Source organism: Mucilaginibacter sp. SMC90 (genome assembly GCF_022811725.1).
Taxonomy (GTDB): Bacteria; Bacteroidota; Bacteroidia; order Sphingobacteriales; family Sphingobacteriaceae; genus Mucilaginibacter.
Window position 1 is genome coordinate 8,009,734 of sequence record NZ_CP094527.1, and the last position, 56,449, is coordinate 8,066,182.

Here is a 56,449-nt window from a genome sequence, read left to right on the forward strand (position 1 = left end):
TTTGACGCTTTGAATAATCCGAACTGCTGAAAACATCTTTCCAGCCTAAACGGTTCCAGTAATCAACGTGGTAGGCTAAAATATAAATGGGCTTATCACCAACTTCCTTTTGCACCTTTGCAATCAGGTCATCGGCTGGCGGACAGCTTGAACAACCTTCGGAAGTAAACAGCTCAACCAGTGCGAAGCCCCTGCTCTCGTATTTAAAATCTTTCTCTTTACTATTTTTAGCCGCGCTTTTACAGCTCATAAAAGCAGCTGAAATAATTATCGAACATACAAAAAACAGCACAAGTGCCAACACCTTGATCTTTTTCATTTTATCCGGATTGAATGATATACGTTTTTATTCCTTTGTCGGGTTTATGGGGATAACCTTACAATAATTTCTTAATTTTTCTGGCCGATATAAATATCGGCATAATAAGCTCATTATTAACACGCGCCATGTAAATCACAGTCAGCAGGAAGGCCTGATTTTAAAATAAAAATCAAATTCGCGTTTATTTTTGTAAGGATTTCGGTTTGTGCCCGACTAACACAGCCATTATATTAGCATACCACACTTCATGATAATCGACGCCACTATATTGAACCCTCATAAATGGGTTGCCACCTATGCCGATTACCTGTATACCTATGCCATTGTGCGCATCAATGACGAGGATATGGCTAAAGACCTGGTACAGGAAACTTTTTTAGCAGCCCTTGAAAAGGTTGATAAGTTTGAAGGCAAAAGCACCGAACGAACGTGGCTTACTGCCATCCTGAAAAATAAAATTATTGATGTATACCGCAAAAAGTCATCGGGTTTAGCCATAGTTTCGGCCGGTAAGACCGCGCAGGAGCAGGATGATTTTTTTGAGGAAGATAATGGTCACTGGAAAGCCGAATATGCACCTCAACCCATCGTTGGGATGGACGACCAGGACCCTTTATTAAAAAAAGAGCTGAACAGCATCCTGCAAAAATGCATGCAAAAGCTTCCTGCTTTATGGAATGCGGTTTTTACTATGAAACATATTGATGATGCCGCTACCGAAAATATCTGCACCGAACTGCATGTTACCCCCGCCAACTTTTGGGTAATCATTCACCGGGCAAAAGTTAACCTGAGGGCGTGCCTCCAAAAAAACTGGAATTAAAATGAGTTATCTAAATAAAATCATATATAACTGCAAGCAGGCTACTTTCCTGATCGAAAAAAAGCAGCTTGACCGGCTTAGCTTTCGCGAGGAAATAGAGTTGAGGATTCACCTGGCCGGTTGCGGCATGTGCGTATTATACAATAAACAAAGCCGCGTAATCAATCATATGGTACAGCAGCTTTTTCAGGACTCGTTGAAGAATGAGCTGAAATTGGATGATGCTTTTAAAGCTGATTTGCAGGCGAGGATTGAAAAGGGATTGGGTAATAAATAGATTTTATCACGAATGAGAAGAACGAATTAAAAATTTCCACACGAATTATTTGCACATTTCACACAATTATTCGAATTACACCAATTCAGGTTGTATTGCTTAAATAATTACTCTTTGCGATTCAAAAGATGGTTTACCAAAGTTTAGAACGATACTAAGTTTAAGACCGGAAGCTTTCAGGTAGTTTAGTGTTTGCTTAAGATGCGGATCAATAATATTGCCACTGGTTTTCACTTCAAGTATGATGCTATCATAAACTACAAAATCGGCAAAAAAGTAGTGCTTTAATTCCTGTTCTTTATAGATTATCGTATAAGGCTTTTCACGCGTAAATGGAATACCCAGCCTGGTAAATTCTATTTCAAGAGCATCCTTATAAACTGCTTCAATGAATCCATGCCCCAAAACTGTATGAACTTCATAACAAGCGCCAATTATTTTAAACGATTCCTCTTTAAATAAAATAGGCATAGGTGGAAAAGATTTAATTTTTTAGTTTAATCGAATGTATTGATTCTGATTTAAAACAATTCGTGTAATTAGTTAATTCGAATAAATTCGTGTGGAAATTTTTTTCCATATTATCAACAGTAAAGGCTCCATTCTCAATGGCTATCACGATCCTTCGTATCCATTATAATAGTCACCGGCCCATCATTCAATAAATTGATCTTCATATCGGCACCAAAAATGCCCGTGGCCACTTTTTTTCCGGTTAATGTTTCAAGTGTTTGGATCATTTGCTCGTACATCGGGATAGCCTTATCCGGCTTGGCCGCCCTTAAAAACGACGGACGATTTCCCTTTTTAGTTTGCGCGAAAAGGGTGAACTGCGAAATCAGCAGGATATCTCCGTCAATATCAGCAAGGGCTTTGTTCATGAGGCCGTTCTCATCGTTAAACACACGCATGCCCACTATCTTATTGGCCAGCCATTGCAGATCTTCAGTGGTGTCGGCATCTTCAATTCCTAATAAAACCAAAAATCCGGCGGTTATTTCGCCTGTAACATTTCCATCAACAGTACAGCTTGCCTGGGTAACACGTTGTAGTACAGCCCTCATAATTTTTACACGAATTAATTTATGTTGGTCACAATTTAGGCGAATTTCACTAATCATCTACCTCATATAAAGTAATTCGTGTAATTCGATAAAGTTCAAGCCATCATAAAAGCATTCGTGTCAATTCGTTATCATTAGTGCAATTAGTGTTAATTCCATTCGTGGAATTAGTTTGTAATTAATTAAGTTCGCAACCGCTATTATGTATATCTAATTAATAGGATAAAAAATGAGTACCAAAAGAGGCTTCACTACCACCATATTACATGCCGATCGTCTTGGCAAACCCGAACATGGTTCATTACACAAACCCATCCACACTTCGGTAACCTATGGGCACGACGATGTACAGGACCTGGTTGATATTTTCCAGAACAAAAAGAGCGGCTATGCTTACTCGCGCCAGGGCAACCCTACTGTTACCGCCCTGGAGCAAAAAGTAACCCAAATGGAAAAAAGTGTATCAAGTATCGCTTTCTCAACAGGCATGGCGGCTATTTCGGCAACGGTTATGGCCCTTATTAAAGGTACCGACCATATTGTGGCCAGCTCGTTTTTGTTTGGTAACAGCCGCAGTATTTTCCAAACGTTTATTGATATGGGTATCAGCATTGATTTTGTCGATGCCACTGCTGCCGATAATGTACGTGCGGCGATAAAAGAAAACACCCGCATGGTGTTTGTTGAAACAATTGCCAACCCCGCCACTCAAATTGCCGATCTTAAAAATATTGGCGATCTGTGCGAAGAAAAAGGCATTATGTACGTGGTTGATAACACCATGACCTCACCATACCTGTTTAACCCCATTAATGTGAAAGCCAGCTTGGTGATCAACTCGCTTACCAAATATATTGGCGGCCATGGCAACGCATTGGGCGGTGCGGTAACCAACACAGGTTTGTTTGATTGGGCAAACTATCCAAACATTTTCCCTGGCTTTAAGGCTACTGTAAAACCCGAGAACCTGGGCATGACCCAAATTCGCAAGAAAGGCTTACGCGATAGCGGAGGCACCTTATCGCCAGAGGCAGCACACACGATATCCGTTGGTGCCGAAACCCTGGCATTACGCCTTGACCGCGCTTGCAGCAACGCTTTGGCACTGGCTAAATATTTCGACAATCACCCGAAAGTTAAAAAAGTATTTTATCCCGGCGTTGAATCGCACCCGCAGCATGCTTTAGCAGGCGAGTTGTTTGCCCGCTACGGTGGTTTGATGAGTATCGAACTTGATGAAAGTATTGATTGTCTTGCCTTTTTAAACAAGTTAAAACTGGTTGTAAAGTCAAGCAACCTTGGCGATACCCGCACGCTGGCTATCCCGGTTGCACAAACCATTTTCTTTGAGCTTGGTGCCGAGCGCCGTGCTGAAATGGGCATTCCTGAAAGCATGATCCGCCTGTCGGTAGGTATTGAAGACCTTGAGGATTTGCTTGAGGATTTCAAGACCGCCTTAGGCGAATAAATATCAGGGCCTTGTGAATATCACAAGGCTTTTTTTATTAAAAGAGCGGGCTAAAGAAATAATTTCATTGATCAATAGGGGTTTATCTGCTCTTTGTTGTAATATAGATATATGAAAACCTATAAAACCTTGAAAACATTTCTTTTAGCTGTAACCTTCGCCCTGTTGTCAAACGCCATTAAAGCGCAAACCAACTCCGATTCATTAACCATTAAACTGCAACAGGCATTTACGCAGGAAAGCCTGCCCGGTATGTATGTGATCATGACCGATGCCGGCAAAATAACTTATTCGCAGGGCTTTGGTTATGGTGATATTGCTAATCAAATCCCATACTCGGCAAGTACAATCCAAAACATTGGCTCGGTGAGTAAAACCTTTATTGCCGTTGCGTTAATGAAAGCCATAGAGCTGAAGTACTTTACTTTGGAAACCGACATTAATGATGTATTGCCTTTCAAGGTAACTAACCCTAACGATCCTAATGGTAAAATAACCATCAGGCAATTAACCAACCACACCTCGGGCATTGTTGATAACCCAGAAATTTATCACTACTGTTATCATTTTTATCCTAAACTACGGGCGTACGACAGTGTATCAATAAACACCCTAAACCAGATGGGCTTTGGTGATAAACTAAAGGATACCACTGTAGCACAGTTCATGTACAATTACCTGGCTTCGCAAGGTCAATATTACAGCAAGGCCAATTTTGGCGACGGGCCGGCAGGCAGCACTTCCTCATACAGTAATATTGGTTCGGCACTGGTTGCTTATCTGATCGAGATCAAATCAGGGCTTTCGTACGCGGACTTCACCAGAAAATACATTCTGAAACCGTTAAAGATGGATCATTCAGGCTGGCATGTTTCGGATATAGATTTAAAGAAACACGCTTATTTATATCTCGACCTAAAAAACCGGTTCCCACTATATGACCTGGTTACCTATCCTGATGGTGGGCTCAAAACTTCGCCCGAAGATTTGAGCAAGTACTTAATGGCCATCAGCAAACATGATAAAAAACTGCTGACCGAAGCATCATACCAAACTATGTTCACCGCGCAGTTCAGCAAAGAGCATCCGCCTAAAAACATAAATTTAACATACCGCAATAAAGGCATCTTCTGGAATTTATACACCAACGGCACTATTGGCCATGACGGCGATGACCCGGGTGTTGGTACTTATTTGTTTTTTAACACGACCACTGGTAAAGGCGGACTCTTTTTGTGTAATAAGTATTTACCTAATAAACAGGCTATTGTTGATGTGCTTGTGAAAGAAGCGACGAAGAAGTAAGAAAAGAAATGGTGTGTTGACAACGCCATGGGCGTTCAGAAGATGAAATTATCTCTATTTAAAAAAATATGTCATTGCGAGCGCAGCGCGGCAATCTCGTTGCCAATGCATCTCTGCCCTGTATAGCTACGGGATTGCCGCGTCGCCCCAAGCGCTTTTGCCCATGCCGCTCCTCGCAATGACATGGCTTTTTTTAACTTAAGTTTTTCCTGGTTCTTGATTCTAACGGTCTTGCTTCTCTCCCCTATGCTCTCGTATCATTACCATGATAAATACTCAGGTAGCTTTCATAGCGGGATAGGGTTATCTCGCCTTCTTCCAAAGCTTCGAGAACGGCGCAGCCGGGCTCGTTAATATGGCGGCAATTGTTAAAACGACAATCGTGCATGCGTTCGCGCATTTCGGGGAAGAAATGGCCAAGCTCCTGTTTTTCAATGTCGATCACACCCAGTTCTCGGATACCGGGGGTATCAATGATGAAACCGCCCTGGGGTAACTCAAACATTTCGGCAAAGGTGGTGGTGTGCATGCCTTTATCACTCCAGTCGGATACCATATTGGTGCGCAGTTCCAGTTCGGGCAGCAGTGCGTTGATCAGGCTTGACTTGCCTACACCCGAGTGACCGGAGAACAGGGTTACTTTATCCTTTAACAAATCCTGTACCTGGTTGATATTAGTACCCTCAATGGCTGACACCTCAAAGCAGGGATAGCCGATATCTTCATAAATCGCCTTATAATCAGCCAAAACTTCAAGGCCTTCATCGCTGAAAAGATCGAGTTTATTGAATACTAATCTTGCAGGGATATCATAGGCTTCGGCGGTTACCAAAAACCTGTCGATAAAACCAAGGGAAGTACGCGGCGAGGCCAGTGTTACTACCAGAATGGCCTGGTCAAGATTGGCTGCAATGATCTGCGCCTGCTTACTCAGGTTAATGGCCTTACGGATGATATAATTTTTACGCTGACGCAGATTCGTGATCACACCATCTTCACGATCGGGCTCCATTTCAAAATCAACGATATCGCCAACCGCAATAGGGTTGGTGGTGGTGATACCTTTGATCCGGAACTTTCCCTTGATGCGACAATCTATCTTTTGTCCATCGGGTGTTTGTACCTGGTACCAGCTTCCGGTTGATTTTGTTATTAGTCCCTGCATATTATCAAGGTTCAAAAGTAGCAAATTTAAATTTGACACTAATTTTTTCGAATTGATGCGAATTAAACGAATTGCCGTTATGATGTATAAAGAACTTCCACACAAATTTTAGCGAATTAATCTAATTGCACGAATTGATTCTCTGCTCCATGATTCGTGTAATTCGGCTAATTGTGTACAGGTTGCTCAGTATTCGTGTAGAAATTTAAACACGAATTTTAACGAATTAATCCAATTACACTAATCACTTTCTACTCTACGATCTGTGCTATTCGTTTAGATTGTATCTCTCCGGCAAAGCATTCGAAGTTTTTGAAACTTCGCAAGTGTCTTAAACCGCTTAAAGACTTCGTAAGTGCAGCTTGTCAATCTTCAATAATATGCAATTACTGATAAAACCTTTTATCTATTAACCTCATTATCAAATCCATCATTTCCACACCCGGTCGCCTGATAATTATTGCGAAAATCATAATTTATAAAATAATTCTTGCGTATTCAAAAATAATCTACTTACTTTACAGACATTATATATGACAATTAACAACACCATTATTACAACTATTATTACCACCGGCATAAACCTCGGAGGAAGATAATCGTATGGTGTAAAAACATAAAAAATGAAACCAGATGAAAGCCTTCCTCCGCAAAGAGGAAGGCTTTTTTGTTATAGCTTGATACTAAACCCATAAATGAAAGTTTTAAAATTCGGAGGTACTTCCGTTGGATCTGTAAGCAGCATCCAAACCCTGTTAAGCATCCTGAAGGATGAAGTAAAAAATGATGAAAAGCCGGTGGTGGTATTATCTGCCATGGGCGGCGTAACCAATCTGCTCTCGGCCATGGCCGAAGACGCGGCCAACGGTATTGAATTTACCGCCGGGCTTGCCGAGCTTGAAAAGCGCCATTTTGATGCGGTGAAAGCCCTTTTGGACGTACAAAACCAAAACCCGGCTCTCACCCGCTTAAAAATTCACTTCAACCAGCTGGAAGAACTGCTACAGGGTGTACTTACCCTTCGCGAACTTACCCCGAAAACCCGCGACCAGGTGCTGGCCTTTGGCGAACGTTGCTCAACCCTGATGGTGAGCAAAATTGCGGCCCAGCATTTTGGCGATGTGCTTTTTGTTGATGCCGCCGATGTGATCAAAACCGACAGCGCTTTCGGCAACGCCAAAGTAAATACCGAACTAACCGAACGACTGGTACAAGGCCTGTATGCCGAAAATAAAGGCAAAACGCTGATCGTTACCGGTTTTATTGCTTCAAACGATGTCGGCCAAACCACAACTTTAGGTCGCGGCGGCTCCGATTATACCGCTGCTATTTTCGGCGCAGCTCTAAACGCGCAGGAAATCCAGATCTGGACCGACGTTAACGGCATGATGACCGCCGATCCGCGCATGGTGAAAAAAGCGTTCTCCCTAACCGAGCTTACTTATACCGAAGCCATGGAACTTTCCTACTTCGGTGCCAAGGTGATCTATCCGCCAACCATGATCCCGGCATTTTTAAAGAAGATCCCTATCGTGATCAAAAACACCTTCGAGCCTGAATTTGAAGGTACCGTGATCCGTGATGATTGCAAGGCCTCTACCCTGCCAATTAAAGGGATCTCATCTATCAATAATATCAGCATCCTCAACTTAGAGGGTAGCGGCATGGTAGGCAAATCGGGTTTTAGCGGCAGGTTGTTCTCCTTACTTGCCCGCGAGCAGATCAACGTGATCCTGATCACCCAGTCGTCATCCGAGCATAGCATAACCTTCGCTGTTCAGCCGCAGGACACCGAGCGTGCTAAACAGGTTATAGAACAGGAGTTTGAACTGGAGCTTGCCGCCAAAAAACTGGAACATTTAGTTATCGAAAAAAACCTTGCTATCCTGGCTATCGTAGGCGAAAATATGAAACAAACCCCGGGCATGTCGGGCAAGCTGTTCCATGCGCTGGGCCGTAATGGTGTAAACGTAAGGGCTATAGCACAGGGTTCGTCAGAGTATAATATCTCAGTGATCATCTCGGCCAACGATCTTTCAAAAGCCCTGAACGCTGTACATGATGCATTCTTTGTGCAGCTTACCAAAACTCTGCATGCATTTTGTTTGGGTACGGGCAACATCGGTAAAACGTTGTTCAATCAATTAAATGCCCATAGCGACTACCTAAAAGACAACAACGGCATCCAGGTTAAAATAGCCGGTATCAGCAATACCCGTAAAATGACTTTCAACAGCGATGGCATTTCGCTGGATACCTGGCGGGATGATCTGCAATCGTCACCTTACGAGGCCGATCTGCAATCGTTCATCAACCGCATGAAAGAAATGAACCTGCCCAATTGTGTATTCATTGATAATACTGCAAGTCCTGTTCCTATCGGTTTTTATGAGGAGATCTTTAAAGCCAATATCTCGGTGATCACCTGTAATAAAATAGGTAACTCGGGCAGCTATAAGCAATACCGCACATTTAAAGATACCGCCCGTGCCCATGGTGTTGATTTCTTTTACGAAACCAACGTTGGTGCCGGTCTGCCAATCATCAATACCTTAAAAAATCTGATGAACAGCGGCGACAGGGTACAACGGATCGAGGCAATACTTTCGGGCACTATCTCGTTCATCTTTAATAACTTTAAGGGCGATGCCAATTTCCACGATGTGGTTAAAGAGGCCCAGGAAAAAGGCTATACCGAACCAGATCCTCGTGATGACCTGAGCGGTAAGGATTTTATGCGCAAAATGCTCATCCTTGCCCGCGATGCCGGCTACCCGATGGAAGAAGCCGACGTTGAAATAGAAAGCGTGTTGCCAAAAGCAAGCCTTGAAGCCAAAACCGTTGAAGATTTTTACGCAACATTAAAAACCGAAGACGCGCATTTTGCCAAACTAAAAGATGCGGCCGAAAAAGACGGAAAGGTATTACGCTACATTGGCAAACTGGAAAACGGTAAAGTAAGCATCACCCTGCAAATGGTTGATGAAAACCATCCGTTCTACATGCTATCGGGCAGTGATAACATTATATCGTTCACTACCGACAGGTACCGTGAGCGTCCGCTGGTAGTAAAAGGCCCCGGCGCAGGTGCCGAAGTAACCGCCGCGGGTGTATTTGCTGATTTAATAAACGTGGGCGCGAATTAAGAGCCGTTTTAAATCCCCTCTTGAGAGGGGGCGCGACGGGCAAGAGCGTTAGCAGGGGTGTGTTTATGCGATAGATATTCAAAGCGGGAACACACCCCTCCACCCCTCTCGAGAGGGGAATCACACTACCCTCGCTTTTTAGCTTCAGAGTTATACCTGAAAGCGACAAATAATAGTTTGATATTTTGAATAATGGAAAATAATTTAGAGGAATTAAAAGCAGCCCCGCAAGCGGCTCCCCTTTCAGGGAACGGGGGCCGCGACAGCATCCACGTTTTTGCCCCGGCAACTGTAGCCAACGTGGTTTGCGGTTTTGATGTGCTGGGTTTTGCGGTTGATGAACCCGGCGACGAGGTGGTCATGCGTGTGACCGGCAAACCGGGCATCACCATCAGTAAAATTACCGGTGATGACGGTCGCCTGCCACTTGACCCGGCAAAAAACACCGTGAGTGTTAGCGTACAGCATTACTTACAAAGTGTTGGCCGTGCCGATATTGGTTTGGATATCGAATTGCATAAAAAAATGCCAATCGGCAGTGGTTTGGGTTCAAGCTCGGCCAGTACGGTTGCGGGTTTGTTTGCCATCAAAACTTTATTGGGCGATGATTCCGACCCTATAAAACTATTGCCTTTTGCCATGAAAGGCGAAGAAATGGCTTGCGGTCATGGCCATGCCGATAACGTAGCCCCTGCTCTGTTCGGTGGCTTTGTGCTGATCCGTAGTTATGAGCCGCTTGATGTGGTAAGGTTACCTCACCCTAAAAACCTGTGGTGCGCTATTGTTTTCCCGGACGTGGATGTCCCTACGCGCGAAGCCCGCCAGATCATCCGCAAAAATATCCAGATGAAGGATGCCGTAACCCAATGGGGCAATATTGCCGGCCTGGTGAGCGGTTTATTTATGCAGGATATCGACCTGATCGGTCGCAGTATGAAGGATGTACTGGTTGAACCGGTACGCTCTATGCTGATCCCTGATTTTTATAAAATGCGCGAAATGGCTATGGAGCTTGGTGCCGTAAGCTTTGGCATTTCTGGTTCGGGCCCATCTGTTTTTGCCTTTACAAGAGATGAAGCAACAGCCCACAGTATTACCCAAAAGCTCCAGCAGCATTTAACCGGTTTAAAAATCGGCTCGAACAGTTACGTATCAACTATAAATGACGCGGGGCCTAAGGTTTTGGGATAGTCCCGAGTCTAAAGCCAGAAGTAGTAAGTTATAAGTCAAAACTATAAAAAGCCATGTCATCGAGGTACGAAGCAATCGCCGATAAGCAGGTCCGCCCTGTATAGTTCGCGATTGCTTCGTACCTCGCAATGACGAGTGCAGAAAAAAATAAATCCGAAATCGAAATTCCGAAATCCGAAATCAAAAAATGAAACTCTACAGTACCAATAACACCTTATCCGAAGTATCTTTTAAAGATGCCGTTTTTAATAGTATGCCACAGGATAAGGGTTTGTATATGCCTTATAGCATCCCCCGTTTGGATAATGATTTTATCAATAACCTTGATAAATATACTTTGCCCGAAATCGCTTTTAAAGTAGCCCAAAACCTGCTTGGTGATTCTATTCCTGAAGCTGATCTGAAAGCACTGATCGATGATGCTATCAACTTCCCGGCCCCAATTGTTAAATTAGAAGATAATGTTTACGTGCTGGAGTTATTTCATGGCCCATCACTGGCATTCAAAGATTTTGGCGCACGGTTCATGAGCCGTGTAATGAGCTATTTCCTTGAACCCGGCGAAAAGCAGCTTGATGTATTGGTTGCAACCAGTGGCGATACAGGCGGTGCTGTAGCCCTTGGCTTTTTAGGCGTACCTAATACCCGGGTTACTATCCTTTATCCTAAAGGCAAAGTGAGCGGCGTGCAGGAACAGCAGCTAACCACCAACGGCCAAAATATTCGCGCACTTGAGGTAGACGGCACTTTTGATGATTGCCAGGCTTTGGTGAAACAGGCTTTTGTTGATGAAGAACTGAACGAAAAATTCCGCCTTACATCTGCCAACTCTATTAACATAGCTCGTTTGGTTCCGCAAACTTTTTACTATTTCAATGCCTATGCACAGCTGTTAAGGCAAGGGATTAAAAAAGTGGTTTTCTCGGTGCCGAGCGGCAATTTTGGTAATATCGGCGCTGGTTTGTTGGCCTGGAAAATGGGCTTGCCTGTCGAGAAATTCATTGCTGCAACCAATGTTAATGATACCGTTCCCGAGTTTTTAAAAACCGGCGTTTATCAGCCTAAACCATCTGTTGCAACATTATCTAACGCGATGGATGTTGGCAACCCGAGCAATTGGGTACGCATTGCCGATCTGTTTAAAAACGATACCGAAGCACTTAAAGAGCTTGTTGTTGGTTTTAAATATGATGACGAAGAAACCGTAAAAGCCATTAATTGGGTATTTGATAATTATGATTATGTGGTTTGTCCGCATACTGCTATAGCCTGGCAGGCCCTAACCGATTACAAACAGGACCATGCCGCTGCAGATACCGCCGGTGTATTCCTTTCAACAGCACATCCTTGTAAATTCCCCGATGTTTTCAGCGATGAGGTAGCTGCTAAAATTGATGTGCCCGAACAGGTAAAAGAACTGGAATCAAAAACCAAACTGGCAGTAGCCATCAGTAAAGATTTTGCTGATTTTAAAGGCTACCTTTTAGGGGTTAATTAATTTAAGTATTTTTAGCTGCTGGAAAAAGCTTTTAAAAGAAAGCAGCCACCAACATGTCATTGCGAGAAACGAAGCAATCTCGTAACTATGCAGATCTGCTCTGTATAGCATACGATTGCCACGCTACCGCTCGCAATGACATGGTTAGGTAAATACCGCCGGCACCTGATTCAATACCGAAACAAAAATGTTTAACAAAACCCTGATATTTACCTGCCTTCTGGCAATTTGCCTAACCGCCTGCAGCCGTAAACAAAAGTTCGACCGTGATAAATGGGATGACGGAGATGGCCTCACCTTCGCTTATCGCCCCAGCATGGTTGAAGACCTGATTGCAAGCAAGCAGCTCAATAACCTTAAATATCAACAGGTGATCCATTTACTTCACCGCCCTCAGTTAAGCAACAAGGATAGTATGGTTTATGATCTCGACAGGCAGTACAGTAAAGGCACTTTAGTTTATACCCAAACACTTGTTGTTTTCCTGAAAGATTCGGTGGTTACCAAGGCCGAAGTTCATGAAACCCACGCAAAAAAGAAATGATTATCGGGGTTTAAAAGCAGGGTTGTTTTTAAGCAGTCGTTTGCTGTGATGAACGGTAAGTACATCAATCCGGGTCTTGTTTATAATTCTATAAATCACCCGGTAACTCCCTACCAGTACTTCTCTTATTAAAGGGTCTTGTTTTTCAGGAACAACTTTACCTCTTCTTGGAAATCTCTCTAAAGGTTTAACGCATAATAGCAATCGTTGAACCTGCATCTGAGCGTAATGAACAGAGTCCTTAGCTATAAATTCGGCTATATTGTCAATGTCCTTAATTGCCTGCTTAGTCCAGTTTATTTCAACCATTTAGCCAAGCTTTCTTTAGCTTCCTCTGTAGACAGTGTTTCGCCGTTGTTTGATTGTTCAATACCAACGTCAATTTTATTCAACAACATTAACCGGTCTAATATCTCATCAAAGCTAAATTCGCCAGGCAAATCATTTACTGTCTTTAGCACTTCTTCTTTCGTTAGCATCATTAACTATTTAATAATCTAATTTACTAATTAAAATTTAAAGTGTTTATTAGCTTTAAGTTTTAACACTAATGATCAACACTATAATATTCGATCTGGGTGCCGTTTTAATTGACTGGAATCCGCATTATATGTACCGCACCCTGTTTACCAACGAACAGGAAATGATAGATTTTCTGGCCAATATCTGCACTTCCGACTGGAATGAGGAACAGGATGCCGGCCGTTCCCTGCAAGAAGGTACCGATCTGCTTATCGCCCAATTCCCCGAACATGAAGCCAATATCCGCGCTTTTTATTCCCGCTGGGTTGAAATGTTGGGCGAGCCATTTCATGGCACCGTAGAGCTATTCAAACAGCTAAAGGAAAGTGGCAAATACAAGATCTACGCATTGACTAATTGGTCGGCCGAAACGTTTCCGATGGCCCAGGAGCGCTTTGAGTTTTTAAACTGGTTTGACGGCATTGTGGTATCGGGTACCGAAAAAATGCGGAAACCAACCCCGGCCTTTTACCAGATCCTGCTCGATCGTTACAATGTAAAAGCCGGCGAGGCATTGTTTATTGACGATAACTATCGCAATATCTTAGCAGCCGAAAAAATGGGGATCAAATGTATCCACTTTACATCATCAGATGCTTTAGAAGTGGAGTTGAAGGGTTTGGAGCTTTTATAAAACATTGGATTACCTACGGATATTAATTTGTGTCATTGCGAGCGATAGCGTGGCAATCGCACGTAAGCAGATTCGCTCTGTATAGCATGCGATTGCTTCGTTCCTCGCAATGACATGGTGTTTTCTTATCCAAACAATTCACTGCTTAAATATCTGTCGCCGCGATCACAGCAAATAAACACGATCACGCCTTCTTCAAGCTCCTGAGCCAGTTTTATTGCTGCTGATAGCGCCCCGCCGCTGCTCATACCTGCAAAAACCCCTTCAACTTTGGCCATTTGGCGGGCCATTTGAGTAGCATCATCCTGCGAAATATCCATTACCCTGTCAACCCGTTTCGCGTCGAATATCTTTGGCAGATATTCTTCAGGCCACCTGCGGATGCCTGGAATTGAAGAACCCTCAACCGGTTGGCAACCCACTATCTGCACATCGGCATTTTGCTCTTTCAAATATCTTGAACAGCCCATGATGGTACCGGTGGTACCCATCGCACTCACAAAATGGGTGATCTTTCCTTCGGTGTCGCGCCAAATTTCGGGGCCGGTAGTTTTTACATGGGCCATGTAGTTATCCGGGTTGGCAAACTGGTTCAGCAGAAAATATTCGCCTGTGGCGGCCTTTTCTTCGGCATAATCGCGGCAATACTCTATTCCTTCCAGCAGGGTAACTTTTGCACCAAAAGCTTCCATGGTAAGCGTGCGCTCGCGGGTGGAATTGGAGGGCATTACCAACTCTATTTCCAGGTCAAACAGCCTTGCTATCATAGCCAATGCTATGCCGGTATTGCCGCTTGTTGCTTCAATAAGTTTGGTTCCGGGTTTGATGTCACCACGCTCAATTGAGCTCCTGATCATATTGAGCGAGGCACGGTCTTTCACGCTGCCACCGGGGTTATTTCCTTCCAGCTTGGCAAAGATCCTCACTTTGGGGTTGGGATTAAGCTTTTTTATTTCTACCATAGGCGTATTGCCTATCAGATCTATCAATGCAGCCATTATATATTTTTATTAGGTAAATGGTTTACTTCTTATGGCCAAACAATTTAATGCTTAGTCTTTTTAAGATACGGTGATTTGGGGTGTGATACACTCTTGAGTTTGGGGCCAGGCTCTTGGTTAGCCAAACGTTCCCCCCTACCACACTGTTATGCCCAATAATGGTATCGCCGCCCAAAATGGTAGCCCCGGAATAGATCACCACATTGTCCTCAACCGTTGGGTGGCGCTTGGTGTTGGCCATGCTTTTATCTACACTTAGTGCACCCAAAGTAACACCCTGGTATAGTTTTACATGCTTGCCTATTTTACAGCTTTCGCCAATAACAATACCGGTACCATGATCTATATAGAAATACTCGTCTATTTTGGCAGCAGGATGAATGTCTATCCCTGTTTTAGAATGGGCATATTCGGTAAGGATCCTGGGCAACAATGGAATATCGTCAATATAAAGGCTATGTGCTACCCGATAAAGCGAAATGGCATAAAATCCCGGATAGGTACGGATAACCTCAAACTCGCTGCGCGCAGCCGGATCGCCATTGAAAATAGCCCGGATATCCGTATTCAGGATGCGAAACAGCTCGGGAAGTCCTTCAAAGAATTTCTTTGCCAGTTTTGAGGTATCGCAATTATGACAGGCTTTAGTGGCGTGCATAATTTCACAAAGCTCATTCTCAAGCCTGATAAATTCATCCTTCAACTCTTCTACAGAAGCAAACTGCTGCCCTGTTTGTTCGGGATACAGCAAATGGATAACCTTTAATGCCCATGCCGTTATTTCACGGTTTGAAGGCACAGCTTCCAGATTTTGCTGTTTAGCAAAAATATGTTGATAAAAATCCTGACTCATGTTTTATAGAAGGCTGCTTTGGGAAAACAACCATTAACAGTACAAGTTTATGTAAAAGATTGTTGTTAATATGTAAAATGAGCCGGATAATTGATATTTGAGTGAATTTTAACCTATGCAAACCATGAAAGATCAAATAATTGAAACAGTAGCAGCCCTCTTTGGCGGAGCAGATGAGCGGGACTGGGCCAAAGTTAAAAATTCGCTTGCCGAAAATATAGAGCTTGATTATAGCTCCATGACAGGCAGCCCGGCAAGCATTGTGGCCCGTGAAGGAATTATTACCGCATGGCGTGGCTTTTTACCGGGTTTCGACAAAACGCATCACCAACTGGCCGATTTTTATGTAATGCAAAACGGAACCATAGCACATGTACATTACTATGGCAAAGCCGATCATTTTATTGGCGAAGAACTGTGGACTGTGGAAGGCACTTATGATACCGAATTGATTGAAACAGATGGCAAATGGATCATTACCAAACATAAACTTAACCTCATTAAACAGGATGGCAATATGGATTTGCCTGCGCTGGCGGCAGCGAGGGTATCTAAACAAGGGTGACAATAAATATATTGCCAGCGCAGCGGCAAGGATAGAGCGTTGGAGCGACGTGGTAATCTCGTAGCCATGCATAAATACTTGCAAATCCGCCCTGCATCCGACGAGATTGCCGCGCTATCACTCGCAACGACATGCTTTTATAATCATATAACTTTCCCTACGGAATCCAGCCTTACGAAGTTTTAAAAACTTCGTAAGGCTGAATTCCAAGCCCGCTATCACAAATCTGTCCCTAACCTTTTCCTCCGGCTTATCCCTGCTTGTAAAGCAACCGATATAATGATCACTAAAAGCCCCGCGTAAAAAGATAAATTAAGCTGCCTGGATTCATTGAACAAAACCATCGCCAGTAAAATACTGTAAATGGGCTCAAGGTTAAAAGTAAGGTTAACCGTAAATGCAGAGATCTTTTTTAAGGTTTCTGCAACCAGCACGTAAAGCCCAACGGTACAAAAAAGCGCCAAAAGCAAGAGATAAATCGTATCGGCGACTCCCGGCATTATTGTTTGTGAAGGAAAAAAATGGAGATATACCGGTAAAACTACAATTAAGGCAATGCATCCAGCCAGCATTTGATACATGTTGATAACGGTTGATTCGTATTTTTTAACTAACCGCTCATTAAAAATCGTATAAAGTGATGCCAGGAAAGATGATATCACCCCAAGGATGATCCCGGTACGGAATGAAGTATCGAAATGAAAGATCAACCCAATGCCGGCAAGGGTGAGTGTACTTAACAGCAATTCGGTTATATTAAATGGCTTTTTATTAATAAGTGGTGCCAGAAACGCTGTAAAAAAACTGGTGAGGCAATAACAAACTACCCCAACAGAAACATTAGAGTATTTAATACTGGCGTAAAAAAACACCCAGTGAAACGCTATCAACAACCCAGCCTTACCCATTTCCCGGATGCTTGCCCACGAATAGTTAAATTGCGGCTTCCTGATCCAAACAATAATAGCCAGGAATAAAAAGGAGAACAGGGTACGGTAACAGGTAAGTAAGTATTCATTTAAAGAAATAAGCTTTCCGAATACGCCGGTAAAGCCTGCCAGTATAACTGCTACATGCAGCAGAATAAATGTTTTTTTCATTTTTTGCTAAGTAAGATGAACCGGACAAACACAAGGAAACATGCAATTGCCCGTATTGAATAAATTTGTTTTGAAAATGGTATTGAAAAAGGTTCAAAAACAGTTGCACAACAACTGGCTTTGATTAGCAAAAAAGGAAGAGTGGCGGATCATTAAAAAAAGGCTCCGAGACAAGAAATGTCTGGATGAGAACTTTCAGGTTCTCTTCGGTGCCATATTTTATGTTTGTTGTGATCATTTGATGATGAACCAAAGATAGGAAAAAGTTTTATTGCGTCAATACATTGTGTTGAACAGACACAAAAATCAGATCATGTCGAAAAATTTATGTCATTATAAGCGCAGCGGACCAACCGCACGGAAGCATATCCGCTCTGTATAGCATGCGATTGCTTCGTCGTTCCTCCTCGCAATGACATTTTTTGCCAACAAAAAAGCCCCGGCTATCGCCGGAGCCCTATACCTTCAAAAAGGCAAAGTCTTAATTTAAATACTTAGTAATATCCTCAGATAACGGCGTTGTTTGTGACCTGAAACGGTGGATCAGTTTACCGTTTTCATCAATCAGGAATTTCTCAAAGTTCCATTTGATGTCGCCGGTAAAATCAGGATTTGGAGCAGTTGTTAAGTATTGGAACAACGGATCGATATCCAAACCTAAAACGCTTACTTTACCGCTCATCGGGAATTTTACATTGAAGTTCTCTTTGCAAAAGGTTTTGATATCCTGGTTGGTGCCCGGCTCCTGGCCGCCAAAGTTATTGGCAGGGAAACCAACTACAACCAGTTTGCCTTTGTATTGCTCAGATAATTTTTCCAAATCGGCGTATTGCTTGGTAAAGCCGCATTTTGAGGCTGTGTTTACGATCAATACCTTTTTGCCTTTGTATTTAGCCAGGCTAAAATCTTTGCCATCAATAGTTTTCAGTTTAAAATCATATACTGAAGAAGGTGCTGTGGCAAATAATAAGGCGATGATGAGTGCCAGTGTTTTCATGGTTTTTACAATTGATTTTTATAATCGAGTATAAAAGTAAGGCTAAAAATTTCTTTTAGCTAAGTACTCATCTTCTTTTTGTGTCATTTTTTGTTTTGTAACAACACTTTTATCTGTGTAACCCAAAAGGTGCAGGGCCCCGTGAATGATAACGCGATGCAGTTCATCAGTTTCGCCGGTTTTAAATTGGGCCCCGTTTTCACGGATGCGATCTATCGAAATAAAAATATCACCCACAATATCCCCTTCAACTTCCGAATTATCAAAAGTTACGATATCGGTAAAAGTATCATGATCAAGATATTGCTGATTTATTTGCAGCAGGTATGCGTCTGAGCAAAAAATATAATTAAGCTCTTTCAGTTTAAAGCCTTCGGCAATTACCGTTTCTTTTATCCACTGTCTTAATTGTGCTTTTTGTTTCGGCTTAAAAGTAGTGTCTTCTTCAAAAAAATTAATAGCGGGCATCAGATCTTAAAGTGAAGTTCAATTTCGTTACCCGATGCATTAAAGATGCACTGATCGGCCAGGTGTTTGATGATAAACACGCCTCTTCCGGTCAGGTTTTCGAGGTTTTCGGGAGCTGTAGGATCAGCAAGGTTATTATAGTCAAAGCCAGGGCCTTCATCGGTAACAGTCCAAACAATGCGTTTGGACTCAACCTCGGCATTAACAATCACCTTTTTGCTTTCATCCTGTTTGTTTCCGTGCACAATAGCATTAATAGCCGCTTCATTAAGGCAGGTCATCATATTTGCAAAAGTATCTTCTGCAATATGATATTTATCAGCAATTTCTTCTATCAGCTGCTCAAGCAACGTTATGCTCTCCGGTTTTGACGGCAGCTGCAACGTGTATAGCTCGCTGGTTTGAACATTTGCCTCTTCCATATTATTTGGCGTTAAGTTGATCAAAGTAAGATTTAATTTTTTGTTTATAATACAAATTAAGTGCCGGAGATACCGTTCTGATCTGCTCCGTCTGCTTTGCTTTTTGTTGCTGGTACCCTTGCAGTGCCTTTATGTATCCCGGCGGCAAATCCTTACCCGCATTGCTCTCTCGTTGCTGATCCTGATCTCGTTGCTGCTCGGCCTTTTCAGCCTCTAATAACCGGGTTTGTATTTGCTGCTGCCTTTTTAGCGCGTCATCTGTAATCTTCCTGTTTACGAGATCACGTTCCGTTTGTTCCATTTCTTTCGAAATTTTATCCAAATTGCCCAACCCTCCGGTACCGTCTTTGTTTTCATCCCTGTCAATTTGTTGCAAAGCCTGACGTATCATCTGCTGCTGACGTGCCATTCTAGCAAACTGCTCGCTCATATTGCCATTACTGCCCTGTTGGCCCTTGCCCTGGTTGCCTTGCTGCTGCATCTGCTCGCGGGCCTTCTGCATATTTTGATTAAGCTGCTGCTGCATTTTAGCCAGTTGCGATATTGACTGTTGTTTGCCCTTGCCCCCTTTACCGCCCTTGTTCATCATTTTTTGCATTTGCTCAAGCGCCTCGCTTAACATCAGGGCCAGGTTATTCATGGATGTCATGGCATATTGCTGATTGCGGTTAGCTTCAAGCGTGCGCCTGTCGCCCAGAAATTCGAGGGCCTGGTCAATATGTTCGTTGATACTTGTAATCTCCTTATTTACTGTCGACTGGATCTGCGGCACCCTCCTGCTAATGGCGTACAGGCTGTCTTCGGCCGTTTTCAGGTTGTCTTTAATATCCTTTTGGCTTTGTGATAAAGTAACATATGATGGATCTGTAGGATTAGTGTTTTTAAGCGTTTGCATCAGCTTTTCCTGGTTAAACGAGCTGTTAACCAGGCTTTTTAACAGCTCTCTCAGCTGTTGGGCATCAACGGCATTTTCTTTTGATTCGCCCTCATCGCTATCCTTTTGCATTTTTGCGGCAAGTTCCTTCATTTGTTTTGCTGCCTGCTGCTGCGACTTTGAAGCCTTTGAATTATCCTTTTTTTGCAGGTCACCGGCGCTTTGATCCATCTGCTGCTCAATATCTTTAGTTTCTTTTTCGGGGTTTTGAAAGTCGGACTTGCGTTCGGCCTGATCGTTAGTCTTTTGTAATTCGTCAAAGCCTTTCTTTACATCCTGAAAATCCTGCTTCAATTTATCCTGCTGTTGCTGTAAGTTCTTTTGATCGCCCCCGGGTTGTTTGGTTTGTTCTGATAGTTTTTGCTGCTCATCGGCCAGCTTATTTAACTGATCGAGGTTTTGATTGAGCTTTTGTTCAAATTCCAGCTTTTTATAAAGCTCCAGCACACGGTCAAGTTCCTTTTTCAACGATTTATTATCCATCTGCATTTTGGACAACTCATCGCGGGTGGCATCTTTTTGCTGCTCGTTTAACATTTGCTGCAGGTTTTGAAGCAGCTCTTTTGTTTTTTGATCAAGTACGTTATTAAACAGGTCTTCTATCTGTTTTTGCTTTGCCATGATCTCTTCCGTTTGCTGCTGATTTTCCTGGCGGTTGTACAAGTTCTTTTTATTATCTGCCTGGATATCTTTTACCAGATCTTCCAGGTCCTTACGTTTTTGCATCAGGTCTTCCACCTGTTTTTTCTCATCAAACGAAAGCGTGTTTTTGTTCAGCAGGTTTTGATTTAGCTTTTGAGCATCGCGTTCAACCTGTCCGGCCAATTTGATAGCCGATTGCATTTTTTCTTTTATAGCTTTTGATCCGGCATTTAACTGTTGGTTAATCTCATTGTTATCCGGGACATTTAGTGTATGTTTTGCTGTACGCGCTGTTTTATGTCCGGCCACTTCATCGTTATCGGCAACCTCAAAAAAGTAGCTTACGCGGTTGCCGGGACTAATACCCATTTCCTTCAGGTTCCAGTAGTAAAAAAAATCGGCCTGCGTTTGGGCCAGATTGGCATTAACCTTTTTAGTAAAGTCCTTTTCTTTAGTAGTGCCCGTAGCTTCGATAGTGTAATGAAACGTGAGCGACGAAAATCCGTGATCGTCCTGGATCTTCCCGTTAAAATAAAATGCTTTCATGCTCACTGAGTCCGGTTTCTCCTCAACCATAATAGAAGGCGCTTCGTCGGCAATAACATTAATGCGATAAGCTGCAGAATCGCTTTGACTTACCTGCGCATTAACCGGCAAAAGTTTATAAACAGCGCTTTTCATGATCCGCTCACGATGTTCAAACAGGTCGGCTCCGTTTTGTACCGCCGGATGGCTTTGCCCATTCATGTCAAACATGAGGGCACTGGCAAACTGGGTATGCAATTGCCAGTTTACTGTTGTACCTGCAGGTATGGTCAAATCGCCGGCGTTAAGCAGCTTTTCATTTTTTTTATGGAGATAGGCCGGATAATTCAGCTCCACATCAAAATGGAGCAGCGCCGGTTTCTGATTTACTTTAATTTCGTAAACTACCGAACTAAATCCATTACCGGACAATTTAAAGCGGGTGTTTTGCTGCAGGTTGCTGAATTGGTAGTGAAAACGGCTCGTGTTATCTTTATCAAGCTTAAATGTGTTCTCGCCTGTTTCAACATAAACATCGGCAGGCAGCTTATCCCCCTCAAGTTTCAGATCAAGCTTTAAATCATTCCCCTGAACAACCGAAAGCGTTTTATTTAACACAACAAACTTAAAAGGAGCTGCAGGTACAAAGTATTCGTTATGCCTGATGAGCCTTTTAGTGCTCTCGGTTAACACAGAGGGCGCGGCCAAAGCAATGATAATAATCACCCCCAGCGGACCAAGGGCCCATTTTAAATATTTAGTGTTCTCTTTAAGGTTGATAGCCGACGGAAAACTTACCGGCTTAAGTGCCTCTATCTTTTGATCGATACTGGCTTCGATAAGTGCGCGGTGGCTCTCATCTTCGGCAGCCAGCTTTTTAAGCTGCAGGGTATTGAGCAGTTTATCATGAACATCGTTAAAATGCCGGCCTATGATTTCGGCAGCTTCATCATGGGTAAGCGTTTTGCCCAATTTAAGCCAGGCCAGCAGCGATGGCAAAACCAGCCAGCAAACCAGTATCGTGTTAAGCAGTATAAAAAAGTAAAAAAGAATGCTCCGGAGCAGGATGCTGAAATTACCAAAATATTCGCTCAGGGTAATAACTACATAAGCAGTAAAAATACCGGCACCTAAAAATATTAATCCGCGCAAAAAATTATTGAAATAATACTTCCGGGTGAAAGTATTGATTTTGCCAAGCAAAAGTTCATAATTTTCTGTCGAGGCCATATTGCAAGCGGAAAAACATTAAATACACAACCAATTGAACGCAGAAGCCGTGTATTATATATATAATGGTTGGTTTAAGTTAAAAATTAAAGCAATAATAATAAAATGTTAATCATTTTATGACAATAAAAAACGATTAGCCTGCTTTATAGAGCAATGTACTGTTTTAACGTGATGATAAGAAAATTATGGTGCTGTGCTATTCTTGTTCTTCAACCGCTTCTTCGTCTTCAACTTCTGCAGGCTCCAGCTTGTGCAGCCATATTCCGGCTATCCCGGTAATTGAATAGGGAATTATAATTACTGCAATTGATGATACGGCCGACACGCTTTTTTCAAACAGTAATTCAAAAAAAGGTAGTATAGTAATTATTAGTATTGCTGTGGTTAAAGCTTGTTTTATATAAAAAGGGTCTCTTTTTTTTGATAAAGAATACACCGCTATCCAAAATACAAAGGCAAAAGGAATAGTAACCAACAAAATCATATCCGCAAAAATGATATAGTCTTTTTGAATTTCTTCAATAAGGCTTATTTCGGGATTTTCAATAATGAACCAGGATAGTGCGAGGTGCAGTAAGGGTGCTATAATAACCATCAGCAACCAAACTTTTAAGCTATATATAAATGACCTGTTCATAATTTATTAAGGGTGCCAACAAGATACATAGCGGGCAACAAAATAGCAATAGCCTGCTCGTGCACACCTAACGAGGATCACGATTATTGAAGAGCATTGACTAATAAAAACTCTTTATTCAACAGGCTTATTGGTAAAATATAAAACTGGTTTTTTTTATAAAAATTATATTTTTTCCACAGAAATTTCGCTGCCACAAGTTCTTTTGCCAAAACTTGGCAATGCACCCAATATCAGGACCTTACTGATGGGCAACGATCAATTTTGGATATTATAATATTACCCGAATTTTAATCGTAAGTTAATTGTCATAAAATAAATTAACGTAAAATAGGTGATTTTACGGGTTGTTAAGCGTATAGTTAATTATTACCTTGCACTAACTTAACCCGCTGCCCTATCATGACTGTGCCGAACCATCTCAATACCTCCATATTGAACTATTTAAGTGTAGGCGGGGCCTGGCAAAATATATTATTTTATGCTACAATATTTTGCCTTATATATATCAACGTTTTTTTAACCCGCCGCAACAAAACGTATAAGATACAACCAATAGAAAGTGCTCTCCCTGAAATCGGGGAAGTTTTCCCTTCTGCTACAGAAGAAACCAGGGTTAAAACAAATCAGGCCTTAAATAATGAAGTTGCCGCTTTGAAAAAAGAACTATTGGCATTGGGCGAAGAATTAGAACTTTCATACGTAAAATCCGACCGGCTTAACGACCAATTATCCGAAATACTGGATTGCCTTGAACTGACAGTCGCTTATGACCGTACCCTGTGGGATTGGTCGCTGGATTTTGGCAGCAGAGAAGTTACGCTTTCCGAATATGGCCTGAGGATACGGGGATTTTCAAAACAGCAAAGGCCCCTGTTTGATGAAGCCGTAATGGTTGTAGATGCAAGGCACCGCCAGGCGGTTATTGATGCTGTTGAAAAATCGTTTAAAACCGGCACCGATTTTTCAATGACCTATATCATTAACCCATTAGACGGCAGCCGTCCCAAAGAAATAAAATCAACTGGTAAAGTTCAATACAACGAACACGGAGCCCCGCTAAAACTATCCGGAAAGTTTTCGCTAACTTATACCGAACCGTTGATAAAGAAATAATTGTGTTTCACATTTCGGCATAAAAAAGGAAGGTAAAGTGTAGCACACCGCTCTCTTCATACTTATAGCTAAGGCAAGCGACTTAATGTTGTTGCTCAAAAAATGACGGTCGATCTTTTATTAAAGATCATTATTGCAATTTCAAATATCTTCTATAGCTTAGTTTCTATAACCTATTCACAATATGAAATTGCATTTAACACTGGGTATCGCTTTCGCATTCTCAATCTTCTCATCCTGTAATCACACTCAAACCCAACCAAAAACGGAACTTCAAAAGAAGATGGAGCTGGATAGTTTTTCAAAGGCGAAATATGGTGAAAGCTCCGATGCGCATGTAAAGAGAATGGTTAATGAAGGGATGAAAAAGGCCTTGGTGAGCTATTTAATTTGATAGCCAAGCTTTAAATACTTAGGTCGAAACAGAATTATATATTATAATTTATAATAACTTAGATTTAATAAAACATTAAAAAAGACGGATGAACGACCTTATCTCACCTAAGTATCAAATGACATTAATAAAAACGATTCATGATGTTATTTGGACAGAATTTGGTTCATATGAGAATGTTAAACATTATATTTCGAAATGGCATGAGAATAACTTTGAACCATCGGGATTCAATAATAACTACTGGGAGAACTTTTCAATAGTAAAAAAAGAAAACGATAAGATTGATTTACCGGCAACACTTCATTCAATGCCTGGAGACATTTTATTAAAGATAGCTATTGATTTAGGAGTGAACACCCCCGACTTTATTCCCTCTATCCCGACTTTTAAAAACGTTCTAAAATCTGACTATAAAACAGCTTATGATACATTTACGAAGGCTTATAAGCAAATTGAAACAGATCCAAGTACGGCTATAGGTCTGGCTAATTCCGCTCTTGAAAGTATAATTAAAGAGATTTTAAAAGACAATAGGATCAGTGGTAAAGTCAAAAAAGGTGAAACTCTTTATAAGCTAACGATTATAATTCTACAAGAATTTAATATTACCAATGCTGAATACCCTGTAGAAATAAAAACTATTGGAAGTTCTCTACTAGCGATCAATCAAACCATAGAAAAGCTTAGAAGTGAAAAAACCACCTTTCATGGAAAAACTGATAGCGATTACTTAATTAATGATCCTGTCTACACCAACTTTATTGTTAATACGGTAACTACCGTTGGTCTATTTCTTAACTCTTACTACCAGTTGAAATTTCCCAAGCTCGCTCAAAGCAACAAGGAAACGCAAAATGACGACGATCTTCCTTTCTAATAAAACGGGATGGTCAACTTATCGAATTAAGAAACGGACATAATAGTAAAAGAATGACTAATGACGAAATAATTACAAATACGACAAGTTGGTTTTTGGATGCGCTTAATTATGCAGAATGCATGTTTGGCGCGAGGGATAAAGAGTGGACTTATGTTGGTTTAGAATTTCGAGATAACGGCCCTTATATATACTATTATCCAAATAAACGTATCTCGATAGTGCTTTCCACTGGCTGCATAAATTATCCGTTACAATTTATATATCAATTATCTCATGAAGTTTGTCATTTGTTATATCCAACTGGCAAAGCAGATGCTAATAATTTAAACGAAGGAATTTCAACTTTTTTTTCCAAGATTTATCAAGAGAAACACTTTCCGGAATCAGTTTACGCTATTGAGAACATTGTTAAATCCCGATATTTCAACGCATATAATATTATAAATCAAATAATGGTTGACGATCCGCGCTTCGTATTTAGGCTTAGAGAAATAAACGATGATATTTCTAATATAACTTTTGATCAAATTAAAGAAGCAAATGTCGATATAGCTGATGAAACCATCTTTTATTTATTAAAAAAATTCGAGTAAATAGATCGATTTCGTTTTCGAAGTAATATTGAGGCTGTAGACATTCCTTAATCGCCATTAACACAATTATCAAGTTCTATAGACTACTAAATATTTCATATAACACCTATAACTAAAATGAAACTATGACAAAAGAAAACGATCAAAAACTCCATGAAAGTTTAATTACTTTCTTAAACACTAAATTTAAAAATGAAGACTCCTCTCCAGTATTTAATACTATACCTTCTATTTTAAGTACTGATCAATTCAATAAAATTAATATTAATGATATAAATAAGGCTGTCAAAGTTTTTGTAAAAGTTTTAAATCTCAATGGAGGTTCTAACTCTGATGTCGATTTGTACGAGCTTTTACAGGTTTATTTAAGACAACCTATTCAAAGGAGAAAAATAAATGACCTTGTAAAGGACGTTGTTTATAAAAGCGATGCCAAATAAATTATCACATTGAGTTCCGGACGCTAATTATAACCTTTACTTAACCCTATTTAAAAACAGTGGAAGCATTTTATTCTGCATTATTAAACGATGAAAAGACAATTATCGATAAGAGTTCTTTTGAATTGATTAAAGCAATACCCGACACCATCAAATTAATTATTAAAACAGAATTTGATAGGCATGTAAAGGTCGGTCTTAATGAGGGAGATTTATTTGCTCATACAGCAGTAGACTTTAATGGGAACTACAAGCCAATTGAATTAAATAACTTCATTATCGTCGATCTGGGTACAGACATTTTTGGCAAATACTCAACGGAGCGCAATACCGTAGTTAAGGAGAAACGCACCGGAGAATGTAGGTCATTTCATTCGGTAGGTGCTATTGGTTTCTTCATCGTGCACACGTTGATGCCATTGATACACGATCTAGAAAATGCTTTCAGTTGGGAAACTATTGACAAATTCAAAGAGTTGGGGGATATCAAAAAAGAAAATGAGCAATTAAAAATTAAGATAAAAAGCCTGGAAGCTCAAATTTCCAGTTTATCCAAATGATCAATGCTGTATGTTACAACACGATTTAATAATTTACAAACTGCTTCAAAATTGAATTATTATGACAATTGAAGAAAACAGGAAATCAGCATTGAGACTGTTTGATGAGAATATAATTAAGTACATAGTAGGTGACTTAGAATTACTTGACACTATTCAACCGCAATCAAACGGCAACTCATGTGCTGTTCCTACTGCAATGCTCATTTTAGGTGCGTTAGAGTTTATCGGCTTTTTAATAATAGAAAAAGGGAGGTTGGGTAATGCAGAGGACAACATCACTATAGCGATAAAGCATGGCAATTATTTCCCGGCTACTTATTCTGATTCTGTTGTTAAAACTTTAGCACACACTTATCGACACGGTTTAATGCACTCTTTCTTTCCCCAACAACGATCAGATCAAGTATTTGGCATTCATAAATCCGATAATAGAAAGTTATTTGAAACATTCGACAAAACAGGTGATTCTGTAATATCTCTCAATGCTAACGTCCTTTCTGATGATTTTAAGCAATATGTAAATAATTTATACATCGAAATCGAAAGAACCTCAGATGCTTATTTATTAGCAAACATAGCAAACGCTTTTAAACACCGTTACTCAGAATCATTAGTAACTCTCTCAAGTACTACTACAGAAACAACTATCGCTCCTGGTGTAACCCGGCAAAAATGAATCTCCGTGAAAGAAATTTATAAAAAAGGGATATTATGAATAATAATTATCAAGCAAAGTTAAGGCTGGTGCTTCTGGAGCGCAAAAAATACTACGGCATAAACCCGCAGGCACCACACAACCTATTTATTCCGTTTCCTTTCTTGCTTTATCGCACCAAACCTGAGTGTTGGCGAAATAATTATCTATTCACTTAAACAAAACAGCATGAAAAGCAAACTAACTTAAGGACAAATAATCTGTATACTACTTTGTGTACTACCAGACTAATTCAGTAGCAATAGCATTAACAATCATTTATTAACCACACATCAATTGGTAGACACAAACAGGTCAACAAAGTACAAACAAGAGATGAAACACCTCATAAGAGGCTTAAAGGGCACAATAGCGTTTTGAATTTTACCAACAACAACTATATTTGTACCCCGGCCATACATTAATCGGGATGTAGCGTAGCCCGGTATCGCGCCAGCATGGGGTGCTGGAGGTCGTGGGTTCGAATCCCGCCATCCCGACTTGAAAATCAAGGACTTACGATTGAAAAATCCAAGTCCTTTTTTATTGGGTCTAACATAGGTCTAACACTTTATTTATGTTTATCTATATTTTTTTAGTCAAAAAAACATTTTAATTACTTCGTTGAGATAAATTAATTAGAGCGATCAAAACGGTTTCCACATCTAGATGGAACTGAACTAGCATTAGCTCTTAGAACGGAATATCAACGCTATACCTGAAACAATCAAATGTTTATCATTAAGATACTCTATTAGCTAGATACGGAATATTTCGTCCTGGTATTTCAGTTCTTTATCGGTATTTAGGCGAACATGTATCATTTTGTTCATTACATGATTTGTACAGGGGAATATTTTTTACATGTTTGGATAGGGTCATATTTTCTCCGACAGGGCACATAGGAGATATCTGATCACTTAAAATTAGAGGCCATCAGGGCTGGATAGCGTAATTAAACATGCGAAGAGGTCATCATCGCCGTCGCGGCGCAACAATATATAGATGATGGCAAAAACGAGAAAAATCAGCAGTGTTTTTGTGATCATTGTTCTTCTGCGGTTGGTTTTCAAAGTGCTCCCGGATCGGTTACTTCTACGATCCTTTAACCTCTTTATGACACTTTGCCCTTAGCGGCAACGCTCTTTTATCATTAAATACCGGAGGCATCAGGCCGTGCGTAAAGGTTTATTCTAGTTAGACGTCGTAGCTGAAGAGGTAGCAGCTTCATGTTTGTTGCAGGCGATTTCAGGAAACGAAATTGGCCGCTATCTCCGCAGACGCTTCGTTTTGCGTTTTTATCAGGAAAATAAGGTTTGATCTTCGGGTGATTTCCTGTTTCGTCTTTTATAGTAGATTACGGCGCTGCACAGTGAAATCAATGCGATCAGCAGCAGTTCGATAATCAGGTGTGTAACGGGGATGCGATTCGGCTTTTCTGACAATACAATGATAGCGTCCGGTACCAGCAGACCGGCAAGGGGAAAACAAAAGAACATTCTGAGTATTACCAAATTTTCCATGCTAGCACAGGTTTAATGTAATTCTGCTAAGATAATAAACAATTAGTTAAAAAGTACGTAATTAAGCTCACTTCAGTGACAATATACATTATTTCAGATCTAGCGGCTTTTGTACCTGCCGGGGCATAAGGCATTGCGTTAAATCGATACAGGCAGGGTTGATGATTGTTCACCGGATTTTTTTATAGGGGTCTGCGGTCACGGTTCGCCGGTTAAATTTTTTTGCCTGAATATTTCCAGGGCGATCTTTTCGGTGTTAACACCCAGTTCCTCCAGCCTGCAGCATTTACTGCGTATCTTTTCCGGGAGGGTATCAACCGTTTCGATGAGGTCGATATGGAAACGGCAGTGTTCGTCTATCTCCGGGTTGCCTTCGAGGCTGTAAAAAAGCTCGTGGGCGGATTCCCGGTCGTTGCCGAGGTCGAATTCGCCGAAGGGCTCATAGTTTTTAGGTGTTTTCAGGCTGATCAGCAGGTAGAATGGTGAGTCCATAGCAGATGATAACGGCCCCCTCCGGGGGCCGTGTTGATGGTTAAACGAATGGACAATTATTTAATCTCGATCTGGCGGCGGCCGACCCTGGCTTCGTCACGTTTGGCGATGTCTATTTTAAGTACGCCGTCGGTATAGGCCGCTTCGATGTTTTCCAAGTTGGCGCTGTCCGGCAAGGTGAACGAACGCACCCAGGAGCTGTAGCTGTATTCGCGTTTGCTGTAGTTTTTCTGATCGCCGCTGTTTGTGCCCTTATTTTCTACAGAAACGTTAAGGACGTTGCGGTCGAGGTTGAGTTTGAAATCCTCTTTTTTCAGGCCGGGGGCGGCGAGCTCTACATGGTAATAGTCCTCGGTCTCGCTGATGTTGGCCGCGGGTACACGGCTGGTCAGGCGGTCGTTGAAAAAAGTGTCGTTGATGATGGAATCGAATACGTCATTAAAGCCTGGCATTAATGAACCGTTGTTTTTAGCGGGATTGAATTTAACCAATGTCATAGGTCTTTCCTCCTTAATGAATTAATGAATGAAACTTATAATGTTAATTAAACTACCTGTTGCCTAACAAGGGCTGTGCCAGCTGCGTGGAGGGTAACCGGCGCTGAAAAAAATTCAGTTTCGGTGAAAAAATTTCAGTGACCGGCTGTCAAAATTTCGGGGTGGTGCAGGATTGGATGTGCACGCGGGGCCGGGAGCGGCGTTGATCTTACTCCTCCCGCCTGTGGATTTTGTCTGTTGGCGGGGCGGTCAATATCGAGTTGGCCCTACGCGTCTGTACCCGGATGAGGGTGGCAGCGTAAATAATATTGTCTGATCGAAACAGCGATTGTGTTATGGTGTTATCGAATGGCAACATGGAAATAGATATCATTAAAGAAGGACCGATTATTCTGAAACTGGTCGTTGCCTTAATGTTGGGTGGAGCTATTGGCTACGACCGGGAGCGGGACGGGAAAAGCGCGGGGATCCGGACTTACGCGGCGGTTTGCCTTGGTGCCTGCTTGTTTACGGATATCGGGCTGGACCTGGGGGACCGTGCTTCCGCTTCGAGGATCATCGCCTATGTGATCTCAGGGATCGGTTTCTTAGGCGGGGGGATAATTTTTAAGGATACGGAGGGGAGCGGGGCGCGAGGGCTTACCACGGCTGCCACGGTATGGTGTACGGCCGGGGTGGGAGTGGCCATTGGTATGGAACTGTTTGTCACAGCGCTGGTGTCGACTGCGGCTATTTATTTTTTGCTTTCCCTGCATCACCGGAAGTGGTACGTGAGATTGAAGAGCGGGGTACGGAAAGCCAACGGCGATGATCAGGGACAATCGGACCTTTAAACAAACTTTATTTATCATTTGAAATATGCTGCTTAACAAAAGATTGTCTATTTTCTACTTTGTGAACCAGATCAAATTCGATGTGATCGCTATCGCGGCTTACGCGGTCCTGGCCGGTACATTTGATCATTATTGGTTATTGAAGACGGTGAGTATCCCGTTGTCGGTTTCTACGTTCATCGGCACTTTGTTATCCTTGCTGCTTGCTTTCAGGACCTCGCAGTCCTATGAGCGCTGGTGGGAAGCGCGGACGGTATGGGGGGCTATCGTGAACGACAGCCGGACGCTGATTAGGCAGGTCCAGCAGTTCCTGCCTGCTAACGCGGAAGGGGCCGCCTATGTCCGGAGGTTTACGGAGCAACAGATCACCTGGTGTCACGCGCTTTCGCAGAACCTAAGAAAAGTCCCTTTCTCGGGGATCGTTGCGGAATATGTGCAGCAGCAGGAAATAAAAACGGCCAACCTGCCGAATTATTTACTAAGCCGGCATACGAGCTTACTGGCAGAGGCGACACGGAAATTCGATCTGGATGCCAACAGACAGGTGCAGGTGGACGCGACGATCGCGCGGCTTTGTGATTCCATGGGTAAATGTGAAAGGATCAAGAATACGGTGTTCCCGCGTTCTTACAGTGTGTTGCTGCATTTTATCATTTATGTACTGATGACGGCGCTCCCATTCGGGCTGGAGGATAATTCTAAGTTCGTAGAAGTGGCTCTGACCTTTGTTATCCCGGTTCTGTTCATTTGTATCGAGCGGACGGCGATCCTGATGCAGGATCCTTTCGAGAACAGGCCTACGGATACGCCGATGACGACTTTGAGCAGGACGATTGAAAGTAATCTGCGGGAGATGACGACTAGCGTTGTGAACCCTCCGGTTCCTGAGCAGCCGGAGTCCTATTATATGATGTAGGCTTTGAATGGCTTTTCAGCCAAGCAGGGGTTTCGGGTTTCCTTGATCGGGTTTTGCGGGTGCGGTCCTGCATTTCTTGAAGGGGTTCCGTGGAAATTTATACGGGGCGATAAACTAATCCGGGTGGTTAGCCTTAATGTAGATGGCGTTCTAAGTGTACTTTTGATTATTAACAGATTGGCCGGGCATAATGCCCGGCCTTTTTAATTTCATGTGAATAAAATCATCATCCGGCGCGATTCTCCTGCTTTAAAAAATGTCAGATTGAGATCTCCGGAATGTTTATTGGGTGCGGTGGGTTTTATCACTTCATTGATGGGACGGATCTTAATCTCTGATCTGCACACGGGCAGGATCGGCGGGTTTACTGACAGGCGATATCTACGATAATGTTGTAATAGGCCTTGACTGAATCAGTCTCCTGGATCTATCTATCAATCCCGGGGCATTTTTATGGTAGCTTACGTTATACGTTCGAGTATAGGTTTTTATCAGCGATGGTGAAAGTTAACCCGCATAGATTGATGAGAAAACATAACCACTTCCGCAATGTTGTTGGGTAACTAATCGCTCCCCTAACTGGACGGAATTCGAACCGCTTTTTCGAACAAATACGCGTTTTGAACGAACTGGAGCACTTTTAGTTAACCCTTATTGTGCAATTTTCGAACCGCGTAGTTTAAGGTCCGGGCCGTACCTGGCTTTGCAAAATACTAAAAAAGCCTGCCCAATTGAGCAGACTTTCTTACGGTTAAACGAAAACACAGCCAATCCTAATCCAAACCGTATATTCTTATTTACAACTGCCCAATCAGTTCCATCCGCCTCCCAGCGAACGATAAAGATTGATTATCGCGGTTGCTTCTGCCCGGCGCACCGATGCAAGTTCCAGTTCGCCTGAAAGAGCGTTGCTTTGGGCTGTAATTACTTCGAGATAATTAGCCATGCCATTTTTAAAAAGCAGATTAGCATTACGTGTTGCGTTATTTAATTTAGCAACACGCTTAGCAGCTATTTCTTGTTGCTGCCCCAATTTATCGATGCCGGTTAGTGCATCGGCTACTTCGCCATAGGCATTAAGCACCGATTGGCGGAAACGGTCGACGGCCTTTTCTCTTTCAAATACAGCAACGTTATATTGCGTACGCAGCGCCCGTTTTGCAAGTATAGGTTCAGTCACGCTCCCTAAAACAGTTCCAAACAGAGAGCCCGGCAGGCTAAACCAGTTGCTTGTCTTTAACGAATTAACGCCGCCCTGCGCAGAAATGCTGATGGACGGGTACATCACAGCACGTGCTAAACCAATTTTTGCAGTAGCTGCCTCCAGTTCCAGCTCGTTGCTTTTAACATCGGGCCTGCGACTGATCATCTCTGAGGGTAACCCGGCAGAAAGTCCTTCAGGCATTTGCAAATCTTGTAAATTGCCTGAGCGTTTTATAGCTTGTGGAGGGATACCTACCAACACACTTAAAGCGTTTTCCTGCTCGTTTATGGCCTGTTGTAATTTGGGGATCAGCTGAGTTGCGGCCAGTTGTTGCGCTTCGGTTTGCTCAACAGCCAATGAAGAAACCTGCGCGGAGCGGTATTGAAGTTTTACTATGCTTAAAGTACTATCGGTTAGCGCAGCATTTTTCCGGGCTATTTGCAGTTGCTGGTCAAACATCAGCAGGTTATAATAAGCCGTAGCAACCGATGCTACAAGCATAGTTTGCACACCTTTACGAGCTTCGTGCGTTTTCAGGTAATCGGCCAGGGCCTCTCTTTTTTGATTTTTTACCTTGCCCCAGATATCTGCCTCCCACGATACATTAAGCGCGGCAGTATAATTATCCAGATTTTTTGTACCCAGAAATTGTGAGGCTGTAAGGCCATTCAAACTATTATCAGCAGGCAAGCTATTGCTGGAGTTTACATTCAGCCCAACTTCTGGCAATAAGCCGCTTTTTGCTTTTTTTAGCTGCTCGTTGGCAATCTCAATATCCTTTAAAGCCAATTGCAGATCGGTGTTTCTCAAAAGTGCGGTATCAATCAGCGCGCCCAGTTCCTGGTTGGCCAAAAATTGCCTCCAGGGTAAGTTAGCAATGCTTTTGCCGGTAGTGTTACCAGTGTCATTTCTGAAGTTTTTTTCGCTGATGCCGGTCAGCGGAGCGGTGCTTTTAGGCACCGCACAACCGGTTATCAGGAGGACAAGCACTAACGCGAAGGTTAGACCTGTACTCAGTTTATGATAGATTTTCATGATTTTAATAATTAATTTTTAGCAGTTTCGGTTAATAGGGCATGTTCATGGCTATGGTGGGCATCATCAGACTCCATGGTTCGTTTAGATGATACCTTTTCATGCAGGAACTGGAAGATCACGAACAATACCGGGATGATGAAGACACCAAGCACAACACCGGTGATCATCCCCCCTGCCGCGCCAACACTGATAGAATGGTTACCCGCAGCTGAAGGACCGGTTGCCCGCATCATTGGTAAAATACCGGCAACAAAGGCAATGGAGGTCATGATGATTGGTCTTAATCTTGCTTTAGCTGCTTCAATAGCGGCAGTTATCAATGTTTCGCCTGCGTGCCTGCGCTGAACCGCGAATTCGACGATCAGGATAGCGTTTTTAGCTAAAAGGCCAATCAGCATGATCAATGCAACCTGTACATAGATGTTGTTTTCGATACCGGCTATCCCGATGGCGGCGAACACCCCAATTACCCCTGTTGGGATAGAAAGTAACACCGAGAAAGGCAGGATATAACTGTTGTACTGCGCTGCAAGCAGGAAGTAAACAAACACCAGGGAAAGCAGGAAGATATAAACCGACTGCCCGCCCGAAATGATCTCTTCACGGGTTACACCCGAAAACTCGTATGAATATCCCTGAGGTAAGGTTTTGGCCGCTACTTGTTCCACTGCACGGATGGCATCACCGGTACTGTACCCTGCTTTAGGATTGGCATTCATCGGGATGGAATTGTACAGGTTGTAACGTGTTACAGTTTCAGGACCGAGTACCGGTTTCAGGCTCAATACCGAGCTGATTGGCACCATTTCACCGTTATCGCTTTTTACAGTAATATTTGCGATGGAGGCCGGAGTTGACCTGTCTGCCTTTTCGGCTTGAAGCATCACCCGGTAATACTTGCCAAAGCGGTTAAAGTCTGACACCTGCTGGCTGCCATAATAAGCCTGCATGGTTTTAACTACAGCATCAACATCTACCCTCAGCAATGCTGCTTTTTCTTTGTCGATAACCATTTCCAGTTGCGGATAATCGGCACGGAAAGCGGTGTATGCCAAAGCTATTTCGGGGCGCTTATTCAATTCGGCCAGGAATTTCTGGCTAACCGAGCTGAAATGGTCAAGTTTACCGCCGGTACGGTCCTGGAGGGCAAAGTCAAGCCCATCCACGTTACCGAAACCCGGCACGGTTGGCATTGTAAATACAATGATGGTAGCGCCTTTAATATCGGCTACACGCCTGCGCATATCGGCCATAATCTCATTGAGGTCGCCCATGTCGCCGCGATCTTTTTTAGGTACCATAAACGCTACGGCCGAAGAAGGGCTGGTGGCATTGGTGAAGATATTAAGCCCGCTGATCTGCGTAAAGCTTTTAATCACTTTCATTGGTAGCAGGCGGTCATTAACCTGTTTCATCACCTGTTGGGTACGTTCCTGTGAAGAACCCGGAGGCAGCGTGATGGATACTGCCGCAAAGTTCTGATCTTCAGAAGGGATAAATCCGGTACGGGTATGACGTACCAGCGCAACCGAGATCACTACGATTAAAACCAATCCCGAAATGGCAGCAGCCTTATGCTGGATGAGCCATTTTAAGCCTTTTACATATTTATTAGTAGCCCTTTCAAAACCTGTATTAAAACCGGCAAAAAAGCGCTGTTTAAAAGTTGTTTTTTTAACCGGATCGCCATCATGGTGTACATTTTTCAGAAAAAGCGCGGCCAATGCAGGGCTTAAGGTAAGCGCGTTAACTGCTGAGATAAAGATGGCAATAGCCAGCGTAAACGCAAATTGTTTATAAAACACGCCTGCCGAGCCTTCCATAAAGCCAACGGGCAAAAATACCGCGGCCATGATCAGCGTAATTGCAATAATGGCCGGTGTAATTTCGTGCATAGCCGATAGCGTTGCCGATTTGGCATCCAGCTTTTTATGTTCCATTTTGGCGTGCACGGCTTCTACTACCACAATGGCGTCATCCACCACAATACCAATAGCCAGTACCAGTGCAAACAACGTAAGCAGGTTAATGGAGAACCCGAACATTGACATAAAAAAGAACGTACCGATAAGCGCGACAGGCACCGCGATAGCGGGAATTAACGTGGACCGGAAATCCTGCAGGAATAAAAACACCACGATAAATACCAGCACGAAAGCCTCAACCAGCGTATGCAATACCTGTTCGATGGATTGATCAAGCAGATCCTTGGAATACCAGATAATTTGCTGGCGTAAACCGGTCGGGAAAGTTTTGGATGCTTTTTGCATCAGGTCTTCAACCTTAATCTGTATTTCCCTCGCGTTGGAGTTAGGCAGCTGTAACACCTGAATGGTAATGGCCGGCTTGTTGGTAAAATCGGGGTTACGACCGGTAAGCGTATTGAATGTACCATAAGTATAAGCACCCAATTCTACACGTGCTATATCTTTCAGCCGTAACAGCGAACCATCAGTGTTGGTGCGTACAACCATATTTTCGTAATCGCCCGGTTCGTTGAGTTTGCCTTTATAATTGATCACGTATTCAAAAGCCACCTTGCTACTTTCGCCAAAACGGCCGGGAGCAGCTTCAAGGTTATGTTTTTGAATGGCAGTGGCCACTTCTGCCGGGGTAATATGGTAGGCCGTCATTTGTGCGGGTTTAAGCCATACCCTCATGGAGTAATCTTTACTTGCACCAATAATGCGAGCCTCACCCACACCTGGGATACGCTGAATTTCGGGCAGGATATTGATGGTGGCGTAGTTGGCTATAAAGGTTTTATCAAATACCTTTTCATCTTCGGCAAAGAGGTTAACCCCCATAATAAGGCCATTTTGAGTTTTTTTGGTAGTAATACCTGCCTGAACCACTTCGGGAGGCAGCAAACCTGTTGCCGACGATACCCTGTTTTGCACGTTCACCGCAGCCTGATCGGCATTGGTGCCTAGCTTAAAGTAAACGCTGATGACCAGTGAGCCATCGTTTGTTGCTGATGAACTCATGTAGGCCATATCTTCCACGCCGTTGATGGCTTCTTCGAGCGGAGGGATAACAGACCTCAATATGGTTTCGGCATTGGCGCCGGGGTAAAAGGCCCTCACCTGTACAGTTGGTGGAGCAATATCAGGGAACATTTGTATGGGGAGTTTACTAAGCCCCACGCCTCCCAGTATAACCAGCATGATGGAGACAACGGTCGCCAACACTGGTCTTTCTATGAATTTTCTTAACATGGCTTTGTGATTTTTATGTTTTCGTTTAGGGCAAAGGCTTCCAGGGGCAGTCTCCTTTTAAACTTTTTGGATACTGCCGGCAGGTTCAGGCCCTTGCCCTGATTATATGTTATTGGATTTTAGTTATTGTAGGCTACCGCTTCGGTTTTGGGCGCGGCGGCCTGGATTTTAATGCCTTCCTGCAAACCATCGATACCGTCAAGTACAATACGGTCGCCTTGTTTCAGGCCGCCTTTAATCAGGAAAGTATTATCCGTACGGCCGGCAACGGTAACAATCTGTTTGTGTACCTTGCTGCTGTCGCCAACTGTATATACGAAGATCTTATCTTGTATCGTAGTTGTGGCCGATTGCGGGATATTGATCACATCATACTGCGTAAAGGTGATGTGGATACGGCCGGTATTACCGGAGCGGAGCAAGCCACCTGCGTTGGCAAATGTTGCACGTATGGTAATTGCCCCGCTGTTTTTGTCAAAGCCGCCGTTTACCATGTCCAGCTTGCCGGTACCGGGATACAGCTCCCCGCCGGCCAGACTAAGGCTTACTGCCTTGGCGTTCCTGAGTTTGTCATCAATGGTAGCGCCGGGAAGTTGTGCTTTTAGGCCTGCATATTCCGATTCGCTAAGCGAAAAGTATACGCGCACATCTTTAATATCCGACAGAGAGGTAAGTTCTCTGGCATCATTAACAGAGAGCAGGCTCCCGACCTTTTTGTTCAGACGGCCGATATAGCCCGATGCAGGTGCTTTAATCAGCGTGTAACCAAGGTTGATGCCAGCGTCTGAAAGCATGGCCCGTGCCTGGGCCACCCTGGACTGGGCTGCCTTCAGGTTACTTACTGCTGATTTTAACTGAAGATCGGCCACCACTTTATTCTCAACAAGCGGTTGCAGTTTATCAACTTCCAGTTGGGCGTTTGCTGCAGCAGCTTGCGCGGCGGCGAGCTCGGCAGAGGTGTTGTTCACTTGCTCGCGGTAAACCTGGTCATTGATCTTAAACAAAGGTTGCCCTTTTTGAACATATTTGCCTTCATCTACGAAGATCTTTTCGAGGATGCCGCCAACCTGCGGACGGATTTCAACCTCTGCTTCGCCTTCTATGGTAACCGGGTAGTCGTTTTGTATCTCGGTAGTGCCTGCTTTAACAGTTGCTACAGGTAAACTCGGCAATGTTTCGGTAGCTGCCGGCTGATCCGGCGAACATGCTGCCATTAATGCAGCAATTAATATAGTGACGATGGATGATATAGTTTTCATGACTGTTTTATTTTTAATTTTTATGGATTTGTGTTTGTGAATTGTTAATCGGGTAAAATAAGTTATCAGTGTTAAGTGTTTGTTAAAAAAAATCAGGATACGAGCGGCCGGATGGTATTGCCAATGGCTTCATGAAGTACGGCCTGGTTAAAGGCTTCCGAACGTCCTTTATTGACCAAATTGATAGATACAAGGCCATGTACCGCCGACCACATGGTATAATATTTTGTGCTGATCTGCTCTTCGGCTGTATTTCTGCCCCGCATCAGTTCTTTTAGCACTTCGCCAAAAAGGGCAGGTATTTCATTGTCTTTGGCAAAGCCTTCCTTCATTGAACTGCAGCTTACCTCTACGCCAAACATGGCCTGGTAAAGCTCCTTTTCGGCAAAGGCAAAGTTCCAGTAAGCCTGCCACATGGCTTCCAGTTTGCGTGGAGCTGTAGGTGCGCTATTTTTTGCTATGCGGATAGCGGCAGCCAGCGTTTTAAATCCGGTGGCCGAAAGCTCGCCTATCAATTCTTCCTTTCCTTTAAAATATTCGTAAATAACGGGGGCTGTATAGTCGATCTCATCGGCTATGCGGCGCATGCTCAAAGCCTGCCAGCCTTCCTGCCGTACGATGCTCAAGGCTGCCTTCAGGATCTTCCTGCGGGTCAGCTCTTTTAATCGTAGTATTCTTTCTTTGCTTCCCATTTTGTTCGTCTTTTATTTTCGACAACACAAAATTGCAACGAAACTGACGGTTAACCAATGTCATTGCTTTCGTAAAATTTGTACAATTCTGTCAATCGAAACTATTTTGATATATTTATGGATGCCAATTTTGACTTAATGAAATACACGTGCCTTAAATCACTTCAAATACGCCGGCTTTGGAAATAGATTGAAAGAATTATACAAAAACAGCAAACAAACAGCACATACGCCTGTAACAACAAATAATAAGATATGTAAAACAAAGGCCACACCCGGACGAGTGCAGCCTTTGTAATAAAGCATAAAAAGGTGTTTAGCGGGCGCTTTTACGACGATAAATGCGTTGTTGAAGCAGGAAAGCAAATGCGGCAACCGCAATAACTATAATACTGGCCAGTGGTAATGTAGCCGCACCAACCTGTTCCAGTACGATGCCCCCTATTAGCGGGCCTATGGCAAAGCCCATGTTACCGGCAGATACGAAAAGACTGCTGGCAAATTCCGGCGCTTCGGTAGCCGAATGGCTGATGAGGGTTTGACCAAGCAAATACGCTGTAGTCATTATAAAGCCCCAAACTATAATAGCTATTGAAACAGGGATATAAAAGCTGCTGATCAGGTATACAATGGCTTGGATGCCGATAATGCCCACAAAAAACTTCCAGGTACTGCCCGCGATACTTTTTGTAAGCATCCTGCCCATCAGGATATTTCCAAACACACCAGACAACCCGAACAAAAACATCATGATGCTGATCGTTTTTCCGTCCATTTTTATTACTGCTTTCAGATATTCGGCCAGGTAACCGTAGCTTACGGATATACCGGCCATAAAAACGGTTACAATCAGGATATTCCACCACACTTTACCTTTTTTCAGGATGGCCAGCTGATGATCAAATGAAGCTTTTTCCGTAACAGGCATTGATGGCAGCATTTTTAAAAGTGAGATTAAGGCCAGCAGGTTTAACGCCGCGCAAACTACAAATGCCGCCTGCCAGTTAAATATATCGGCAAAATACACGCTTACCGGTACGCCCAGTACAGTGCCTATACTAACCCCCGAAAAAACAATAGATACCGCTTTTGGTGCTTCACTCGGCTTTACCGATTGAGCTGCCGTAGCCATAGCCACCGAAAAAAAGATAGGGTGAAAAAAAGCAGGCAAAATCCTCGCTATGATCAACACGGTGAAGTTAGGCGCATACATAGATGCGATATTGGAAACAATGAATATCAGCAACACCAGCGAAAGCGCAGTTTTGCGATTAACACCGCTTGCAGCCAGTGTAATAAACGGGCCAAATACGGCAATAGTGAGCGCGAAAGCAGTAATAAGCCACCCCGCAGTACTGATGGATACTTTGAAGTGTTCCGCCAGTTGAGGCAGTACGCCAATAACCCCAAACTCGGTAGTGATGATGCCGAATATCCCGAGTGCAAGCAGGTACATGGCATTTTTATTCATTTTTACAACCGGTATTCCGGTCGTGTTTTTTGATGTAGTTAATTGTTCCATTTTGTGCGTTATTTTAAACGCGCCAAAATTGGCCATCAATTAACGGTGTTAACTTGTGCTATTTTTCAGTTCTTTTGTACAATTCTGTCACTTAAGCAACAGAAATAACCTGATTAGCTTTATTCCTGAATTCGCTCGGGTTCATACCTTTCTGCTTTTTGAAGAATTTGTTAAAATGGCTTTCATCGGCAAAACCTAATTCCTCGACAATTTCTGCGATCCGCATTTTACTGTAGATGAGCCGGTTTTCAATCAGCTTTATTTTATAATGGGCGATATAATCCTGCATGGTTTGGCCGGTATGCTTTTTAAAATAACGGCCCAGGTAACTCAGCGAAATATAAAATTTATCAGCCACATGCTCGGCTTTCGTTAATTGCGGATCATAAATATTGGCCTGAATGTATTGTAATATGTCCAGGGTTTTATCTTCTTTGTCTTCGGCAAATTGTTCGGGCAGGTTCATCTCTATACTTCGGCCAATAAGTACCACGAGGGTATTTACCAGCGAAAGAATCAGCTTATCCCAACAATTGATACGGTTAACTCGTTCGCGGATAATAGTTTCCACAATCATTTTCACCAGTGGCTTGTCGTTTTCATAGCGCAGCATTGAACCGGGGATCTGTTTGGCATTGTACAGCAGGTATTCCAACCGCTGGATATTATCTTTAACGATTCCGTTAGATTTTAGGTAAATGTCATTAAACCTCAAAAAGAAAAATTCGGTAGCGGTGTCGATCTTAAAATCATGAAGATCGTCGGGGGTAAACAGGAACATATCGCCGGCCTTGTAAGCATAGCGGTTATCATTTACGCAATGCCTGCCTTCGCCCGAAAGAATATACACCAATTCAAAAAAGGCCGTTTGCCTTACTTTTTTGGGAAATTCGTTTAAGGTTTCTACCGAAACGGAAAATGGTTCATATAGTTGTTCCCTTGCCATAATTTATCATTTTAGGAAAAATTATACAAATATACATCTTGATAAGCTTCAACGACAAGATTGATCTAAGATGCGACAAATCAGCATGTCTACTCAGCATTAAAACGACTCGGTATTGGTCAGGCTCTGTATAGTAAAAATTGATGAAGAAAGATAAATTTGTCCAGAAACTGGGCTCGAACCAGTTAAATAACTGAAAATAAATGCCAGATACTATCTACCGGCGGTTCGACTTTAGTCCTGTTCGGACCCGATCAACCCGAATCGGACTCTTCTAATTCTCGAACCGATTAGATTTTCCTAAATACCTGATAGAATGCGCATTGAATCCATCAGGTGATTCAACATTAGCCCTGTTCGGGCTAAGATTAATGTTAGCCTCAACAAGATTCGAACCTTCAAGCTCTCAACTTAAATTGCGAGAGAATTTTAAGTTTACCGATCAAATGGTTAGAATTATGCCCATTCTGGGGACGAATTTGCACTTTCCCAAACTCAACTCGGATCAAAATATTAAACAGGTCAACTTCTATACATTCTCTCCCGTTAATAAGGATAACTGAACATTATCAGCGAATGCCGCTATCACTAAACGTCTTTAAAATATCCTTACAAGTCTATGAAAGTCGTATTATTGTATATTTTATCCTTCATAGGCCGCAGCAAAGCGTTAATTTAAACATTGAAATTTTCTTACATTTGCTTAAACACTATATCTACCATGAGTACAGCTACCAACGAATCGAAAAACATTCATCAAGGCCGTAATATAAAACGCTTTAGGGAGATGCTCGGCCTTAAACAGGAGGCGTTGGCTATCGAGCTCGGTGATGACTGGAATCAAAGAAGAGTTTCATTACTCGAAGCTAAAGAAACTATTGAAGAAGACGTACTTTCCCAAATAGCTGCGATATTAAAGGTGCCTGTTGAAGCAATTAAAAACTTTGATGAGGAAAAAGCTATCTATAACATTCAGAACAATTATGAAGGTTCACATAATCAAGGTCCTTTAAATAATTATGGAACCATTAATTTTAATCCAATAGACAAGCTAGTAGAACTTTTTGAAGAGAACAAAAAACTCTATGAGCGTTTACTGGCAAGTGAGCGGGAAAAAGTAGAGTTATTGAAAAACAAGAACTAAAAATGCCCCAATCCAGCATCCTTGATACTTACCAAAACAGGATGAGCAATGTTGTCGCTGATCCTGAATTTAAATCTCTCGAAGAGAAATATCGGCCTACTTAGACCTACATGGTATCGAAAAGATTTTTGATGTTTTTGATATTAAACACCCCCCGCCCGGTGAAGCGATTACAGGGAAACTGATTTGGCATCCGGAATACGATCTGCCAATCGATCTTAAAAAAGATATCACCAAGATTTTCAATAAGTACTTTGTTGACTAATCAACGAATAGAAGAGTTCAGGTGATTTTCCTCTGCACACACCTGCCACATTACAGCTTAAACAACAGAAGCTGAAAACAGGAAAATTGTCAAGGGCCGCGGTGATAGCCGCGGTTTATTATACCCTTGACTGTTTTCCTGTGTCGCTACCTTTGTGACTGCGGTGATGTGGCTATATGCGCTGCTGGAAGGCAGGCATGTATGAGGAACGAATACTTGCCTGTGCGCGGCAGCGAGGCTGGCTGCGAAATGAAACCCGGCGCATAGCGCGGTGCAATGCAGCAACCTGCCGCAGCTGCGTAGCCTCTTTATCTTACCTCCATCACCTATTTGCTTTTACCTTTTCCAGCTTCCGCTTAGCTTCCTTTTGATCCTTTTCTGCCTGTGCAGCTACGGCTTCGGCAGCAATTATCGCCTGCTGTTTTACCATTGCTTTTTCAGCCTTATCTATAAAATCCTTTGGATCTTCCGCCAACTTCGTATCAATGGTCTTGGCAACTTTTGGATACAGTGCCCTAACCAGCCAGAAGTTATAAGCTTCACGATTCAGGTCATCATTTTGATGATAGAGATATAAAGTACTCCCGAATGATCCGGCTGTTATTATAAAACAAACCACCAGGCCAATGATCAAATTACTAGACCAGGCACCTAAATGGTGACTGTTTTTCACACGAATGACTTTCGGCACTGTCGCTACTATGCCATTTAATTCATCGATCTGCTGCTGGATCTTTTGATCGTTATATCGCTTATTAGCCATTTCAATTCGCGATGAGATTGTTTCCAATGTGCCCCGGTACTGTTCCAGAAAGCTTTTTAGAAACTCGGCCACGCTCGTTTCCATCACACTGATCCTTCCGGCAAAACCCTGGATCAGTTCTTCCATAATATTTACCTTTTCTTCTAACTCTTCATTTTGCATAACAAATCGTTTTGAGGTTAATCTTAATTTTTATTCTTCTACCTGCTTATACCCTTTGACTGGGAATGTTCCGCTTCGTGCTTCTTTCGTTTTCTGCGGGCGATATCTGCGTCACCCATTGGGTCAGGTGGCCCGGCAACAAATTGTGGTTCAAGCAGTATTTCCAATATGCCTTTACCTGTACCGGGGTTATGGCTGTATTCCGCCTGAACGCTCTGCCAGATTGATTCACGCAGCTGGTTAGCCACAAATGGTTGATTGGCTTCCCTTGCCGCATGATACTGCTCTACCTTTTGGTTTCGGTTTAAAGTCGCATCAATACGGACAAAGCTTAAGTTCCGGTCAATAGCGGAACCTTTCATTTTAATATTGCCCTTTTCAAAGGATATACCCTGCACTTCATTGGTACCGCTACGGAATTTATAAGCAATGGTAATTTCCCGCCTGGCGAGCTGCGCTTCCAACTGTTTCCAGTTCGTGGCCGTTTTCATTCCTGCTTTAATAGCATCGTATAATTCGTACCTAACTTTCTCCCTGCCCTTTAACGCCTGGCGGTTCACCAGATCTTTACCTTCGCCTATATGATAGCCGTATTTCATGGTAATCTCCTTACAGGCTTTTACATTCTTAGCGAAGTTGTTTTTGTCGCTAATGGTCTTGCCGTTATTATCCACCCGGTTGTAAACAACATGGAGATGCGGATGATCGCGGTCGCTGTGACGAACGATCACATACTGCGTATTTAGGATACCTGTTTTTTCCATGTACTCTTTCGCCCGCTCCACCATGATATCATCGCTTAATTTAAGCAAGTCTTCCTTACTCCAGCTGAGTACCAGGTGTCCCACTGCTTTGCCGAGTTCCGGCCGCATTTTACGTTGCAGGTTAAAATCCTGAATTATGGCGTTAGCGTTCTGCATGCGAACACCTTCGGCAGATAATATCTTAGCTTCCGGCTTATTCACCACATAGCGGACACAGCCGCCAAAGCTTTTCCCGGTGATTGGTTTACCCATCATGGCTGCTAAGTTTTGTAATTAACTCGTCCACTTGTTTAAGGATGTTTTGGCATTTCATGGCAAGCGTAAATAGGCCTGCCACATGCGCTAAGTGCGTTAACTGGTTGAGGTTATTCGCTACCCCAGCCAGCGTCCTGAACCAGCCGCTTTCCTCTGGGGTAAATCTCGGAAAAACCCTGGCGTTTTTAGCGGCCCTCCGGAACCATTCACTGGGTTTCAGCCCGGCATTTTTCGCTCTACCTTCGATCAGAATTTTTTCCGTTGGCGTTAAACGCACCATTAAAAAGTCACTCCGCCTGATCGTCTTTTTGGGTCTGCCTGGGGTCCTCGCTTTTTTTATTGTTTTATTTTCATTAGCTGTTAGCATGTGTTCATTTCATTTTTTGTTGCTATAAAAGTTCGACCAACGGGAGCGAGTTCCGAATCACCCCAGCGGGGTGAATTCGGGTTTTTGTGTAGCAAAAACATTAACTCGCTCCTTACAATTCGAAAAATGGGCCGGTGATATATTCAGCTATCTGTATATATGCCGGATGCCGCAAATCGGTATTGACGCCCATTTCGAAAATTGACTTAGCGCCCAATTCCCTGGCTCCTTTCTTCCGGCCCTCTGCGCCGGATCTGCGGTTGCAAAGAAGTGTGCTTTTGTGCGGCCAGGTATTCATTGATGTCGTTAAAACCCTTGTAAAAACCAGATGCATCGGTGAAGCTGACACCCGCAGCCTGCAACTTTTCAGCAGCTGCAATTCCGGCTTTGTCATGGTTAAGCATCAGAAAAACTTCCGGGTAGCTCTTTAAAATGGGCACCGCTCTTTCAGCCAGCGCAACAGAATTCAGGATGATAAAATCCGATTGGGATTGACCTCCTTTCAGCTGCAAGAGCGAAAGGAAATCAGTAAAGCCTTCCAGCACGATGGCGGCTTTATGACTGCCGCCAATGATGGTAATGTCCTTGGGCGACGATGCCCCTTTGAACCAGTTATTCCGCAGCTCGTAACCTCCTGAACGATTGGCGAAGCCAATAGCGAAATAGGGTTTGCCACTTATTGTAAAATCGACCTCTTTGCAATAGGTTGTGGCAATGGCCGGATCAACCCCGCGTGTTTTCAGGTAAGCGATCAAAGCCGGATGTTCAAGCGCTTTCACACCGGTAATGATCACCGGATTGTCCGGCTGAGGTTCTGCCTTTTGCAACGATTGCTGATGAAATGAAAAATCATGATTGCCATTATTCAAACGCTCCAGAAAATCCTCTACGGAACAATGATGCATACGTATGCCCAGGTCAATCAAATTACCTCCGGTACCTTCGCCAAAATCCATCCAGGCATTAAGCCTGGTATTTACTTTGAATGAAGCGGTCTTTTCTTCGCGCAGTGGTGATAAGTACCAGTAGTTATGAGCTTTGATCCGTTGCGGCTGAATACCGCATTGCTCTAGGTAACTAATAATAGAGAGTTCTTTTGCTGTTTTACAGTTATATCGTATCATGTTGTAAAATCTAAAGGGTTGTAATAAATGATGCAGGTGCCAAACCATACGGGAGAGCTACCCTTACATTTCTGATGAATGATGAGCTATAGCCGTAACTATTTATAAATAAATTATTTATACACTCATCATTCTCTCATCATGGTTTTCCGCTTTGAGGAGTTTGCTCATCGCGCTCATCATTGCTCATCGTGCCTCGTCAAACGATGATGAGCATGTAATGCACTGACAAGCAATTTGATAAATGTGAAGTCAGCCTGACTCATCAAGCTTTTGCCGGAGCCATTCTTCCGTAATGGTATAGTACCTCCCTGTTTTGGCCACGGTTACCAATTCGTTGAGGTTATTATAACAATAGGTCGAATAGCTTAGACTGTTGGGCACCGGGACAAGGCCCCACTCCTGCTGCATCAGCTGCGATACGTCCTGTCTTGTCAGGCGCGGCATGCTTTTTTTAGCAGATCCAGAATATCTTTATTGGCAAAGCACATTTTCTGGCCGGGATCATGCTCCTGGATCTCTTTGAACAATAACAAGAGTTCGGTTTCCAGCCGATTGCGGTTATTGCGCATCACCCGCAATAAAGCATCCGTTCGGATCTGCTGCTCAGAAAACCACATGCGGGTGTTACCAACCGGCACCGATAACGGCCGTTCTAACAGATGGAACAGAAAAGCGGGGATCTCCCCGGTCATCTGTTCCAGAAGCCGGACATTCTCCTTTTCAAATACCGGTACTTTCCTTACCCAGTAGCGTGTTTCCGTCGGTTCAATGACAATAAAATTGTACTCGTTATTGGAACAAAGGATGAACTTGCCAAAGAATTCCGTTTCGCGCTTATCCTTGCTTTTGGCTTCCACCTTGGATACTTTTGCAGTGCTCAGGTTTTTGATTTTTTCAGAATCTTCCTTTTTGTCCAGCAACACTTCTTCCACCGCGATGATGAGCGTATTCATCCAGTCGGAATTGAACTGTGACCGGAAATCATGGTTGCCGTTAAAGGTCATGTTATTGCCAAAGATGACTTTGAGCAGGTCCAGGAAAGTAGTCTTACCTGTTTTGCGTTCCTTGGATACCAGGCAAAGAATAGGCAGTTTAATGACCGGCCTCGTATAGAGTAGGGCTATGTAATCTAGTCCCAGTTCGTACTGCTCGCCAAAGATGTGCTGCAGAAAGCCCAAAATAGTCTCACAAGAACCTGGCTCCGGTTTGAATTCCAAAGGATGGTACCTGTTAAAATAGTTGCCAATGGTTTCCCGGTAATCGGTATGGCTGGGGACACAGCAATATGCATCGAACTTGCGGATCTTCTTGATCGCGTCCGCACTCAAATCTTTTTTGAGTGTTTCCGATGACCAAAGCAACCAGCCGTCTGTATAGCCGCCGGTAACCATCGGTTGCCTAGTCCGCTTGTAATACGAGGTCTGCACACGGATGTAACTGCCCGGTTGGTTTAAAGGAAAGAACTGATCAGCCATGACCGTACTTATTGTGCAACGGCCTGCTGGCCGCTGCCGATCCATGCCAATAGTTTTTTACGCGAGAAAAGCAGCTTGCCTTCCACTTTACAGAAAGGAATTTTTTTTCTTTTCACCAGCCCGTAGACTGATGTGACTTCATACTTGATCAGCTCGGCAGCTTCCTTGGTGTCCAGCAAAGTATCTTCCTCATCGTCCGGGCGGGGTGATTTTAAGTTGACCACGTTTCTGACAGATAACTCAATGAGTTCCTGGAACTCCTGTGTCGTTAGGGTAGTAAAAAAAGTTGTGTTCATAAATTAAAAAATTTGATGAACACAAAAGAGTATGAAAATAACCCAACGTTAATGAACGAAGTTGAACGTCGTTAGGGTTTGAGTATATAAGTAGGAACTTTCTTTAAGACCTCGTAAGCTTTTTTAGCATAGGTTCCACTGCTTTTATGCACAAAGTCGATAGCCGTATCTTTTTTCTTGGTCATGTTACGCTGAATGTCACCCACAGACTCGTATGTTTCAAAGGGAGAGAAATTAGATTTTAGCAGTTCGCAATATTTCATCTGCGGTACTTTCAGATAGGTCGTATTGAGCTTATAGGTGGCATGCATTAACAGGCATAATAGATTCTGATAGCCGGGTGCCATTTGATAATAGTGTGGGCTGTTGCTCTCCGGCCATATTTGTTCCTGGTCATTCAATTTAAAAAGCCTGCCCAGCAGATCTCTGATCTCATCGTCGCTACTAAAGACTTTCGGCACCTGCATCAGTTGGCAAAGTTGGTCGTCCAATAAGGTGCACCAAAGGTCAAATATTTTACTGCCTGGGTATCGTAAAAGGATATGGCTATCAATATCAGCCGCTGTAATTTGCGGCGGTGCCGGTTTCGGCGCGGCTTCTACAGATGCTTCAAATACAAAATCAGGTTTTACCTCCGGCTCAGGCATTTTGACAACAGGATAAACATTAACTACCGGTGGTACCTGCTCTTTTTCATTCAAGCGTTTCAGGTTGCTGTACTCCTGAACCCCTTTGACTAGTGATGCCTGGATGTAGCCTAAAGCATAAATTACCTCGGGAATGGCAAAGCCTTCAAAATAAAGGTTGTTATGACAGTACGTAATGAAATCCCTAAGCGCCTGCTTTTTTTGCTCCAGCTCCAGGGATAAAAAGGTTTGGCCGATCTCTTCATAGAAATGTGACATACCCGCCGAGTAGCCATTATAAAACATGTCAGCCAGTTCTTTGGTATAGGCCTCTTCAATCGGCTTAACATTGTTAACCAGTATCTTGTTATCTACTGTTGTAGTATTCTTAAAAACCCTTAGTAAGTTCGGTTCACTCAAATAAATTGATCTGCTTTCACTTAGTTCGATCTGTTCAAAAGGAAAACTGCTATTAAAGTCGAATTCAAAATCCCCCGGCTCAAACAAACCATCGGTCGATTCCAGAAACGGGTATTTATTATGGTTATCGGTATTGATACCCTTAGTGGGATGAAATCCTTTGAGGTTTAAAAAATACATAAGCAACTTAAAAATCAAACGCCCAAACCTGAATAATAGTTTTGGCTGATTTTATTAAAGTAATGTAACACGGATTAGCGTTTACATGTATCATCCTTCCTAATCAAGCTAACAACCCAAGTGTTTTAAACTGGCTTAGCTCATCGGTCAATCTTTAGCGAACGTCACACTTGCTCTCAACTCTAATCAACATATGCCCTCTCTAATTAACAAACGTGCTTCAGGACGTTGTTAGCCTACATTTATACAACATTCTCTAATGAAAACTCTAATATATAACATTATCATACCATATAATATTAGAGATGATATTGCTATAGACACTATCACCACAGTTATTAAGTTCTTATTGAGGTTTAGCTTAAACGTTTAATCCCAATAAATCACAAAGTCGCTTTATATAACGGATAATAGTAAGACAGTTAAATTTTGTTAAAATCTTTTGCCAGACTATATGCAATTAAAAGATTAAAATTATATTTCCATTATGGATAATAAGACATGTTTAGTCATCACCTCAGTTTTACTGTCTTTTCCAATCAGTTTAACAGCACAGCAAAGAACGCCTTTGCATGGTCTTATTTCAGCATCAGATTCAACAAAAATATCTGGCGCAAAGATTATTAACAAAACGTCTAAGGACAGCACAATCAGTGACAATACGGGAGGCTTCTGCATTAGAGCAATAATAGGGGACACTTTATGTATATCAAAACAAGGTTACACCTCATTTAAGCTTTCTATTGCAAACGTCAAGTATCTTGAAGCAAAACTTCAGAGGGTTGTTGATCTTTCCGAAGTAACCATTCGAGCAAAATCTGTTAGACAGGAGCAGATGGAAGTAATTGATCAATATCGCAGTAAAGGTATTTACTACAATGGTAAACCTCCATTATCTGCCTATCTTCCGCTCCCTGGTGGGACACCGTTAACAGTTTTACATGAACTTTTTGGAGGAGACACCAAGAGGGAAAAACGATTTATTCAAAACGCAGAAAAAGAAAGGGAAACGATTGAAATTAATCGTCGCTTCAATGTACCCCTTGTTTCCAAGATGACCGGATTAACAGGAAGAAAGCTAAATGATTTTATGGATGTCTATCGGCCAGACTACCAAAAGTGCAAGAGATGGTCTGATTATGAAGCTATTACCTATATAAAAAAATGTTACAACTCATATCAAAACGGTAATACAATGAGTGAATACAAATCTCCATTTAATTAATGCTATCTAAGTTTAAGACAACGGTCTCACAATTACAATTGGATTTTGCATTTTCCTATCTCGTAGCTACTGGAATGTACCTAAAAGTTGAACTGAACTAAATAGCTGACACTGAATCATTGATTGTCCCATGGTGATATTATCTGTTAAAAACCCCCATGAACACCCCGAATCCATACTGGACATGATATCGTACAACTTCCCATTTTGATCTTTAGCAATTAACGTCAAAACAAGTGATCTGCTGTCAATCATATTTTTGTTGATAAAGACAGAATTTGATACGTTAATATTAATCGGAGTTGTTGAATTATTGGAAACCCCGGATAGCAAGGGGCTATCATAAAGTATTTCTGAATTAGTCAAAAGGCCGTTTTTGATGGTTTCGCCGGCTTTGTAAACCTGCATCCGCACAAATAAATCAGCCGTCGGGGATTCAGGCCAAACGTAATTGAAATGATCTATCTGGTTCGGCTTTGTGTTCCAGTAAACTTTGTTTAGGATAATGTTTTTCAAAACCCTGTCTTGTACCACTACTGTTTTTGAAAGCGAGGCCGCTTTTCCATCGTTGGCTGTAATCGTCAATGTAACCTTGTAATTGCCGGATTTGGAAAATGATAATCCGACATTGTTTGTTGTCGCAGTGGTGCCGTTACCCAAATCCCATTTAACCGAGGCTGCCGATGTAGAGGTATTTGTTAGCTGTATACTATCACCCGTCCCGATCTTAAATACAACGGTATCCATGTGATTAATGTAAAAGCTGGCTTTTAACAAAGGTTCAGGGGTATTCTGTTTTTTACAACCAACATTGATCAGGATAAGAGAGGATAAAATTACTATGTAAATCTTTCGCATTGTTTAGGCTTCAGTTAAGTCCAATGCAATAATAATTTTATTACCTTGAATTTCAATATCAGCTTCGTAACAAGATTTAAACAAAAGTAAATTAAGTTAAGAAAAAAGCCCATGCCATGTCTCTATTGATTAACAATTTAAGCTATAGGTTTATCTTAAGAAAAAATAGTAGAAGAGGTTAACCACCAATTTCTAGCTTAGGCTCAGGTTGATATTTAAGTAACTCATCAGGTGCGATTTCAAGTACTTTCGCTATATCGATCAACCTGGAAAGCGTTAATTTTACGTTCCCTATCTCGATTTTACTAAAAGTGTTTTGAGAAATTCCCAATTTATAAGCCATATAATATTGGCTGTAATTATTTGCTACTCTAATTGCACGGATACGACTGGCTACAATTTCTTCAGTAAGCATTTTTCTTGTTAATCTTTTAACAAACAAACGCAAATTGCAATTCACCGGTTTTTGAATGAATAAAGCTAAATGGAGTATAGGCTTTCATTTCAAAAATACTATCGTATCAGGGTACAAAAAAAGCGTTCATTGAACGCTTTAATCACATAGGTAGATGTATATATTAGGCTGCAATAAGCAGTAGAAAGAACGCGTTTCTGATAGCGGCATCTTTTGTTGGATGTGTCTTACGCATATCGTTCTCTAAAATAACATTCAATTCCCGGTCTGTTTTTTTTAGCAATGCCGAGTATTTAGCGGTGGTTGTTTTCATGTTAGTTTGATGTAGATATGTTTCAATTCTATAAATATTGTGCCAAACATCATAAAAAGGAATTGAACTTCCGATGACTATCGATATGTATGTTTTTTCAGACGATGCTTGTGGCATTTCACCTTGTTTATTCAACGGGATTATTGGGGTTTTAAAAACGCTTACAATTGAATTCGCAGATGTTACCTGTCATAGGGAACGCTAATCATGAAAACACCTTCATTTAATAAGGAACTTGTTTGAAATCACCTATACCTAAAACCCTATGCACTTTGGTTTCGTTAAAATAGATAGATAAAGCGTATTTATGAACGGATCGGCAGTTGACCATGTTCTCTTTAATATTCGTGTCATTAGGGAAAACCGGAACTATACACTGGCTTATGTGAGTAAAAAGATGGGATTGAACGAAGCCGTCTATGATCTCATCGAACAGGGCGTCATAAAAATTACATTGGAGCAGCTCTATAAGCTTATTTATGTATTAGATACGGATGCAGATTCAATTTTCCAAAGGAATACGATGCGAGTAGTTAAATGCCGCTGTTGGCTTGATATGAAAGATGCGGTCTGAGTACTTCGTATGGCAGTTTTTGCTTTATTAAATCCTTATGCTCTGAGATAATAGTGGATATTTCGAAGCCGTTGATCATTGCGTTCCGGAAATATCTTCTTCAAATTCTGGCACACTTTGACCAGGCTATCTGCCAGAACCACACATTTTAAATTTAATCGCATTAACACAACTCATTGGTCAAATGGGCCCGAAACAGTATGGTCAAGCATTACAGAGAGGCAACCGTTGTCTCAGCATAACTTATTTTGCGGTGTATTTAATGAGGATACCCTTTAAGGAGAAATTTAATAACGTTAGAACCGTTGAATGCCGTTATCTCACTTGTTTAATATTCAGGGTGAGCATTTGTTAATGCCTCTTTCAAAAACTATTTTTAAAATGTAAAAAATTCCATGGCTATTCAAAAATGCTATCGAGAGACATTTCAGGTAACCATAACATTTAGCTCTTGAAAAAGCAACAGAAAATTATCAATAAGACTTAAGTCAGCAATTGTTCGTTAAGCGTAAACGTAAATTTCCCTTCTAATCTTAATGAGGTCCCATCATCTCTGAAAATCATTTTGCCGAAAGAACGTACCCATCGTTCACGAGTTCCATTTATTGGCATGATCTTATAAACCATCGTGAAATCGGCTCCTGTATTTAAAGAAATATTCAAAGCAGTTTCGACTTGCTTCCTATAGTCATCACTTACTAGATTGAGGGCATCATTCCATGTTAACTTCGTTCCTGGAGTATACCCGCGAACCCTCAAGCCGTATTCAGATAAAGTAAGTTCACCACTGGACGGATCAATCGACCAATCCCACAATTTCTCATCATATGATACGGTCAATTCTAAACACTCTAAAATATCTGTTAGCTGGTAATTGAGCCTGTCATATTTATTGTAAGATAATTCTAATTCCTCACCTAAAGTCAGTAGCTCAGTTTTTAACGAAGCATTTACTGCTTCCAAATTTTTGATTCGCTGATATAGGTATTCATAGCTGGGTAGTTTTTCATCAGTATCAATCTCATCGTCAACTGCAAGTGGATTCATCAACGCACCGCGTTTTCGCCTCACTAAAAAAATATTAACCAATAGAAGGAACAAAATAAAGCTGTAGAACAGCATATTCTGTATTGGTGAACCCACGCTGAGGGATTCAATGAGTGGTTTGAAGATGTGGAGGACGTTATTATTCATGACAAGGATCGGCAGCTTAGTTATTCAAAGATAATTTTTAACTACAGCTAAAACAACCCGTTTAAACACCCATTCACCGTTTAATTACAACACTGTGATTAACTCTTGGTTAGTATTGTTGATCAAAAGTTGAGCGTTATTGCAACTGCGATATTCACATCGATGGATAGACAGTTATCGAAACTCTTGATAGTATTTTCGATAGAAAATATGGTTTAGGAATTACGTTAACTTTTTGATAAATATTCGGCTAAATTAATCCACAACGTGCAAAGCTTTAATCATTATGTCCAATCACATCCAGATATGATTTAAGCATAATAGATTATGTTAAAGCAAACATTTTTATACGAACGATCCTTATAAGATCACTTTATGGAAAGAATTATCTACGTTCTCTTATTATCCACTTTGACTTTTAAGCTGTATGCACAAAATACTTCTTCAGATACGGCACGGAAAATCAATATTGCGGATACCCTAAAAAAAGATATTTTAACAGCACCGGACACCGTAAGGCACCTGCACAGTAAATCTATAACTTTAATCCCACCTGCGGTATTGATCGCTTATGGTGCAAGTTCTTTTGCGTTACATCCATTGCGACGATTGGATCGTTACATTTACAAGGAAGCAGGAGAGCATAATTTTGCAACCAGGAGCCATATTGAGAATTACCTACAATATGCTCCCCCGGTGTTAGTGTATGGGTTAAATCTCGCTGGAATTCATGGCAAAAACACTTTTATCGATCGCACTTTGATTTACGTCATGGCCCAAGGTATGTTAAACATCAGCACCTTTACATTGAAAAAAGTAACGCATAGGTTAAGGCCTGATAATAGTGATTATAACTCATTTCCCTCCGGCCATACCGGCAATGCCTTTGCCGGGGCCGAATTTATGTCGCAGGAACTAGGTGATAATTCAGCTGCCTATAGTGTCATTGGATATGCATTCGCGACCACGACAGGGATTTTCAGGATCTATCATAAAGATCACTGGTTCAGTGACGTGATAGCGGGGGCAGGCTTTGGCATCTTATCTACAAAAGCAGCATACTTGTTATATCCTTACATCCGAAATAATCTTTTCAAAGCAGGTCGTGAAAAGGAGAAAAACAGAAATCTTCCTAAAGAATTTCAAAAAAAGAAAAAAGAGGGCAGCAGTTCTATATTATTGCCATCACTCAACAATGGAGCGTTAGGCCTGCACTTCGCCATGTCTTTGTAGCTGAAGATTAAAACAGCTGATGTTTCAGTAAGCTTTTAACATGTTTTTTAACTTATTAAACGAGTCTCCTCGGCATTCTAATATTTTTTATGAGCTTTTGAAAAGTCCCATCTATCCAATGATGTGTTATTCTGCAGGATAAATCTTTTTACAATGCTCCTTCTAAGTACATTTACAATTTTTCTTTTGAAAGGAGACTTGTTAAATTAAATCGGCAAAGAATTCCTTTATATCGATATCAAACGCATCGAGCAGCGCCAACATATCTTCTACTAGAAAGTCTGATAACCCTTCCTCTATAGCGATAACCGTTTCAATCTGAATCCCAGTTGTTTCAGCAACCTGCTCTCTCGTAAGCGAACGATATGCCCGCTCAAGTGCAAATTTATGTCCGGCTTTGATTCGAAGCGCGCGCGCTTTGGCTTTTTCATCCATAAGGTAAAAGGTTTTTGATAAAGATACAGTGATCTGGGATTCTACAACGATTGGTTGTGGAAAAATAACAACCCCATTGCAAAAAGTGGGAATCTTTTAATCCAGGTTAAAACATAAAGCCGGGCATTAAACCGGCTTTATGTTTAATTTACTGAATGAAGATTAGGCATAATGACAATGCCATAAACCAATAATATAT

The 56,449-nt window shown here is 42.2% G+C and carries 60 protein-coding genes and 1 tRNA gene (1 of these 61 cut by a window edge); 24 read left to right on the forward strand and 37 right to left on the reverse strand.

Annotation, left to right across the window (positions count from 1 at the left end; translation table 11 throughout):
- A protein-coding gene (locus tag MTO98_RS33590) for a thioredoxin family protein (protein ID WP_243484102.1) crosses the window boundary here: on the reverse strand, window positions 1–319 show its start. 518 nt of this gene lie to the left of the window's left edge; the window shows 319 of its 837 coding nt (coding positions 1–319); it begins with the start codon at window positions 317–319; its stop codon lies beyond the left edge, outside the window.
- 250 nt (window positions 320–569) lie between these two features.
- Between MTO98_RS33590 and MTO98_RS33595 the strand changes: the two genes are divergently transcribed.
- Together MTO98_RS33595 and MTO98_RS33600 are read left to right on the forward strand one after the other, a co-directional pair.
- Complete coding sequence (locus MTO98_RS33595; RefSeq protein ID WP_243484103.1) at window positions 570–1,145, forward strand: sigma-70 family RNA polymerase sigma factor; 576 nt, start codon at window positions 570–572, stop codon at window positions 1,143–1,145.
- Window position 1,146: 1 nt separating this feature from the next.
- Window positions 1,147–1,422, forward strand: a complete 276-nt coding sequence (locus tag MTO98_RS33600) for a hypothetical protein (protein ID WP_243484105.1) — start codon at window positions 1,147–1,149, stop codon at window positions 1,420–1,422.
- Between the two features lie 99 nt (window positions 1,423–1,521).
- On the opposite strand, the gene MTO98_RS33605 is transcribed toward MTO98_RS33600, so the two are convergent.
- Window positions 1,522–1,893, reverse strand: coding sequence for a GxxExxY protein (locus MTO98_RS33605; protein ID WP_243484107.1), 372 nt, complete (start codon window positions 1,891–1,893; stop codon window positions 1,522–1,524).
- A gap of 134 nt (window positions 1,894–2,027) precedes the next feature.
- Complete coding sequence (gene dtd / locus MTO98_RS33610) at window positions 2,028–2,486, reverse strand: D-aminoacyl-tRNA deacylase (protein WP_243484108.1); 459 nt, start codon at window positions 2,484–2,486, stop codon at window positions 2,028–2,030.
- Between the two features lie 229 nt (window positions 2,487–2,715).
- Between dtd and MTO98_RS33615 the strand changes: the two genes are divergently transcribed.
- Together MTO98_RS33615 and MTO98_RS33620 are read left to right on the forward strand one after the other, a co-directional pair.
- Window positions 2,716–3,954, forward strand: coding sequence for a cystathionine gamma-synthase family protein (locus MTO98_RS33615; RefSeq protein WP_243484110.1), 1,239 nt, complete (start codon window positions 2,716–2,718; stop codon window positions 3,952–3,954).
- A 111-nt stretch (window positions 3,955–4,065) separates the two neighbouring features.
- Entirely contained in the window at window positions 4,066–5,259 is a 1,194-nt protein-coding gene (locus MTO98_RS33620) for a serine hydrolase (RefSeq protein WP_243484112.1), read from the forward strand.
- A 244-nt stretch (window positions 5,260–5,503) separates the two neighbouring features.
- On the opposite strand, the gene rsgA is transcribed toward MTO98_RS33620, so the two are convergent.
- The gene (rsgA, locus tag MTO98_RS33625; protein ID WP_243484114.1) at window positions 5,504–6,424 is read right to left on the reverse strand and encodes a ribosome small subunit-dependent GTPase A; all 921 of its coding nucleotides are present in this window, start codon (window positions 6,422–6,424) and stop codon (window positions 5,504–5,506) included.
- A gap of 695 nt (window positions 6,425–7,119) precedes the next feature.
- Between rsgA and thrA the strand changes: the two genes are divergently transcribed.
- The 4 genes from thrA to MTO98_RS33645 all read left to right on the forward strand — a co-directional run bounded on the left by thrA (window position 7,120) and on the right by MTO98_RS33645 (window position 12,803).
- On the forward strand, window positions 7,120–9,570 hold the full coding sequence (gene thrA, locus MTO98_RS33630) for a bifunctional aspartate kinase/homoserine dehydrogenase I (protein ID WP_243484116.1): 2,451 nt from the start codon (window positions 7,120–7,122) through the stop codon (window positions 9,568–9,570).
- A 192-nt stretch (window positions 9,571–9,762) separates the two neighbouring features.
- A complete protein-coding gene (locus MTO98_RS33635; RefSeq protein WP_243484118.1) occupies window positions 9,763–10,761 on the forward strand; it encodes a homoserine kinase in 999 nt (332 codons plus the stop codon).
- Window positions 10,762–10,948: 187 nt separating this feature from the next.
- Complete coding sequence (gene thrC, locus MTO98_RS33640) at window positions 10,949–12,259, forward strand: threonine synthase (protein ID WP_243484120.1); 1,311 nt, start codon at window positions 10,949–10,951, stop codon at window positions 12,257–12,259.
- 187 nt (window positions 12,260–12,446) lie between these two features.
- Entirely contained in the window at window positions 12,447–12,803 is a 357-nt protein-coding gene (locus tag MTO98_RS33645) for a hypothetical protein (protein WP_243484122.1), read from the forward strand.
- On the opposite strand, the gene MTO98_RS33650 is transcribed toward MTO98_RS33645, so the two are convergent.
- Both MTO98_RS33650 and MTO98_RS33655 read right to left on the reverse strand, forming a co-directional pair.
- Window positions 12,804–13,112 (reverse strand): type II toxin-antitoxin system RelE/ParE family toxin, encoded by a 309-nt coding sequence (locus MTO98_RS33650; protein WP_243484124.1) that lies wholly within the window; start codon window positions 13,110–13,112, stop codon window positions 12,804–12,806.
- Entirely contained in the window at window positions 13,100–13,285 is a 186-nt protein-coding gene (locus MTO98_RS33655) for a hypothetical protein (RefSeq protein ID WP_243484125.1), read from the reverse strand. Before MTO98_RS33655 ends, MTO98_RS33650 begins: the two co-directional genes overlap by 13 nt.
- A 68-nt stretch (window positions 13,286–13,353) precedes the next feature.
- Between MTO98_RS33655 and MTO98_RS33660 the strand changes: the two genes are divergently transcribed.
- Window positions 13,354–13,959 carry an HAD family phosphatase gene (locus MTO98_RS33660; RefSeq protein ID WP_243484127.1) on the forward strand — a complete coding sequence of 202 codons (606 nt, stop codon included), beginning with the start codon at window positions 13,354–13,356 and terminating at the stop codon, window positions 13,957–13,959.
- Window positions 13,960–14,084: 125 nt separating this feature from the next.
- Here MTO98_RS33660 and cysM read toward each other — a convergent pair whose 3' ends face one another.
- Both cysM and epsC read right to left on the reverse strand, forming a co-directional pair.
- A complete protein-coding gene (gene cysM, locus MTO98_RS33665; RefSeq protein WP_243484128.1) occupies window positions 14,085–14,957 on the reverse strand; it encodes a cysteine synthase CysM in 873 nt (290 codons plus the stop codon).
- 25 nt (window positions 14,958–14,982) lie between these two features.
- Entirely contained in the window at window positions 14,983–15,813 is an 831-nt protein-coding gene (gene epsC / locus MTO98_RS33670; protein ID WP_243484130.1) for a serine O-acetyltransferase EpsC, read from the reverse strand.
- Window positions 15,814–15,937: 124 nt separating this feature from the next.
- Here epsC and MTO98_RS33675 point away from each other — a divergent pair, with 124 nt between their 5' ends.
- Window positions 15,938–16,378, forward strand: coding sequence for a nuclear transport factor 2 family protein (locus MTO98_RS33675; RefSeq protein ID WP_243484131.1), 441 nt, complete (start codon window positions 15,938–15,940; stop codon window positions 16,376–16,378).
- Window positions 16,379–16,596: 218 nt separating this feature from the next.
- Here MTO98_RS33675 and MTO98_RS33680 read toward each other — a convergent pair whose 3' ends face one another.
- The 6 genes from MTO98_RS33680 to MTO98_RS33705 form a co-directional block, all read right to left on the reverse strand.
- Window positions 16,597–17,478 carry a DMT family transporter gene (locus MTO98_RS33680; RefSeq protein ID WP_243484133.1) on the reverse strand — a complete coding sequence of 294 codons (882 nt, stop codon included), beginning with the start codon at window positions 17,476–17,478 and terminating at the stop codon, window positions 16,597–16,599.
- Window positions 17,479–17,959: 481 nt separating this feature from the next.
- The gene (locus MTO98_RS33685; protein ID WP_091174940.1) at window positions 17,960–18,475 is read right to left on the reverse strand and encodes a glutathione peroxidase; all 516 of its coding nucleotides are present in this window, start codon (window positions 18,473–18,475) and stop codon (window positions 17,960–17,962) included.
- 42 nt (window positions 18,476–18,517) lie between these two features.
- Window positions 18,518–18,943 (reverse strand): rRNA maturation RNase YbeY, encoded by a 426-nt coding sequence (gene ybeY, locus MTO98_RS33690; protein ID WP_243484135.1) that lies wholly within the window; start codon window positions 18,941–18,943, stop codon window positions 18,518–18,520.
- Window positions 18,943–19,365 (reverse strand): ATP-binding protein, encoded by a 423-nt coding sequence (locus MTO98_RS33695; protein WP_243484137.1) that lies wholly within the window; start codon window positions 19,363–19,365, stop codon window positions 18,943–18,945. The genes ybeY and MTO98_RS33695 overlap by 1 nt, the downstream gene beginning before the upstream one ends.
- A 1-nt stretch (window position 19,366) precedes the next feature.
- Window positions 19,367–22,696, reverse strand: coding sequence for a DUF4175 family protein (locus MTO98_RS33700; protein ID WP_243484139.1), 3,330 nt, complete (start codon window positions 22,694–22,696; stop codon window positions 19,367–19,369).
- A gap of 199 nt (window positions 22,697–22,895) precedes the next feature.
- Window positions 22,896–23,336: a hypothetical protein gene (locus tag MTO98_RS33705; RefSeq protein WP_243484141.1), complete on the reverse strand. Its 441-nt coding sequence runs from the start codon at window positions 23,334–23,336 to the stop codon at window positions 22,896–22,898.
- Between the two features lie 402 nt (window positions 23,337–23,738).
- On the opposite strand from MTO98_RS33705, the gene MTO98_RS33710 reads away from it, so the two are divergent.
- The 8 genes from MTO98_RS33710 (at window position 23,739) to MTO98_RS33745 (ending at window position 28,519) form a co-directional block, all read left to right on the forward strand.
- Window positions 23,739–24,452, forward strand: a complete 714-nt coding sequence (locus MTO98_RS33710) for a hypothetical protein (protein ID WP_243484142.1) — start codon at window positions 23,739–23,741, stop codon at window positions 24,450–24,452.
- A gap of 184 nt (window positions 24,453–24,636) precedes the next feature.
- The gene (locus MTO98_RS33715; protein WP_243484144.1) at window positions 24,637–24,846 is read left to right on the forward strand and encodes a hypothetical protein; all 210 of its coding nucleotides are present in this window, start codon (window positions 24,637–24,639) and stop codon (window positions 24,844–24,846) included.
- Window positions 24,847–24,934: 88 nt separating this feature from the next.
- Window positions 24,935–25,726 carry an abortive infection family protein gene (locus tag MTO98_RS33720; protein ID WP_243484147.1) on the forward strand — a complete coding sequence of 264 codons (792 nt, stop codon included), beginning with the start codon at window positions 24,935–24,937 and terminating at the stop codon, window positions 25,724–25,726.
- Window positions 25,727–25,779: 53 nt separating this feature from the next.
- On the forward strand, window positions 25,780–26,322 hold the full coding sequence (locus tag MTO98_RS33725) for a hypothetical protein (protein ID WP_243484149.1): 543 nt from the start codon (window positions 25,780–25,782) through the stop codon (window positions 26,320–26,322).
- 125 nt (window positions 26,323–26,447) lie between these two features.
- A complete protein-coding gene (locus MTO98_RS33730) occupies window positions 26,448–26,762 on the forward strand; it encodes a hypothetical protein (RefSeq protein ID WP_243484151.1) in 315 nt (104 codons plus the stop codon).
- A 59-nt stretch (window positions 26,763–26,821) separates the two neighbouring features.
- Window positions 26,822–27,322: a hypothetical protein gene (locus MTO98_RS33735; protein ID WP_243484152.1), complete on the forward strand. Its 501-nt coding sequence runs from the start codon at window positions 26,822–26,824 to the stop codon at window positions 27,320–27,322.
- A gap of 61 nt (window positions 27,323–27,383) precedes the next feature.
- Entirely contained in the window at window positions 27,384–28,001 is a 618-nt protein-coding gene (locus MTO98_RS33740; RefSeq protein ID WP_243484153.1) for a hypothetical protein, read from the forward strand.
- Window positions 28,002–28,445: 444 nt separating this feature from the next.
- Window positions 28,446–28,519: transfer RNA gene (locus MTO98_RS33745), tRNA-Pro, on the forward strand.
- 426 nt (window positions 28,520–28,945) lie between these two features.
- Here MTO98_RS33745 and MTO98_RS34355 read toward each other — a convergent pair.
- The 4 genes from MTO98_RS34355 to MTO98_RS33760 all read right to left on the reverse strand — a co-directional run bounded on the left by MTO98_RS34355 (window position 28,946) and on the right by MTO98_RS33760 (window position 30,531).
- A complete protein-coding gene (locus MTO98_RS34355; protein WP_256464348.1) occupies window positions 28,946–29,068 on the reverse strand; it encodes a hypothetical protein in 123 nt (40 codons plus the stop codon).
- A gap of 252 nt (window positions 29,069–29,320) precedes the next feature.
- Window positions 29,321–29,542 (reverse strand): hypothetical protein, encoded by a 222-nt coding sequence (locus MTO98_RS33750; protein ID WP_243484155.1) that lies wholly within the window; start codon window positions 29,540–29,542, stop codon window positions 29,321–29,323.
- Window positions 29,543–29,740: 198 nt separating this feature from the next.
- Entirely contained in the window at window positions 29,741–30,034 is a 294-nt protein-coding gene (locus tag MTO98_RS33755) for a hypothetical protein (protein WP_243484157.1), read from the reverse strand.
- Window positions 30,035–30,090: 56 nt separating this feature from the next.
- Entirely contained in the window at window positions 30,091–30,531 is a 441-nt protein-coding gene (locus tag MTO98_RS33760; protein ID WP_243484158.1) for an Hsp20/alpha crystallin family protein, read from the reverse strand.
- A 356-nt stretch (window positions 30,532–30,887) separates the two neighbouring features.
- Between MTO98_RS33760 and MTO98_RS33765 the strand changes: the two genes are divergently transcribed.
- Together MTO98_RS33765 and MTO98_RS33770 are read left to right on the forward strand one after the other, a co-directional pair.
- Complete coding sequence (locus MTO98_RS33765) at window positions 30,888–31,364, forward strand: MgtC/SapB family protein (RefSeq protein ID WP_243484160.1); 477 nt, start codon at window positions 30,888–30,890, stop codon at window positions 31,362–31,364.
- 25 nt (window positions 31,365–31,389) lie between these two features.
- Window positions 31,390–32,280, forward strand: coding sequence for a bestrophin family protein (locus MTO98_RS33770; RefSeq protein ID WP_243484162.1), 891 nt, complete (start codon window positions 31,390–31,392; stop codon window positions 32,278–32,280).
- Between the two features lie 811 nt (window positions 32,281–33,091).
- Here MTO98_RS33770 and MTO98_RS33775 read toward each other — a convergent pair.
- The 6 genes from MTO98_RS33775 to MTO98_RS33800 form a co-directional block, all read right to left on the reverse strand.
- Entirely contained in the window at window positions 33,092–34,519 is a 1,428-nt protein-coding gene (locus MTO98_RS33775; RefSeq protein WP_243484163.1) for a TolC family protein, read from the reverse strand.
- 11 nt (window positions 34,520–34,530) lie between these two features.
- The gene (locus MTO98_RS33780; RefSeq protein WP_243484165.1) at window positions 34,531–37,740 is read right to left on the reverse strand and encodes an efflux RND transporter permease subunit; all 3,210 of its coding nucleotides are present in this window, start codon (window positions 37,738–37,740) and stop codon (window positions 34,531–34,533) included.
- Window positions 37,741–37,859: 119 nt separating this feature from the next.
- On the reverse strand, window positions 37,860–38,999 hold the full coding sequence (locus MTO98_RS33785) for an efflux RND transporter periplasmic adaptor subunit (protein WP_243484167.1): 1,140 nt from the start codon (window positions 38,997–38,999) through the stop codon (window positions 37,860–37,862).
- 92 nt (window positions 39,000–39,091) lie between these two features.
- The gene (locus tag MTO98_RS33790; RefSeq protein WP_243484169.1) at window positions 39,092–39,691 is read right to left on the reverse strand and encodes a TetR/AcrR family transcriptional regulator; all 600 of its coding nucleotides are present in this window, start codon (window positions 39,689–39,691) and stop codon (window positions 39,092–39,094) included.
- Window positions 39,692–40,007: 316 nt separating this feature from the next.
- Entirely contained in the window at window positions 40,008–41,213 is a 1,206-nt protein-coding gene (locus MTO98_RS33795; RefSeq protein ID WP_243484171.1) for an MFS transporter, read from the reverse strand.
- A 91-nt stretch (window positions 41,214–41,304) separates the two neighbouring features.
- Window positions 41,305–42,159, reverse strand: a complete 855-nt coding sequence (locus MTO98_RS33800; protein ID WP_243484173.1) for an AraC family transcriptional regulator — start codon at window positions 42,157–42,159, stop codon at window positions 41,305–41,307.
- A gap of 721 nt (window positions 42,160–42,880) precedes the next feature.
- Between MTO98_RS33800 and MTO98_RS33805 the strand changes: the two genes are divergently transcribed.
- Complete coding sequence (locus MTO98_RS33805) at window positions 42,881–43,303, forward strand: helix-turn-helix transcriptional regulator (protein ID WP_243484175.1); 423 nt, start codon at window positions 42,881–42,883, stop codon at window positions 43,301–43,303.
- 587 nt (window positions 43,304–43,890) lie between these two features.
- Here MTO98_RS33805 and MTO98_RS33810 read toward each other — a convergent pair.
- From MTO98_RS33810 to MTO98_RS33845, 8 genes are all read right to left on the reverse strand, one after another.
- Window positions 43,891–44,493, reverse strand: a complete 603-nt coding sequence (locus tag MTO98_RS33810; protein ID WP_243484177.1) for a hypothetical protein — start codon at window positions 44,491–44,493, stop codon at window positions 43,891–43,893.
- 38 nt (window positions 44,494–44,531) lie between these two features.
- Complete coding sequence (locus MTO98_RS33815) at window positions 44,532–45,512, reverse strand: relaxase/mobilization nuclease domain-containing protein (RefSeq protein ID WP_243484179.1); 981 nt, start codon at window positions 45,510–45,512, stop codon at window positions 44,532–44,534.
- Window positions 45,502–45,879, reverse strand: coding sequence for a plasmid mobilization relaxosome protein MobC (mobC, locus tag MTO98_RS33820; protein WP_243484182.1), 378 nt, complete (start codon window positions 45,877–45,879; stop codon window positions 45,502–45,504). The genes MTO98_RS33815 and mobC overlap by 11 nt, the downstream gene beginning before the upstream one ends.
- 206 nt (window positions 45,880–46,085) lie before the next feature.
- Window positions 46,086–47,003, reverse strand: a complete 918-nt coding sequence (locus MTO98_RS33825) for a toprim domain-containing protein (protein WP_243484184.1) — start codon at window positions 47,001–47,003, stop codon at window positions 46,086–46,088.
- Window positions 47,004–47,255: 252 nt separating this feature from the next.
- Entirely contained in the window at window positions 47,256–47,450 is a 195-nt protein-coding gene (locus MTO98_RS33830) for a hypothetical protein (protein WP_243484185.1), read from the reverse strand.
- Complete coding sequence (locus MTO98_RS33835; protein WP_243484187.1) at window positions 47,438–48,481, reverse strand: primase-helicase family protein; 1,044 nt, start codon at window positions 48,479–48,481, stop codon at window positions 47,438–47,440. Before MTO98_RS33835 ends, MTO98_RS33830 begins: the two co-directional genes overlap by 13 nt.
- Before the next feature lie 8 nt (window positions 48,482–48,489).
- Window positions 48,490–48,777: a helix-turn-helix domain-containing protein gene (locus tag MTO98_RS33840; RefSeq protein WP_243484190.1), complete on the reverse strand. Its 288-nt coding sequence runs from the start codon at window positions 48,775–48,777 to the stop codon at window positions 48,490–48,492.
- 71 nt (window positions 48,778–48,848) lie between these two features.
- Window positions 48,849–50,003, reverse strand: a complete 1,155-nt coding sequence (locus MTO98_RS33845) for a hypothetical protein (protein ID WP_243484193.1) — start codon at window positions 50,001–50,003, stop codon at window positions 48,849–48,851.
- 487 nt (window positions 50,004–50,490) lie between these two features.
- Between MTO98_RS33845 and MTO98_RS33850 the strand changes: the two genes are divergently transcribed.
- Window positions 50,491–51,228 (forward strand): hypothetical protein, encoded by a 738-nt coding sequence (locus tag MTO98_RS33850; protein WP_243484195.1) that lies wholly within the window; start codon window positions 50,491–50,493, stop codon window positions 51,226–51,228.
- A gap of 66 nt (window positions 51,229–51,294) precedes the next feature.
- On the opposite strand, the gene MTO98_RS33855 is transcribed toward MTO98_RS33850, so the two are convergent.
- The 3 genes from MTO98_RS33855 to MTO98_RS33865 all read right to left on the reverse strand — a co-directional run bounded on the left by MTO98_RS33855 (window position 51,295) and on the right by MTO98_RS33865 (window position 52,814).
- A complete protein-coding gene (locus MTO98_RS33855; protein WP_243484197.1) occupies window positions 51,295–52,086 on the reverse strand; it encodes a PKD domain-containing protein in 792 nt (263 codons plus the stop codon).
- 178 nt (window positions 52,087–52,264) lie between these two features.
- The gene (locus MTO98_RS33860; RefSeq protein WP_243484199.1) at window positions 52,265–52,501 is read right to left on the reverse strand and encodes a helix-turn-helix domain-containing protein; all 237 of its coding nucleotides are present in this window, start codon (window positions 52,499–52,501) and stop codon (window positions 52,265–52,267) included.
- A 163-nt stretch (window positions 52,502–52,664) separates the two neighbouring features.
- Entirely contained in the window at window positions 52,665–52,814 is a 150-nt protein-coding gene (locus MTO98_RS33865; RefSeq protein WP_243484202.1) for a hypothetical protein, read from the reverse strand.
- 307 nt (window positions 52,815–53,121) lie between these two features.
- Here MTO98_RS33865 and MTO98_RS33870 point away from each other — a divergent pair, with 307 nt between their 5' ends.
- Window positions 53,122–53,388 carry a helix-turn-helix transcriptional regulator gene (locus MTO98_RS33870; protein WP_243484204.1) on the forward strand — a complete coding sequence of 89 codons (267 nt, stop codon included), beginning with the start codon at window positions 53,122–53,124 and terminating at the stop codon, window positions 53,386–53,388.
- A 483-nt stretch (window positions 53,389–53,871) separates the two neighbouring features.
- Here the strand turns inward: MTO98_RS33870 and MTO98_RS33875 are convergent, their stop codons facing one another.
- Window positions 53,872–54,582: a PAS domain-containing protein gene (locus MTO98_RS33875; RefSeq protein WP_243484205.1), complete on the reverse strand. Its 711-nt coding sequence runs from the start codon at window positions 54,580–54,582 to the stop codon at window positions 53,872–53,874.
- A 375-nt stretch (window positions 54,583–54,957) separates the two neighbouring features.
- Between MTO98_RS33875 and MTO98_RS33880 the strand changes: the two genes are divergently transcribed.
- The gene (locus tag MTO98_RS33880; protein WP_243484207.1) at window positions 54,958–55,815 is read left to right on the forward strand and encodes a phosphatase PAP2 family protein; all 858 of its coding nucleotides are present in this window, start codon (window positions 54,958–54,960) and stop codon (window positions 55,813–55,815) included.
- Between the two features lie 201 nt (window positions 55,816–56,016).
- Here the strand turns inward: MTO98_RS33880 and MTO98_RS33885 are convergent, their stop codons facing one another.
- A complete protein-coding gene (locus tag MTO98_RS33885) occupies window positions 56,017–56,250 on the reverse strand; it encodes a helix-turn-helix transcriptional regulator (protein ID WP_243484209.1) in 234 nt (77 codons plus the stop codon).
- Between the last annotated feature and the right edge of the window lie 199 nt (window positions 56,251–56,449).

Excerpts from the sequence above, each read along its gene's own strand:
- MTO98_RS33595 (WP_243484103.1), top strand. The coding sequence starts at position 570 with ATGATAATCGACGCCACTATATTGAACCCTCATAAATGGGTTGCCACC.
- MTO98_RS33600 (WP_243484105.1), top strand. The coding sequence starts at position 1,147 with ATGAGTTATCTAAATAAAATCATATATAACTGCAAGCAGGCTACTTTC.
- MTO98_RS33605 (WP_243484107.1), bottom strand. The coding sequence starts at position 1,893 with ATGCCTATTTTATTTAAAGAGGAATCGTTTAAAATAATTGGCGCTTGT.
- dtd (WP_243484108.1), bottom strand. The coding sequence starts at position 2,486 with ATGAGGGCTGTACTACAACGTGTTACCCAGGCAAGCTGTACTGTTGAT.
- MTO98_RS33615 (WP_243484110.1), top strand. The coding sequence starts at position 2,716 with ATGAGTACCAAAAGAGGCTTCACTACCACCATATTACATGCCGATCGT.
- MTO98_RS33620 (WP_243484112.1), top strand. The coding sequence starts at position 4,066 with ATGAAAACCTATAAAACCTTGAAAACATTTCTTTTAGCTGTAACCTTC.
- rsgA (WP_243484114.1), bottom strand. The coding sequence starts at position 6,424 with ATGCAGGGACTAATAACAAAATCAACCGGAAGCTGGTACCAGGTACAA.
- thrA (WP_243484116.1), top strand. The coding sequence starts at position 7,120 with ATGAAAGTTTTAAAATTCGGAGGTACTTCCGTTGGATCTGTAAGCAGC.
- MTO98_RS33635 (WP_243484118.1), top strand. The coding sequence starts at position 9,763 with ATGGAAAATAATTTAGAGGAATTAAAAGCAGCCCCGCAAGCGGCTCCC.
- thrC (WP_243484120.1), top strand. The coding sequence starts at position 10,949 with ATGAAACTCTACAGTACCAATAACACCTTATCCGAAGTATCTTTTAAA.
- MTO98_RS33645 (WP_243484122.1), top strand. The coding sequence starts at position 12,447 with ATGTTTAACAAAACCCTGATATTTACCTGCCTTCTGGCAATTTGCCTA.
- MTO98_RS33650 (WP_243484124.1), bottom strand. The coding sequence starts at position 13,112 with ATGGTTGAAATAAACTGGACTAAGCAGGCAATTAAGGACATTGACAAT.
- MTO98_RS33655 (WP_243484125.1), bottom strand. The coding sequence starts at position 13,285 with ATGATGCTAACGAAAGAAGAAGTGCTAAAGACAGTAAATGATTTGCCT.
- MTO98_RS33660 (WP_243484127.1), top strand. The coding sequence starts at position 13,354 with ATGATCAACACTATAATATTCGATCTGGGTGCCGTTTTAATTGACTGG.
- cysM (WP_243484128.1), bottom strand. The coding sequence starts at position 14,957 with ATGGCTGCATTGATAGATCTGATAGGCAATACGCCTATGGTAGAAATA.
- epsC (WP_243484130.1), bottom strand. The coding sequence starts at position 15,813 with ATGAGTCAGGATTTTTATCAACATATTTTTGCTAAACAGCAAAATCTG.
- MTO98_RS33675 (WP_243484131.1), top strand. The coding sequence starts at position 15,938 with ATGAAAGATCAAATAATTGAAACAGTAGCAGCCCTCTTTGGCGGAGCA.
- MTO98_RS33680 (WP_243484133.1), bottom strand. The coding sequence starts at position 17,478 with ATGAAAAAAACATTTATTCTGCTGCATGTAGCAGTTATACTGGCAGGC.
- MTO98_RS33685 (WP_091174940.1), bottom strand. The coding sequence starts at position 18,475 with ATGAAAACACTGGCACTCATCATCGCCTTATTATTTGCCACAGCACCT.
- ybeY (WP_243484135.1), bottom strand. The coding sequence starts at position 18,943 with ATGCCCGCTATTAATTTTTTTGAAGAAGACACTACTTTTAAGCCGAAA.
- MTO98_RS33695 (WP_243484137.1), bottom strand. The coding sequence starts at position 19,365 with ATGGAAGAGGCAAATGTTCAAACCAGCGAGCTATACACGTTGCAGCTG.
- MTO98_RS33700 (WP_243484139.1), bottom strand. The coding sequence starts at position 22,696 with ATGGCCTCGACAGAAAATTATGAACTTTTGCTTGGCAAAATCAATACT.
- MTO98_RS33705 (WP_243484141.1), bottom strand. The coding sequence starts at position 23,336 with ATGAACAGGTCATTTATATATAGCTTAAAAGTTTGGTTGCTGATGGTT.
- MTO98_RS33710 (WP_243484142.1), top strand. The coding sequence starts at position 23,739 with ATGACTGTGCCGAACCATCTCAATACCTCCATATTGAACTATTTAAGT.
- MTO98_RS33715 (WP_243484144.1), top strand. The coding sequence starts at position 24,637 with ATGAAATTGCATTTAACACTGGGTATCGCTTTCGCATTCTCAATCTTC.
- MTO98_RS33720 (WP_243484147.1), top strand. The coding sequence starts at position 24,935 with ATGAACGACCTTATCTCACCTAAGTATCAAATGACATTAATAAAAACG.
- MTO98_RS33725 (WP_243484149.1), top strand. The coding sequence starts at position 25,780 with ATGACTAATGACGAAATAATTACAAATACGACAAGTTGGTTTTTGGAT.
- MTO98_RS33730 (WP_243484151.1), top strand. The coding sequence starts at position 26,448 with ATGACAAAAGAAAACGATCAAAAACTCCATGAAAGTTTAATTACTTTC.
- MTO98_RS33740 (WP_243484153.1), top strand. The coding sequence starts at position 27,384 with ATGACAATTGAAGAAAACAGGAAATCAGCATTGAGACTGTTTGATGAG.
- MTO98_RS34355 (WP_256464348.1), bottom strand. The coding sequence starts at position 29,068 with ATGATCACAAAAACACTGCTGATTTTTCTCGTTTTTGCCATCATCTAT.
- MTO98_RS33750 (WP_243484155.1), bottom strand. The coding sequence starts at position 29,542 with ATGGAAAATTTGGTAATACTCAGAATGTTCTTTTGTTTTCCCCTTGCC.
- MTO98_RS33755 (WP_243484157.1), bottom strand. The coding sequence starts at position 30,034 with ATGGACTCACCATTCTACCTGCTGATCAGCCTGAAAACACCTAAAAAC.
- MTO98_RS33760 (WP_243484158.1), bottom strand. The coding sequence starts at position 30,531 with ATGACATTGGTTAAATTCAATCCCGCTAAAAACAACGGTTCATTAATG.
- MTO98_RS33765 (WP_243484160.1), top strand. The coding sequence starts at position 30,888 with ATGGAAATAGATATCATTAAAGAAGGACCGATTATTCTGAAACTGGTC.
- MTO98_RS33770 (WP_243484162.1), top strand. The coding sequence starts at position 31,390 with ATGCTGCTTAACAAAAGATTGTCTATTTTCTACTTTGTGAACCAGATC.
- MTO98_RS33775 (WP_243484163.1), bottom strand. The coding sequence starts at position 34,519 with ATGAAAATCTATCATAAACTGAGTACAGGTCTAACCTTCGCGTTAGTG.
- MTO98_RS33780 (WP_243484165.1), bottom strand. The coding sequence starts at position 37,740 with ATGTTAAGAAAATTCATAGAAAGACCAGTGTTGGCGACCGTTGTCTCC.
- MTO98_RS33785 (WP_243484167.1), bottom strand. The coding sequence starts at position 38,999 with ATGAAAACTATATCATCCATCGTCACTATATTAATTGCTGCATTAATG.
- MTO98_RS33790 (WP_243484169.1), bottom strand. The coding sequence starts at position 39,691 with ATGGGAAGCAAAGAAAGAATACTACGATTAAAAGAGCTGACCCGCAGG.
- MTO98_RS33795 (WP_243484171.1), bottom strand. The coding sequence starts at position 41,213 with ATGGAACAATTAACTACATCAAAAAACACGACCGGAATACCGGTTGTA.
- MTO98_RS33800 (WP_243484173.1), bottom strand. The coding sequence starts at position 42,159 with ATGGCAAGGGAACAACTATATGAACCATTTTCCGTTTCGGTAGAAACC.
- MTO98_RS33805 (WP_243484175.1), top strand. The coding sequence starts at position 42,881 with ATGAGTACAGCTACCAACGAATCGAAAAACATTCATCAAGGCCGTAAT.
- MTO98_RS33810 (WP_243484177.1), bottom strand. The coding sequence starts at position 44,493 with ATGCAAAATGAAGAGTTAGAAGAAAAGGTAAATATTATGGAAGAACTG.
- MTO98_RS33815 (WP_243484179.1), bottom strand. The coding sequence starts at position 45,512 with ATGATGGGTAAACCAATCACCGGGAAAAGCTTTGGCGGCTGTGTCCGC.
- mobC (WP_243484182.1), bottom strand. The coding sequence starts at position 45,879 with ATGCTAACAGCTAATGAAAATAAAACAATAAAAAAAGCGAGGACCCCA.
- MTO98_RS33825 (WP_243484184.1), bottom strand. The coding sequence starts at position 47,003 with ATGATACGATATAACTGTAAAACAGCAAAAGAACTCTCTATTATTAGT.
- MTO98_RS33830 (WP_243484185.1), bottom strand. The coding sequence starts at position 47,450 with ATGCCGCGCCTGACAAGACAGGACGTATCGCAGCTGATGCAGCAGGAG.
- MTO98_RS33835 (WP_243484187.1), bottom strand. The coding sequence starts at position 48,481 with ATGGCTGATCAGTTCTTTCCTTTAAACCAACCGGGCAGTTACATCCGT.
- MTO98_RS33840 (WP_243484190.1), bottom strand. The coding sequence starts at position 48,777 with ATGAACACAACTTTTTTTACTACCCTAACGACACAGGAGTTCCAGGAA.
- MTO98_RS33845 (WP_243484193.1), bottom strand. The coding sequence starts at position 50,003 with ATGTATTTTTTAAACCTCAAAGGATTTCATCCCACTAAGGGTATCAAT.
- MTO98_RS33850 (WP_243484195.1), top strand. The coding sequence starts at position 50,491 with ATGGATAATAAGACATGTTTAGTCATCACCTCAGTTTTACTGTCTTTT.
- MTO98_RS33855 (WP_243484197.1), bottom strand. The coding sequence starts at position 52,086 with ATGCGAAAGATTTACATAGTAATTTTATCCTCTCTTATCCTGATCAAT.
- MTO98_RS33860 (WP_243484199.1), bottom strand. The coding sequence starts at position 52,501 with ATGCTTACTGAAGAAATTGTAGCCAGTCGTATCCGTGCAATTAGAGTA.
- MTO98_RS33865 (WP_243484202.1), bottom strand. The coding sequence starts at position 52,814 with ATGAAAACAACCACCGCTAAATACTCGGCATTGCTAAAAAAAACAGAC.
- MTO98_RS33870 (WP_243484204.1), top strand. The coding sequence starts at position 53,122 with ATGAACGGATCGGCAGTTGACCATGTTCTCTTTAATATTCGTGTCATT.
- MTO98_RS33875 (WP_243484205.1), bottom strand. The coding sequence starts at position 54,582 with ATGAATAATAACGTCCTCCACATCTTCAAACCACTCATTGAATCCCTC.
- MTO98_RS33880 (WP_243484207.1), top strand. The coding sequence starts at position 54,958 with ATGGAAAGAATTATCTACGTTCTCTTATTATCCACTTTGACTTTTAAG.
- MTO98_RS33885 (WP_243484209.1), bottom strand. The coding sequence starts at position 56,250 with ATGGATGAAAAAGCCAAAGCGCGCGCGCTTCGAATCAAAGCCGGACAT.